We start from the raw sequence: 52,787 nt of genomic DNA, 5'->3' as shown, positions 1-52,787 counted from the left end.
GCAGGTTGTTCGAGGTGCCCTTCAGTCCCGACGACGGAGGGTGTCGGCCGGCTTTGGGCTTCGCTTGTCGCGGCGGCACGACAGTTGAGTCCCACGGCGGAGCCGCTTGCGTCTTTCTGACGTCGGTGCGGGTCGCGTGATGCCTTGTGGGAGTCAACTGTGATGCAGCGTGCGACGCGCGAGACGGTGTGCGCTTTCCGATGGCGCAATGCGTCGGGACTGAAGTCCCTCCCACAGTGCACCCGGCGGGCTCGACGCAAGCGCTTGTAGAGCGGCTTCAGCCGCGACCAGACGCAACGGGCGTGTCGCGGCTGAAGCCGCTGCTACGACAGCACCGTGGAACGCGCGGCGCGACGCCGCTAGTCCAGCGCCGCCAGGAATCCACGCAGCGCCTCGGCGACCGTATCGGCATGGCCGAGGAACGGGGCGTGGCCGCCGCCGGCGACGATCAGCGTGCGCGCGTTCGGCGCCAGGGCAGCGGCGGCCTCCATGCCTGCGGGTGGGACCAGGCGGTCGCGCTGGCCGCCGATCCACAGGCTGGGCACGCGCAGGCCGGGCAGGGCGCGGCGCAGATCGGTACGTTCCAGCAGGGTCAGGCCGTCCTGCAGTACGTGCGGGTCGGGCGCGCCGCGGGCGTCGAGCGCTTCGCGCAGGGTGCGCAGTTCGGCGCGCGCGTGCGCCGAGCCGAGCGTATCCAGTGCCAGGAAGCGCTCGAGGGTGCCGCGATAGTCTTCGGCCAGATCGCGGCCGAACTGTTCGAACACCTGCGGTTCCACCGCGTGCGGCCAGTCGCTGCCGCGGACGAAGCGCGGCGTCGCCGCGAGCATCGCCAGCCCGCGCACCTGCGGTTGCGTGGCGGCGGCGTGCAGCGCGAACAGCCCGCCCAGCGACCAGCCCAGCCACACGGCCGGCGGCGTGGCCGCGGCGATTGCGCTGACCACGTGCGGCAATGCCAGCGGCGTGTCGTCGCCCCGGCTGTGGCCGTGCCCGGGCAGGTCCACCAGATGCAGGCGGTACTGCGCCGACAGGCGCTCGACCAAGGGCGCGAAGATGCCGCCGTTCAACGCCCAGCCGTGCAGCAGGACCAGATCGGGGCCCTGCCCCAGGGTGTCGATATGCATCGTTGTCGTCGTTGCGAAAGAACAGGAAAGGCAGCGTCGGCTGCCGCGTCAGTGCGCCGCGCGCTGCGCCAGCACCTGCGGCAGCAGCAGGCGCCACTGTTGGCGCGGATAGTCGCGGGTGCGCCAGGCGGACACGCGATGCGCACCACGGCGCTGCTGGATCGCCGCGCTCAGCCAGTCGCCGTCGATGACCTGCCAGGCGCCGGCCGTGGTCAGCAGGTTCGGCGCCAGCCGCGGATGCACGTCCTCGCGCAGCATCTGCCACAGCGTATCGGTGGCGAACGGCGAGGCGGCGAGTACCGCGGCGATCTGCGCATGCCGCGCGTCGACCGCATCGTCCAGGTACAGCTCGGCCAGCGCGTCCCACACCGCGCGTCGCGCGGCGAGGTCGGTCGCGCTCACGCCGGCACGCCGGGCGGATGCGCGGCCACGCGATCGCGTGCCAGCGCCAGCGCGTCCAGCAGCGCCTGCACCTGCGCCGGGGTGTGCAGCGCCGACAGGGTCACGCGCAGCCGCGACTTGCCTTCCGGCACGGTCGGCGGACGGATCGCCGAGACCAGGTAGCCGGCCTGTTCCAGCGCTGCCGACCACGCCAGCGCGGTGCGCTCCTCGCCGCACAGCAGCGGCTGGATCGGCGTGTCCGAGGCCATCAGTTCCAGGCCGTGACGGCGCGCGCCGCCGCGGAACAGGGCGATCAGTTCGACCAGCCGCTCGCGCCGCCACTGGTCGCGCCGCGCCAGCTTGACCGCCGCCAGCGAGGCCGCGGCCTGCGCCGGCGGTAGCGCGGTGGTGTACAGATACGGCCGCGCGGTTTCGGCCAGATGCCGGATCAGCGGGGTATCGCCGACCACTGCGGCGCCGTAGCCGCCCAGTGCCTTGCCCAGGGTCACCAGTTGCAGCGGAACGTCGTCGACACCCAGCCCGGCCTCGGCGACGCTGCCGCGCCCCTGCGGGCCGACCACGCCGACGCCGTGCGCGTCGTCCACGTACAGCAGCGCCTGTTGCGTGCGCGCCACCAGCGCCAGCGAGCGCAGCGGGGCGACGTCGCCGTCCATGCTGAACACGCCATCGGTGGCCAGCATCGCCGCACCGTCGGCGGCGTGCTTGAGCTGGCGCATCGCGCCTTCGGCATCCAGGTGCGGGTAGCGACGCAGGCGGCAGCCGGCCAGGCGGCTGGCGTCGAGCAGGCTGGCGTGGTTGAGCCGGTCCTGCACGCACACGTCCTCTTCCTCGCTCAGCAGCGCCTGCTGCACCGCCAGGTTGGCGATGAAGCCGCTGCCGAACAGCAGCGCCTGCGGATAGCCGAGCCAGTCGGCGATCTCGCGTTCCAGCGCCTCGTGCAGCGCGTGGTGGCCGCACACCAGGTGCGAGGCGGTGGCGCCGGCGCCCTCGCGCGCGGCGGCGTCCTGCAGGGCGGCGACCACTTCGAACTGCTGCGCCAGGCCCAGATAGTCGTTGCTGCAGAAGCCGGTCAGCCAGCGGCCGTCCACTTCCAGGCGCACGCCGTCGCGGCGGCCGACGCTGTGGCGCACGCGCAGGCGCCCCTGCGCTTCGCGCAAGGCGCGCGCGGACTGGATGCGGTCGTGCAGGTCGGGACGGGCCATGGGCGCGGGAAGGGCATCTGGCGGGCTAGCGTAGCGCGTCCCCGGCCGGGCCGGGCGCCGCCGGCGATGGACGGCCGGATCGGCGGACGGACGCCCCAGGCTCAGACCAGCGCGGCGGCGATCGCCGGTGTGGGCTGGGCGGTGATGTCCGCGTGCACGGTGCCGGGATGGTCGTGCGCGTCGGCATCCACCATCACCTGCATCGGCCGCAGCCCCAGCCGCGCGAACAGCGCCTGGTCACGCTCGGTGTCCGGGTTGCCGGTGGTCAGCAGTTTCTCACCGTAGAAGATCGAGTTGGCGCCGGCGCAGAAGCACAGCGCCTGCAGTTCGTCGCTCATGCTCTCGCGCCCGGCCGACAGCCGCACCATCGCCCGCGGCATCGCGATGCGGGCGACGGCGATCGTGCGCACGAACTCGAACGGGTCCAGCTCGACCGTGCCGTGCAGCGGGGTGCCGGCGACCTGCACCAGGCGGTTGATCGGCACCGAGTCCGGATGCACCGGCAGGTTGGCCAGCGCCTGCAGCAGGCCGGCGCGCTGGTCGCGCGACTCGCCCATGCCGACGATGCCGCCGCAGCAGGTCTTCAGGCCGGCGTCGCGCACGTGGGTCAGGGTGTCCAGGCGGTCCTGGTACTGGCGGGTGTGGATGATCGAGTCGTAGAAATCCGGCGCGGTGTCCAGATTGTGGTTGTAGTAGTCCAGCCCGGCCGCCTTCAGCGCCTGCGCCTGGGTGCCGTCGAGCATGCCCAGGGTGGCGCAGGTCTCCAGGCCCAGCGCCTTCACCTCGCGGATCATCTCCGCCACCTTCGGGATATCGCGGTCCTTGGGCGAGCGCCAGGCCGCGCCCATGCAGAACCGCGACGCGCCGGCGGCCTTGGCCTGGCGCGCCTTGTCCAGCACCGCCTCGGTGCTCATCAGCTTCTGCGCCTCCACGCCGGTGGCATAGCGCTGCGCCTGCGGGCAGTACGCGCAGTCTTCCGGGCAGCCGCCGGTCTTCACCGACAGCAGCGTGGACACCTGCACCTGCGCCGGATCGAAGTGTTCGCGGTGCACGGCGGCGGCGCGGTGCAGCAGTTCCGGGAACGGCAGATCGAACAGCGCGAGCAATTCCTGGCGTTGCCAGTCGTGTCGGACGACAGCGGACATGGGGGTTTCCTGACGGTCAGCGGCTGGGAAAGCGGGCAGTCTGGTAAGCATGCAACGTCCTGTCAACTTCACAATGACTGGTTTGGTTGACGGCGGTTGGCGCTGGTTGCAGCGCCGCCTGCTGCCGGAACGCTGCCTGGTGTGCGGGGAGCCCGGCGCGCCGGGCCTGGACCTGTGTGCCGCCTGTCGAGACGGCGTGCCCTGGAATGCGGCGGCCTGCTGCCGCTGCGCGCTGCCGTTGCCGGCGCTGGATGCCGAGCAGGTCTGCGGCGCGTGCCAACGCCGGCCGCCTTTGCTGGAGCGGGTGGCCAGCGCCTGCGTGTACGCCGCGCCGGTCGATGGCCTGTTGCGCCGCTTCAAGTTCCATCAGGACCTGGCCGCCGGGCGCCTGCTCGCCGCGCTGCTGCAGGCACGCTGCGCGGCCTTGCCGCGGCCGCAGGCGCTGCTGCCGGTGCCGCTGCATCCGGCCCGGCTGCGCCAGCGCGGTTACGACCAGGCGCTGGAACTGGCGCGGCCACTGGCGCGCGCGCTGGCACTGCCGCTGTGCCTGGACCTGCAGCGGGTGCGGGCGACCGCGGCGCAATCCGAACTGGATGCGCGCGCACGCCGGCGCAACCTGCGTGGTGCGTTCGCGGTGCCGGCCTCGGCGGCGCTGCCGGCGCACGTGGCCCTGGTCGACGACGTGATGACCACCGGCGCGACCCTCCACGCCGCGGCAAAGGCACTGCGCCGTGCCGGCGTCGAACGGGTCGATGCCTGGGTGGTGGCGCGGGTGCCGTGAGCGCTGCACCGGCTGTGCCTGCAACGCGTGCGGACCCGTGGCTATCGCGTGGCCTGTGGCCAGGGCGTTGCTTCGCGCCGCCGAAGCGAGCTGCCGAACCGCGTCGGTGTCAGCCGGCGCGCAGTGCCAGCGCCGCGGCAATGCCGGCGAAGATCGCCAGGCCGACCCAGTTGTTGTGCAGGAAGGCGCGGAAGCACGCCGCGCGTTCGCGGTGCCGGGCCATGCGGAATTCGACGACGACCAGCAACGCCGCCACGCCCAGCCCGGCCCAGTACCACACGCCCAGGTCCGCGCGATGCCCGACGAAGGCGAGAGCGACGAACATCAGCGCGTACAACACGCCCTGGATGACCAGGTCGAGTTCGCCGAACAGGATGGCGGTGGACTTGGAGCCGGCGCGCAGGTCGTCCTCGCGGTCGACCATCGCATACCAGGTGTCGTAGGCGGTGGCCCACAGGATATTGACCGCGTACAGCAGCCAGCCCAGCGCCGGCACCTCGCCACGCACCGCGGCGAAGGCCATCGGGATGCCCCAGCCGAAGGCCATGCCCAGGTAGACCTGCGGCAGGTAGGTGTAGCGCTTGAGGTAGGGATAGCTGGCGGCCAGGAACAGCCCGACCACGCTCAGGCCGATGGTCAGCGCGTTCATGGTCAGCACCAGCGCGAACGCGACCAGCATCAGTACCGCGAACACCGCCAGCGCTTCGCGGCCGCTGACCGCGCCCGTTGCCAGCGGCCGGCTGCGGGTGCGCTCGACCTGCGGGTCCAGCCAGCGGTCGGCGTAGTCGTTGATCACGCAGCCGGCCGAGCGGGTCAGCCACACCCCGGCGGTGAACACGAACAAGGTCCACAGCGGCGGTATCCCATCGGCGGCCAGCCACAGCGCCCACCAGGTCGGCCACAGCAGCAGCAGCACGCCGATCGGCCGGTCGCCGCGCAGCAGTTTCCAGTACTGGCCAAGGCGCGCGCGCGGCGGCAGCGCGGCAGGCGTTTCGTAGCGTTCGTAACCCATCGCGTAAGGGTAGCAGCCGCGTGGTGCCGGCGGCGCGTCGCGGAGGTGGATGCGCCGTGTCCTGCGTTGGTTGGCCGAGCGCCGCAGGACGCGGACGGGCGCCAGGCGTCCACGGCGAGGTGGCCGCCGTGCCGGCCGCGCCGCATGTCGACGCAAGGTGCCGGTGAGCGGACGGCGGCGGCCGCATGCCCATGACGCGCGCGCCGTCGCCGGGCCGTGCGAATGGGGGAGACGCGGACCACGAATGCCGTTAGAATGCGCGTCCGTTGCGCCCGTAGCTCAGCCGGATAGAGTAGTGGCTTCCGAAGCCATTGGTCGGGGGTTCGAATCCCTCCGGGCGCGCCATCCCCCGCCGTGCATGCCGATCCTGTCTGGCATCGCCCGCGTCCTGTCCGCCATCTGCGCTGGCTCCTCTTTACTCTTTCGCTTCCGCCGCCCTGCGGCCGTGCGAACGCATGCGTTGCTCGCTGCCGGGCGCTGTGGCGCCGATGCGTCATGCCCGCGCGACCCCGACCTTGTCCCAGCGCTTGGTCAGCGTCCCATCCGCTCCCAGAAGCATGGTACGCGGCGTGCTCTGCTGGAGCCGTCTGCGCGGTGTCCGAGCAGGGCGCCAGGCGTGGTACTGGCTGCGGTACGTGGCATGGGTGCGTGCGTGTTCGGAGACGGGACGTGCGCCGGAACGCACGGAACGAGGTGTTGCGCAACGTCATAGGTTGATGAATTTCACATTGCATGTCTCCCTGTGTAGAATTTCGGAGCGGCCAGGGTAGTGTCCGCCACAGGGCCGGCATGGGGATGCCGCTCGCAGTGCTTTCAGTGACGCCCGCCACCTGCATACGCACACGTTCGGATACAACGCCGGGTTCTTCATGCGCCGCCGCTCGACGCTCACGCCCCTGTTGCTCCTGATCGTCCTGTTGCTTGGCGGGTGCGGCGGGATCCAGTCGGTCTCCGAGCAGGGCCGCCGCTCCATTGCCCTGGACGGGCACGTACAGATGCTGCGCGATCGTGCCGGCACGCTCGACGTGCACGCGGTGGCGGCGCGCGGCGACCTGCAGCCGACGTCGCCGGAGTTCAGTCTCGGCTACATCCCTGATGCGGTCTGGTTGCGGCTGCGCCTGGATCGCATGACCCGCCTGCCTCGGGTGCTGATGTTGCAGGTGGACGCGCCGCTGGCCGATACCGTGCGCCTATACGTGCCGCAGCCGGGCGGTGGCTTCCGCGAACTGCGCCGCGGCGAGGACGTGTCGCGGCGCGAGTACCCCTACCTGCTGCGGACGCCGGTGTTCCAGTTGGAAGCGGCGGATGGACGCTATCCGGAGGTCTACCTGCGCCTGACCGAACGCAACGCGATGACGGTGGCGCTGAAGCTGTGGGAGCCGCAGGCGCTGCTCGCCCACGAGGCCTTGTCCGCCAGCCAGGACAGCATCTTCCTGGGCTTCATCCTCGCGCTGTGCATGGCCGGCACCTTCATCTGGCGACGCAGCGGCGTGGGGCCGGTGCGCTGGTATGTCGCCTACATCGCCACCAGCGGCTACAGCGTGTACAAGACCCGGGGCCTGGTCGGCCCGTTCTTTCGTCTGGACACGCACGATGGCGGCGACACCGTACTCGGCGTGGTGCTGGCGCTCAGCGTGGCCATCGCCGTGTCCTTCAGCGTGCGGTTGATGGCTTTGCACACGCATTTCCCGCGGCTGTCGCGCACCTACGAAACCTTCGTGTGGCTGGCGATCGGCGTCGCCTGCAGCGGATTCCTGCTTGGCAGGTTCGGCACGGTGATGCCGTTCGTGCAGGGGCTGAGCCTGGTCAGCGTACCGTTGCTGCTGCTGGTGGCGGCTTACCTGAGCTGGCGCGGCCAGGCCATGGCCAAGCTGTACCTGGTGGCGTTCCTGGTGCTGTACATCGCATTCTTCCGCGGCTTCCTGATCAACCTTGGCCTGCTGCCGAACACGCCGTGGCTGCGCAATGGCGCGCCGCTGGCGGTGGGTCTGACCCTACACCTGCTGTTGCTGACCTTCAGTTTCGCGCAACGCTTCTACGCGCTGGAGAAGCAGCGCCAAGATGCATTGGCCCTGGCGCTGGAACTCTCGCAGCAGTCCGAGGCATCGCTGGAGCACAAGGTGCGCGAACGCACCCGCGAACTGGCCGAGGAAATCGTGCAGCGCCAGGCCACCGAGCAGCGCCTGCGCGAGAGCAAGACGCAATTGCGGCAGGCACTGGTCGCCGAGCAGCGGCTGCGCGAGGAGCAGCGCGAATTCGTGACGTTGCTGTCGCACGAGTTCCGCACGCCCTTGTCGATCATCCATGCCAGCGGCCAGATGCTGCAGGACACGGAGACCGCGCTGCAGCCGGCAGGACGCCGCCGCATCGAGAAGATCCAGCGATCGGTGGAGCGCATGTCCGAGTTGATCGAACGTTTCCTCGACGATGAACAGGTGCTCTCGGACGAAGGCGCGCTCAAGCGCGAGGTGTTTGCGTTGCCCGCGCTCATCGACGAGGTGCTGGACGCGCTCGATCCGTCACGCGAGCGCGTGCGGGCCGAACTGGCGCAGGCGCCGCTGCGGGTGGATTGCGACCGCGGCCTGCTGCGGATCGCCCTGGACAATCTGTTGGGCAACGCCCTGAAGTACTCCGGGCCGGGACAACCGGTACGGCTGACGGCCACGGCGCAGGCGCAGACCCTGATCCTCGGCGTCGCCGATCAGGGGCCCGGCATTCCGCCGCACGAGCACACCGGGATCTTCCGCAAGTTCGCGCGCGGCAGCGGCAGCGGCGGCACTGCCGGCGCGGGGCTGGGGCTGTACCTGGTCAAGCGCATCGCCCTGCGATTGGGCGGCGAGTTGACCCTGGACAGCGACGGCCGCGGCGCGACCTTCAGCCTGCGCCTGCCCCAGGCCGTCGCCGCGGAGGGGCGGTGAGCATGCGCACGCACCGCACATGCGGCGCACGGCATGGCGTCGCGCGCTGCCGCCGCGCCGGGGAGGTACGCTGACATGGCATTGATCGGTCTGCTCGAAGACGAAGTGGATCTGTGCGAGGAACTGCAGAGTTATCTGGTCGGCGCCGGACACCGCGTGGTATCCGCTGGCTCGGCTGCGGCCTTCTTCGCCGCAAGTGCCGGGCTGCGCTTCGACGTGGTGATCCTCGATCGCGGGCTCCCCGATGCCGATGGCCTGGAGATCGTGGAGCGCCTGCGCAGCGCCTCCCCGGGCATCGGCATCATCATGTTGACCGCACGCGGTGCCAGCGAGGACCGCATCCACGGCCTGGAGAACGGGGCCGACCACTATCTGGTCAAGCCGGTGCGCCTGGCGGAACTGGCGGCGCACGTGCGTGCACTGTTGCGACGGCTGCCGCGCGGCTGGCGTCTGGTCGCCAGCGAATGCTGCCTGTACACGCCGGAGGATGCGCGTCTGGAACTGAGCGCGCGCGAGTTCGCGCTGTTGCGGGTGCTGGCCGTGCGCGCCGGCGAGATGGCCGGCCGCCGCGAGGTGGCCGAGGCACTGGGCTGGGACTGGCTGTCCTTCGACCAGCGTCGCCTGGATACCATGATCAGCCGTTTGCGTCGGCGCTGCCGCGAGGCGTGCGGGCAGGAACTGCCAATCCGCACCGAGCACGCGCGCGGCTATCTGACCACCGATTCCATCCGCGTGGAGTAAGCGCGCCGCGCGACGGTTGGCGACCAGGCGCCAGCGAACTCGGCGCAATGCGTCGCGGATGCCGCGTGATGCGATCATCGCTGCGTCAAAATGCCGTCGTCGCTGTCGCTCGTGCGCACTGCGTGGAACCACGGACGCGCCGGAAATCCGCCGAAATGCCTGCATTCCGATGCGGCGAACGACCCGCGCCTACGGTCCTTTGACGTTACGCGGCCGTGTCAGAACTCGTAAGTTTTCACGCCCTCGTGATCTCCAGAATGGCGCCGATCAACAAGGGCGCGTTCTGCGCACCACACGGGGACATTGCATGAATACCACGCGGCTGGCCAAGCTTCTTGGCCTCGGCTCGTTGCCACTCGCTGTCAATTTGGCTCTTGCGCAGACGGCGCCGCCGGACGCGGGCTCGCTGCTCAACCAGCAGCAGCGCCAGGAACGGTTGCAGCCGCCGGCCGACGATGCGGCCGCGTTGCTGCAGGCGCCGTTGCCCGATGCGCCGGATGGCGGCTTCAGCGCACGCATCGACCGCGTCCGCTTCAGCGGAGCCGAGGGCGCGATCGACACGCAGGCGCTGCAGGCGGTGGTTGCCGATGCGCTGGGCAAGTCGCTGACCCACGCGCAGTTGCAGGCGCTGGCGCAGCGGGTCAGTGCCGCGCTGCAGGCGCAGGGTTATCTGCTGGCGCGCGCCTATCTGCCGCGGCAGGACCTGAGCAACGGCGAGCTGGAGATCGCGATCATGATCGGGCGTCTGCAGAACGCGCCTGGCCGCGTGCAGGTGCTGTCCGACGATGCCGCGCTGCGCGCCCGCGCGACCGGCATCGCCGATGCGGCCTTGCCCGAAGGGCCGGTGCGCAACGACCAGTTGGAGCGCGCGCTGCTGTTGATCAACGACGTGCCAGGCGTGAGCGCGCGTGCGACGCTGGAAAAGGGCGCCGAGCCCGGCAGCAGCCGCCTGCTGATCCGTGCCGATAGCGCGCCGGCGTGGATCGGCGGCGCGAGCGTGGACAACTTCGCCAACCGCTACACCGGCGCGTGGCGCAGCAGCGCCTGGGGCGCGGTGAATCGGCCGTTCGAGCACGAGGACCTGCTCGGCGTGAACCTCAGCCACAGCAGCGGCAGTGATCTGCTGGGTCTGAACTACGCCATCGGCCTGACCCCGTCGGGTCTGCGCGCCAACGTCGCCGCCTCGTCGATGCACTACGCGGTTGGCGCCGAGTTCAAGCCGCTGGACCTGCGCGGCAGCGCGCGTACCGTCAGCGCCGGCCTCAGCTATCCGCTGTTGCGCACGCGCAAGCGCAGCCTGTGGATCAGCATGGACGCGGAGCGTCGCGAGCTGGTCGACAAGGCGCTGGGCCAGGTCCTGCGCGAGCGCAATCTGGACCGGCTCACCACCATGCTCAGCGGCAACGCCTGGGACGGTTGGTGGGGCGGCGGTTACTTCGGCGCCAGCCTGGGCTGGGTCGCCGGCCGTGTGGAGCTGGACAACGCGGCCGACCGCATCGCCGACGGGCTGAGCGCGCGCACCCGCGGCAGCTACAACAAGCTGGTCTGGCGCGTGGAGCGCAATCAGAGCCTGGGCGGCTTGAGCAACTGGGGCCTGTACGTGGGTGCCAATGGCCAGTTCGCCAGCAAGAACCTGGATTCGTCGGAGAAGTTCCTGCTCGGCGGCCCGTCCGGGGTGCGCGGGCATGCGGTCGGCGAAGGCAGCGGCGACAACGGCTGGCTGGTCAATGCCGAGCTTCGCCGCGATTTCTTCGTCGCCAGGCACGTGCGTGCGCAGGCGCTGTTGTTCGCCGATCACGGCCACGTGCGCCAGCACATCGATCCGTGGGCGGGATCGGTGATGCCGTGGTCGGGCAATGCGTACGACCTGTCCAGCGCTGGTATCGGCCTGAACCTGCAAGGCGAGCGCTGGTCGCTGCGCGGTGCCTGGGCGCACCGGCTGGGCGACAACCCCGGCCGCAGCGCCGCCGGCCTGAACGCCGACGGCCTGCGCGACGACCACTACCTGTGGCTGCAGGCCAGCCTGCGCTTCTGACGCCGCCACTCCACGCCTTCTGAGGACGATTCGCATGAATCACATCTACCGTTTGATCTGGGACGAACTGCGTGGCGCCTACGTGGTCGCCGCCGAAATTTCCCGCCGCCGCGGCAAGCGCAGCGGCACCGTGGTGCGTGCTGCCGCCGCCGCGATCGCCATCGGCAGCGTGCCGCTGTCGGCCTATGCCGTGGATCCTGGCGCATTGCCCGACGGCGCGCAGATCGCCGCCGGCAATGCGCACCTGGACCAGCACGGCGCCAACCTGACCGTGCATCAGGACAGCCAGCGGCTGATCCTGAACTGGAACAGCTTCGACATCGGCAACCAGGCCAGCGTGCGCTTCGAGCAGCCCGACAGCACCGCCATCGCGCTGAACCGCGTGCTCGGTGGTACGCCCAGCCAGGTGCTGGGCGAACTGAGCGGCAACGGCCAGGTCTGGCTGGTCAATCCCAACGGCGTGTACTTCGGCAAGGGCGCGCAGGTGGACGTGGGCGGGCTGCTGGTTAGCTCGCTTGGCATCAGCGACAGCGACTTCCTGGGCGGACACGCGCGCTTCGTCGCCAGCGGCGCGGCCGGCGCGGTGCGCAACGAGGGCGCGATCCGCGCCAACGGCGGCGTGGTGGCATTGCTGGCGCCGGCGGTGAGCAACACCGGCAGCATCGCGGCGGGCCAGGTCGGACTGGCCGCAGGCGATCGCGTTGCGGTGGACTTCGGCAGCGACGGCCTGCTGTCGCTGGCGGTCGCCCAGGACGCGCTGAAGGCGGAACTGGCGCAGAGCGGCACCATCCGCGGCAACAACGTGGTGCTCAGCGCCGCCGGCGCCAGCGCGCTGCGCTCCAGCGTCATCAACATGGATGGCGTGGTCGAAGCGACCTCGCTGGGCGCGCATGGCGGGCGCATCCTGCTCGACGGCGGCGACGCCGGCCAGGTCCACGTCAGCGGCCGCCTCGACGCCAGTTCGGCGACCGGCCAGGGCGGCCGCATCGACGTGCTCGGCCAGCAGCTACGCCTGGACGGCGACGCGCGCCTGGACGCCAGCGGCGCGACCGGCGGTGGCGCCATCCACGTCGGCGGCGGTTGGCAGGGGCACGATCCGGCGTTGCGTAACGCCACCCACGTGGAGGCCGATGCCAGCGTCGCGCTCGACGCCAGCGCCGGCAGCAGCGGCAACGGCGGCGAAGCGGTGGTCTGGTCCGACGGCGACACCCGGTTCGCCGGCAGCATCGCCGTGCGCGGTGGCGCGCAAGGCGGCAACGGCGGCCGCGCCGAAGTCTCCGGCAAGCAGCAACTCGCCTACAGCGGCCGCACCGATGCCAGCGCGGCCAACGGCGCGATGGGCGACCTGCTGCTGGACCCGGACACCATCAGCATTCAAGGCGGCGGCACCGGCATCGGTTCCCTGGGCGGAAGCACGGTATACGTGCGGGACCTGCAGGCGCAGAACGCCAACGTGATGCTGGTGGCCGACAATGGCATCACCTTCGGCGACCTGTCGCTGAACGGCGGCAATGGCCGCCTGAGCATGGCCAACAATGTCAGCCTGCGTCTGGAGAACACCAACGGCACCATCAGCTTCGCCAATCCGACCAATACGGTGGAAGTGTTCGGGACCGGCAGCATCTACATGCAGAGCGGACGCACCAACACCGGCTTCCTGAGCAGCATCGGCAACCTGATCGCACATGGCCCCGGCACCAATCCCGGCACGCTGCCGACCCACGACGTCACCCAGAACGGCAACGGTACCCCGGGCGCCGGCTCGATCACCCTGTACGGCGCCGACGGCATCTCGGTCAGCGGCGCGCTGACCACCAATGGCGGCTACGTGCGCATCTGGGGCGACTCGGACAACATGGGCGGCGGCGACCTGACCCTGAACTCGCCGATCTTCAGCAATGGCGGCAACGTGTACCTGTCCACCGGGCAGGGCGCGGTGACGCTGAACTCCAACATGACCCTCGGCGCCGGGCGCGTGCTGTTCAAGGCCGATGGCAGCTACACCAGCGGCGAGAAGATCCTTAACGGCCTGATCGACGCCAGTGGGGACTTCAACATCGATACCGCCTTCACCATGAAGGGCGGCGCCAGCATCTACACCAGCGGCAACATCGTGTTCGGCAACGTACCGGTCAATCTCGATACCGGCAGCGGCGTGCTGGTGCTGCGCGCCAACAAGATCGACTGGGGCTCGTCGACCCTCAACAACCTCAGCACGGCGTCGATGCGCTTGGAGCCGTACGATCCTTCGGTCAACATGGTGCTGGGCGACGCCAACGGCTTCGCCTCGGCGGCGACGCTGAACAAGTTGCCGGGCATCCGCAACCTGACCATCGGCCGCGCCGACGGCACCGGCACCATCAGCGTCTCCGGCAACTACAACTTCAACGCCAGCGGCAGCTTCGAACTGCTCGACAAGACCCTGGACATCACCGCCGGCAGCCTCAGCAACAGCACCGGCGACGTGATCCTGACCGGCGACACCATCAACCTCAGCCAGCATGTCACCGCCAACGGCGGCAACGGCAAGGTCACGATCCGGCAAATGACCGCGGCCAACGCCCTGCATCTGGGCACCGGGCTCAGCAACGCGACGATCGGCCAGGTCAACGCGGCCACGCTGGAAGTGGGCCGCAGCGACGGCGGCGACCTGGTGTTCGACAGCGACATCGTCACCGGCGCCAGCACCGTGAGCCTGAAGAGCGGCCAACGCGTCTTGGGAGTCAACGGCGGCGTATCTGCGGCCAAACTGGCGGTCACCGCCGGCGCTGGCGCCACCCTCAGCGACAGTACCTTCAACTTCACCACGCTGGCGCTGGACGTGGGCGGCGCCACCCAGATCGCCAGTTCCAGCGCCACTTGGGGCCTGGGTCTCGCCGACACACTGACCGGCTTGAATGTGCGCGCCGGCACCACCGGGACGGTGGGGTTGAACGCGACAGGAACCTTGGGCCTGAACAGCGTGATCAACTTCAACAACAGCGCCGCCACCCTCGTCGCCACTGCCGGAACCGGTTTCGATGCGGCCAGCACCACGCTGAGCAATCAGACGGCAGCTACCGTGGCCTTCGCCGTGTCCGGCGGCAACCCGTTCGCGTTCGGCGGCAGCAGCACGGTCCTGAGCGGCAGCATGCTGTCGCGCTTCAACGGCGTGAGCACGTTGCGTCTGGATGCGTCGGGCAATGACGTGACGATGGGGGCGTTCAACGTCGCCGTTGGCAACCGCATGCAGGTGCAGGCGCGTCGTTTGCAGCAGACCGGCGATGTCGGCGTGAGCGGCGGCAGCCTCTATCTCAGCGCCGCGCAGGGCGGCCTGAGCCTGAACCACGGCATCAGCGCCGCGCAGACGCTGTCGCTCAACGACGTGGCCGGTACCGGCATCCAGGGCAGCGGCGCGTTGACCGCTGCGGCACTGGCGCTGCGCTCCAGCGGCGCGGTGTCGCTGACCTCCGCCAGTACCCTGGTGAACGCGATCGCGGCGCAGAGCGGCGACCTGACTTTCCGCAACAACGGCAACCTGCTGGTCGGCAGTGTCGATGGCCTCGCCGGCATCGCCTCCACCGGCGCGGTGGACGTGCGCCTGACCGGCGCCAGCGCGGACCTGACGCTGCAACAGGCGGTGAGCGCGGGCAATGCCGCGCAGCGACAGACCGGCGTGCTGCTGGCGGCCGGCCGCAACTTCATCAATCAGGCAGGCAACAGCGCCGTAAGCGCCGGCAACGGCCGCTGGCTGGTGTATTCCACCTCGCCGCTCAATGACACCCGCGGCGGTCTGGCGCCGCAGTTCAAGCAGTACAACGCCGGCACCGGCAGCACCGTGCTGGATGCGGGCAGCGGTTTCCTTTACCGCGTCGCCCCGACCGTTGCCGTCGCCCTCACCGGCGCAGCCAGCAAGACCTATGACGGCAATGCCGCTGCCGCACTGGGCGGGATCGGCTACACGGCCAGCAGCGGTGCGATCGACGGCGATACGGTCGTCGTCACCGGCACCGCCGCGCACTACGACAGCAAGAACGTCGGCCACGGCAAGGCGGTCACCGTCGACGGCCTGAGCGTGGACCACGCCGGCAACGGCGCGGTGCGCGTGTACGGCTACGGTCTGGCCAGCACCAGCGCCAGTGCCAACATCGGTACGATCAGCCAGAAGACGCTGCAGCTGGGGGCCGGCTCGATCCAGGGCAAGGTCTACGACGGCACCACCACCGCCAGCCTGGGGGCGGCGGCCCTGAGCGGCGTGGTGAGCGGCGACGACGTGCGCTTTGCCGGTGCATCCGGCGCGGTGTTCGCCGACAAACGCGCCGGCGTCAACAAGCAGGTCACCGTGTCCGGCATCGCGCTCGGCGGCAGCGATGCAGGCAACTACCTGGTCGACAGCACGGCCTATGCCGACATCGCCAAGCGCACGCTGACGGTGGCGGTCGACATCGCCGGCAAGGTGTACGACGGCGGGATCGGCGCGCAGGTGCGCAACGCCACGCTCGGCAATGCCGTCGTCGGCGACGATGTGTCCGTCGCCACCCAGGCCGCGTTCGTCGACAAGAACGTCGGCGACAACAAGAGCGTCGTGGTCGCCGCACAACTCGGCGGCACCGATGCCGACAACTACGTCATGGACGTGGCCACCTCGACGCCGCGCGGCAGTACCGCCTCGATCACGCCCAAGACGATCGACGCCGGCACCCTGAGCGTGACGGCCAAGGTGTACGACGGCAACCGCACCGCCAACGTCGGCAGCAACGGCCCGGTCGGCACGCTGAGCGGGGACGACGTGGCGCTGGTCCTGCAAGGCCAGTACGACGACAAGAACGCCGGCATCGGCAAGCGGGTGGACGTGACCGCGGGCTTGCGCGGTGGCGACGCCGGCAACTACCAGTTGCTCGCGACGCGCCTGCAGTCCAGCGGCGACATCACGCCCAAGACGATCGACGCCGGCACGCTGAGCGTGACGGCCAAGGTGTACGACGGCAACCGCACCGCCAATGTCAGCAGCAGCGGCCTGGTCGGCACGGTCGGTGGGGATGACGTCGCGTTGATCTTGCAGGGCCTTTACGACACCAAGAACGCCGGCACCGGCAAGCGCGTGGACGTGACCGCGGGCCTGCGCGGTGGCGATGCCGGCAACTATCGCCTGCTCAACACCAGCCTGCAGTCGCGCGGCGACGTGGCGGCGAAGCAACTGACCGTCGGCAATGTGGCCGTGCTGGACAAGCGCTTCGACGGCGGCAGCGACGCGGTGCTGGTACTGCCGCCGCTGCGTGGCGTGGTCGCTGGCGACGAGGTCGCGCTGCAGGGTCGGGGTCAGTACGACAATGCCTCGGCCGCGGCGGGCAAGACGGTGCAGATCGCACTGGCCCTGAGCGGTGCCGACGCGGGCAACTACCGTCTGACCGACGCGCGTCAGCAGACCGTCGCCGGCATCGAGGACCTGCCGGGCCGCAACGCGGTGGACGCGGTCTCGCAGCCGAGCATGGGGGGCAACGGCACGCAGCCGGGCGGCACCGCCGACGGAAATTCGTCGACGGCGGCGGGCGCGATTTCGGCAGCGGCCGGCGCGATGGGGGAACTGGGCGCATCGGCGCAACCGCGGCTGGGTGGAACCTCGCTCGATCCGACCGGCGCCGGCAGTACGGCATCGGGTGGCGGCGCCGGTGGCAGCGGCAGCGGCCTTGGCGGTAGCGCCGGTGGTTCGGGCGGTGCCGGCGGCACTGTCGGCGCTGCGATCGGCACGGGCACCGGGACCACCGCGGCCGACGGTGCCACCGGCTCGGCGGGCGCCAATGCCGGTGGCAACGGCGCAGGCAACGTCGCCGATGCCCAGGGCGGTGCTGGCGCCGCAAGCCAGGGTGCCGGCCAGCGCGGCGGTGCCCCGGGCGATGTGGCGATGGAGCAGGTGCTGCGCAACGGTGCCGGCGTGAGCCTCGCTACCGGTGGCGAGACCCTGGCGCAGCTTGAAGTGGCGGTGCTGACGGTGTTCGACGGCGAAGGCCGCGCGCTTGGCCGCCTGCGGGTGGAAGACCTGGGCAGCAGCCTGGCGCTGCACCCGCTGGACGGCAGCGCGCCGACCGCGCCGAACCTGCAGCAGAACGTTCGCGCCAGCGCCCAGACCAGTGTGGCCGTCGATGCGGACGAGAACGCTACGCTGCGCCTGTCCCTGCTGGAAGACGGCACGCTCCACGTGGTGGCGCCGCGTTCGGCCGCACGCATGGACCGCGAAACGCTCAGCGCCTACGCGCTCGGCGCGCTGAAACAGCAGGCGGGCGTGTCGGTGCAGCAGGTGCGCGCGCTGGTGCTGAGCTTCGTCGACTGACGGAGTGGCGAGGGACACAGGGGCGGCTGCCGCCTCTGCGTCCCGGCGGCCTGGCTGATCGGGGGAAAGGCCAGGCCGGGTTCGACCGTCTCGGCGCGGGTGATGCGCCTGAGGCGGAGGCAGCGGCGTCCGCGGTGCGATGGTGGCAAGCGCGGAGCACCCTTGCGGTGAGATCAAGGTCATCGCCTCGCCATCGTCGCGCCGCGGACGCGCCACATTCTGGAGGTGTGATTGCCTGATGCATGCAGGGTGCGACACAGCGCGACCCTGCGTCGCACAGGCCCTCATGCGGGAGTGTGCTCTGGCAACCTTGTGGGTGGGAGGCTGCCGCCGCCGTTCCGGCGCGTGTGCCGCGCGGCCAGCGCGATGCTGTGCCGCCGATCGCCACCGCATCGCTGCAGTGTCGCCGCGCCGGGGCGATACGGCTATCGTATCGGGATGCCGAGCGCTTCCCCACTTCCCTTTCGACGCAAACGGCGTGTTGCTTGCGCGGCGATGGCGTTGTTGGCCGCTGGCTGTCGGCGTCGCTGGCGGTAGTCGCGGTGTCGCACGCATGATCGCGACGAGCAGTTCACGCACGCCCTTGCCCAAGCCGGCCGTCCGCCGGCTCGGCGCGGACGACGCGCTGGCCTATCTGCGGGTGGGCGAGGGTGCGCCGGTGCTGCTGGTGCACGGGGCCCTGTGCGACTACCGCTACTGGGCGCCACAGCTGCGCGGCCTGGCCGACCGCTTCCAGCTCAGCGCGCTGAGCCTGGGCCAGTACTACCCGCGACTGCCGTCGGCGTCGCGGCATGCGTTCGGTTGGCGCTGGCATGCGCAGCAGCTCGCCGCCTTCATCGCCGAGGAAGCGCGGCCGGTGCATCTGGTCGGTCATTCCCGTGGTGCCGCCGTGGCCTGGCAGGCGGCGCTGTTGCAGCCGGATGCCATTGCCAGCCTGACCCTGTTCGATCCGGGTGGCCCGCAGCGGCAGGGCCTGCCGGCCGACGTTCAGGCGGTCCGCGCGCAAGCGATCGCGTTGCTGCAAGGTGGCCAGGTGGAGGCCGGCCTGGAATGCTTCGTCGATTCGGTCAGCCAGCCCGGCGCCTGGGCGCGCAGCAGCGCAAGCTTTCGGCAGATGGTGGGCGACAACGCGCAGACCCTGGTGCCGCAGATTGCCGACGTGCTGCCGGCGTACCGGCCCGAGCAGGCCGCTGCCCTGGCGATGCCGGTGTTGCTGGTCGCCGGCGAACGCAGCCCGGCCCAGTACCGCGACAACGCCGCCGCGTTGGCGGCCTGGCTGCCGCAGGCGCGCCATGAGGTGCTGGGCGGGGCGTCGCACGGCATGACCTTTACCCATGCGAGGCGGTGCAATGCCTTGATCGCCGAGTGGGTGGGCGCTGCGGCGAGGAGCTGAGCGCGTACGGCAGAGTGCTGCGCTCAGCGGGCACGACTGGGTGCAGACTGGATGCGGCGCACGCCGGCTGCGGCTTGGCGTCACCCTGCCAGGCGGCGTGCCCCGGGTGGCGTCGGACCCACGGCGCTCGCCGTTGGCTCGCCACGATCCAGTTGCCGGTACGCGATGGCCTCGGTCAGGTGCGCGGTGGCGATGCGCTCGCTGGCGTCCAGGTCGGCGATGGTGCGGGCCACGCGCAGGATCCGATGCAGCGAGCGCGCCGACAGCCGCAGGCGCTCGATGGCCTGTTCCAGCAGCGCCTCGTCGCGCGGTTGCAGGCGGCAGTCGCGCAGGGTTTCGCTGTGGCCGAGCTGGCCGTTGGGCCGGCCGGCGCGGGCCTGCTGGCGTTGCCGTGCCAGCTCCACGCGCTCGCGCACGACGGCGCTTGCTTCGCCGGGCGGCGCATCGGCGCGCAGCGCCTGCGGCGGCAGCCGCGGCACTTCCACGTGCAGGTCGATGCGGTCCAGCAGTGGGCCGGAGATGCGCGCGCGGTAGCGCCGTACCGCGTCCTCGCTGCAGCGGCAGCGGCCGCTGGGGTCGCCTGCCCAGCCGCAGGGGCAGGGATTCATCGCCGCGACCAACTGGAAGCGCGCAGGGAACTCGGCGCTGCGCGCCGCGCGCGACACGGTCACCTGGCCCGATTCCAGCGGCTCGCGCAGCACTTCCAGCGCATGCCGGTTCCACTCCGGAAGTTCGTCCAGGAACAGCACGCCGTGGTGCGCCAGCGAGATCTCGCCCGGGCGCGGATGAGTGCCGCCGCCGACCAGCGACACCGCGCTGGCGGTGTGGTGCGGTGCGCGGTAGGGGCGTTGCCGCCAGCGTGCCGGATCCACGCCGCGGCCGCTGACCGAAGCGATGGCCGCGCTCTCCAGGGCCTCGGCTTCGCTGGCCTCGGGCAGGATCCCGGGCAGGCGCGAGGCCAGCAGGGTCTTGCCGCAGCCGGGGCTGCCGATCAGCAACAGGTGGTGATGCCCGGCCGCGGCGATCTCCAGGGCGCGCCGCGCCTGCGCCTGGCCGCGCACGTCGCTCAGGTCGGGAAAGGGCGCGGCGACCGTGGGCGGCGCGGTGGCCGCGGGCAAGGTCTTGCTGCCGTTGAGCAGGCCGCAGACTTCCAGCAGGGTGCGCGCGGTGTAGGCCTGCACGTGTTGCGCCAGTGCGGCCTCGGCGCCGTTGTCGGCCGGGACGATCAGGGTGCGCCCGGCCTGGGCGGCGGCCAGTGCGGCCGGCAGGACGCCGTCGACCGGACGCAGTTCGCCGGTCAAGGCCAGTTCGCCGAGGAATTCGTACTGGCCGAGCACCTGCGGGTCGAGCTGGCCGGCGGCGGCGAGGATGCCCAGCGCGATCGGCAGGTCGAAGCGACCGCCCTCCTTGGGCAGGTCGGCCGGCGCCAGGTTGACGGTGATCCGCCGTGCCGGAAATTCGTACTGCGCGCAGAGCAGGGCGGCGCGGACGCGATCGCGCGACTCGCGCACCGCGGCTTCGGGCAGGCCGACGATCTGCGTGGTCGGCAGGCCGCCGGACAGATGGACTTCGACCCGAACCGGAGGCGCAAGCACCCCCGCGCGGGCACGGCTGTGCACCAGCGCCAGGCTCATGGTGGCGGGTGGATCAGGCGGTGGGGCTGGGCGAGGGCCCGCTGCGCGCCGCTTCCAGCGCGGCGACGCTGCGCTCCAGCGCTTCGAGCTTCTCGCGGGTGCGCAGCAGCACTGCGCGCTGCACTTCGAATTCCTCGCGGGTGACCAGGTCGAGCTTGCCCAGCCCGGCCTGCAGCGCGCTCTTGAAGGTGCTCTGCAGTTCGTCGCGGGACTGGCGCAGGCCCGGCGGCACCAGATCGCTGAGGCGGCGGGCGAGGTCGTCGAGATGGTTGAGGTCGATCATGGCTGTGCTCCGGCAGGTGGCGTCAGACTGCGGTATCCGGCGGGTCGGGACCATCGGGATCGGACGCGGCGCGCTGTCGGAAAATTCCGGCGTTGGGGGCGCGCGGCCATTGAACCCGACGGCCGTCGATCGCGCAACCGCGCTATCCTGAGGCCATTGTGATTGGAGAACGCCGCATGAAGATGATCATGGCCGTGATCAAGCCGTTCAAGCTCGACGACGTGCGCGAGGCGCTCGCCGCGCAGGGCGTGGCCGGCATCACCGTCACCGAGGTCAAGGGCTTCGGCCGGCAGAAGGGCCACACCGAGCTGTATCGCGGCGCCGAGTACGTGGTCGATTTCCTGCCCAAGGTGAAACTGGAAGTGGCGGTCAGCGAGGACCAGGTCGAGCGCGTGGTCGAGGCCATCGTCAAGGCCGCCGCCACCGGCAAGATCGGCGACGGCAAGGTGTTCGTCTACGACCTGGGCACGGTGGTGCGGATCCGCACCGGCGAACTGGACGCGGACGCGCTGTAACGCAGTCACCGCGCCTGCATCGCCGTGGCATGGACGGTGTCGTGTAGGAGCGGTTTCAGCCGCGATGGGCGTTCCCGATAGAACCTGTCGCGGCTGAAACCGCCCCTACAGGCGTGGCGGGCCAGTTGGATAGGTCAGGCACGCTGCGCGTCAGCCGCCGACTCAGACGCCGCCGTAGCCACGGCCGAGGGTGAGCCAGAACGTCGCCACCACCAGTACCGCCACGACGACCGTGGCGCGGCTGGACGGTAGCGGCAGTGGCGCGCGCGACCGGCGCGACAGCGCGATGACCACCAGGCCGATCGGTGCCAACAGGTCTTCCTGCGCCGCCTCGCGCAATGCCGGCAGCACCGGCCCTGCATGGAACAGCACGCTTACGCAGGCCACCGTGCCGGCAGTGGCGTAGGCCGCCAGCATTGGCCTGCCTTTCGGGAGCCACGGGGCGATGGCGCGCAGCACCTGCAGATACAGCCAGGCACCGGCCAGTCCCATCCCCAGCCGCCAGACCCAGGCCGGCTGCAGGGCGAGATCGCGCAGGACGAAGGCGAGGTCCCCGTCATCGGTGACCGCGGAGAACAGCAGGTAGCCGGCGCCCCACAGTCCGTTGAAGGCGGCGATCAGCGCGAGCGCCAGGCGCGGCGTGTCCGCGCGACGGCGGCGTGCCGCCAGGATGCAGGCTGCGGCCACGCATAGATTGGCCAGCGGGCCGGCGGCATCGACGATCGGTTGGCCGGACTGGCAGCGGAAGTACACCGACGTGAGCCAGCGGACGGTGCCGCCGCTGCCCAGGCAGGCCAGGCCATGGCCCACCGCTTCGTGGGCGACGCAGGCGACGACGAAGCCGATCGCGGCCAGCGCGCACAGGGTCCACGGCGACGTCGTCTGGGAGCGCATGGCAGGCTCGCGGTGTGTGCGATGGAGGCCGGCGCATCGTCGCACGCGCCGGCCATGGCGTGCGGCATCGTTTGGCGCCTACACCGCGCGATCGCGGCAACCGGCGAGGCGATGCCATGCGCGATGCAGCGCGCCTGTCGATTCGGATGCGCACGCGTTGGGGGCCGGCCTTGCCGAGGGCCCCGACAGCGCCGGCGATCCGCGGCATCGGCGCACGTCAGGCGCGCGCCGATGCCGAAGAGGACCGGGGGCTTAGCCGCCCAGCGCCTCGGCCACGAACGGCGGCAGCACCTGGGTGCCGGTGTGCAGGTGCGCGCTGTAGTAGCGGGTGGCGAACGGCTTGGCCGCGGCGTCGTCCTGGCGGAAGTCGAAGAGGCCCTGCTTGCGCGCCATGGTCACGCTCCACCAGCCGGTCGGGTAGCACGGCTGCGGGAACGGCACGGTGTGGAAGCTGGCGAAGCCGGCCTTGCCCATCTCCGCACGCATTTCCTTGATCAGGTCCAGCAGCGCCAGCGGCGATTCGGATTGCTGCACCAGGATGCCGTCGTCCTTCAGCGCCTTGAAGCAGCTCTCGTAGAAGGCCTTGTTGAACAGGCCTTCGGCCGGGCCGACCGGGTCGGTGGAGTCGACGATGACGATGTCTACGCTGCCGGCCGGGCAGTTGGCCATGTAGGCCACGCCGTCGTCGAACAGCAACTCGGCACGCGGATCGTTGTTGGAGTCGCACAGCTCCGGGAAGTACTTCTCGGCCATGCGCGTGACCTGCTCGTCGATGTCGCACTGGGTGGCGCTTTCCACGCCCGGGTGCTTGAGCACTTCGCGCAGGGTGCCGCAGTCGCCGCCGCCGATGATCACCACGCGCTTGGGCGCGGCGTGGGTGAACAGCGCCGGGTGGCTGATCATCTCGTGGTAGAAGAAGTTGTCGCGCGTGGTCAGCATCACCGCGCCGTCGATCACCATCAGCTTGCCCCAGTCGGTGGTGTCGTAGATCTCGATCTTCTGGAACGGCGACTGCACCTCGTCCAGCTTGCCGGTGATGCGGTAGCCGATGGCCGAGCCGGTGGGCTGGAAGTGTTCGATGTACCAGTTGTCGTTGGCGCTCATGCAGATGTCCTAGGAAAGCAAGAAAAGAAGCGACGATTCCTTCTCCCCCCGGGAGAAGGTGGCGCGAAGCGCCGGATGAGGGTCGGGCGCAGCCTCGTGCAGCCAAGCCACGCGACGCTGTTACCGTACCTCGCCGGATGAGGGCCGGACACAGCACGTGCAGCCAAGCTACCCGATGCTGTCGCCGCACCCTCCGGACGCGGCCCCGCGCACTCAAGCCACACCAGGCGCCCGCGAACCCGGCCCGGCTCCACCAGGAGCCGAGGGCGTCGGAACGGCGCGGATTGTAACGGACCCCACGCGTAGCAGGGGTTACAATCCACGCCCTTTTTCCCTCAGCCGAGCCGCCACGATGAGCGATTGGTCCCTCGACCAAGCCCGCAAGACCTACTCGATCCCGCACTGGGCCGACGGGTACTTCGACGTGGACGCGGCCGGCCGGGTGGTGGTGCGGCCGCAGGGCGCCGACGGCGTGGCGATCGCGCTGCCGGAGGTGGTGGACGCCGCGCGCGCGGCCGGGGCCAAGCTGCCGATGCTGGTGCGCTTCCCGGACATCCTCGGCGAGCGCCTGGGCAAGCTGCAGGCCGCCTTCGCCCAGGCCCAGGCCGACTGGGACTACAGCGGCGGCTACACCGCCGTGTACCCGATCAAGGTCAACCAGCACCGCGGCGTGGCCGGCACCCTGGCCAGCCACCAGGGCGAGGGCTTCGGCCTGGAGGCGGGCAGCAAGCCGGAACTGATGGCGGTGCTGGCGCTGTCGCGGCCGGGCGGGCTGATCGTGTGCAACGGCTACAAGGACCGCGAGTACATCCGTCTGGCGCTGATCGGGCGCAAGCTCGGGCTGCAGACCTTCATCGTCATCGAGAAGCCGTCGGAGCTGAAGCTGGTGCTGGAGGAGGCGCGCGCGCTGGACGTGAAGCCGGGCCTGGGCGTGCGCATGCGCCTGGCCTCGCTGGGCGCGGGCAAGTGGCAGAACAGCGGTGGCGACAAGGCCAAGTTCGGGCTGTCGCCGCGGCAGGTGCTGGACCTGTGGAAGACCCTGCGCGACACCGAATACGTCGACGCGCTGAACCTGCTGCACTTCCACATGGGGTCGCAGATCTCCAACGTGCGCGACATCGCCAACGGCATGCGCGAGGCCACCCGCTATTTCGTCGAGCTGTCCAAGCTGGGCGCGAAGATCAGCCACGTCGACGTCGGCGGCGGCCTGGGCATCGACTACGAAGGCACCCGCTCGCGCAGCTACTGCTCGATCAACTACGGCCTGCACTCCTACGCCAGCAACATCGTGCAGCCGCTGGCCAGCGCCTGCGAGGAGCACGGCCTGGCGCCGCCGCGCATCGTCACCGAGTGCGGGCGTGCGATGACCGCGCACCACGCGGTGCTGATCGCCAACGTGTCCGAGGTGGAGCAGGCGCCGGAAGGCCGCGTGCCCGACGCGCACGACGACGAACCGGCGGCGATCCGCCACTTGCGCGAGATCCATGCCGAACTGGACCAGCGCCCGGCGGTGGAACTGTTCCAGGAGGCGCAGCATTTCCACGCCGAAGGCCTCAGCGGCTACGCCCTTGGCCAGATCGACCTGACCCATCGCGCGCGCATCGACGACCTGTTCTATGCCATCGCCCACGGCGTGCGCGCGCGGCTGAGCCATGAGGAAAAGAGCCACCGCCCGGTGCTGGACGAGCTCAACGAGCGTCTGGTCGACAAGTACTTCGTCAACTTCAGCGTGTTCGAATCGATTCCCGACGTGTGGGCGATCGATCAGGTGTTCCCGATCGTGCCGATCGAGCGCCTGAACGAGGCGCCGGCGCGGCGCGGCGTGGTCTGCGACATGACCTGCGATTCCGACGGCATGGTCAAGACCTACGTCGAGAACGAAAGCCTGGACAGCTCGCTGCCGTTGCACGCGCTGCGCCCGGGCGAGAGCTACCGCATCGGCTTCTTCCTGGTCGGCGCCTACCAGGAGATCCTCGGCGACATCCACAACCTGTTCGGCGACACCGACGCGGTGGAAGTGGCCGTGGATGGCGACGGCTACCGCATCGCCCAGCAGCGCCGCGGCGACACCACCGACGTGATGCTGGATTACGTCGGCTACCGCCTGGACGACCTGCGCGCCGCCTACGCCGAACGCGTCGCCGCCGCGCAGTTGCCGGCCGCGCAGGCCACGGAACTGGCCGACGCGCTCGAGGCCGGCCTGACCGGCTACACCTACCTGTCGGACGAACCGCTGGGCTGACAGTGGCGACCCACGCAAGCCCCTCTCCCCCCGGGAGAGGGGTTGGGGTGAGGGTACGCCCGTGCACGCAATCTTGGGGTTGGCCGCCTGGCGCCGCGGCTTGCATCTTCCAGGCGCGATCGCTTGGGCGTCGATAGACGGCTGCTGCCGCAACCGGCGATGCAACCAGTAAGCTGCGCGCTCCCCACCGCCACCGTCCCACGATGCGCTATCCCGGCCTCGACCTGCTGCGCGCCATCGCCATCGTCTGGGTGATGTTGTTCCACTCCTTCGTGGTCGATGGGCTGGGCCCGGATTGGGAGTGGCTGTCGCGCTATGGCTGGATGGGCGTGGATCTGTTCTTCGTGCTCAGCGGCTTTTTGATCGGCGGTCAGGTGCTGGCGCCGCTGGCCCGCGGCGAGCCGCTGCGCTACGGCGAGTTCTACCGGCGCCGCGCCTACCGCATCCTGCCGGCGTACGCGGTGGTGCTGGCGTTGTACCTGGCATGGCCCGGGTTCCGCGAAGCGCCCGGGATCGCGCCGTGGTGGCTGTTCGCCAGTTTCACCCTCAACCTGGGCATCGACTACGCCAACCAGCAGGCGTTCTCGCATGCGTGGTAGCTGTGCGTGGAAGAGCACTTCTACCTGGTGTTTCCGCTGCTGGCGGCGTGGCTGCTGCGGCGGCCATCGGCGCCGCGTTTCGTGGCGCTGTGCGTGGCCGTGGTGCTGGCCGGCATCGCCCTGCGCAGTGCGATCTGGCTGCACGACAGCGCGCTGGATCGCATCGGTGCCGGGCTGCAGCGCAACTGGTTCATCGAGGATCTCTACTACCCCACCTGGAACCGCCTGGACGGCCTGCTGGCGGGGGTGGCGCTGGCGGTGCTGAAGACCTTCCGGCCGCAGCACTGGCAGCGGCTGCAGCGTCACGCCAGCGTCGTGGCGCTTGCCGGCATCGTGGTCTGTGCGCTGGCGATGTGGCTGTTCCGCGACCGCACCGGCCTGCTCGGCAATGCCATCGGCTGGCCGGTGCTGTCGTTGGGACTGGCGCTGCTGGTCGGCGCCGGCGCCTCCACCCAGGGATGGCTGGGGCGCTGCCGGGTGCCGGGCGCGGCCTGGCTGGCCGCGGTGTCCTACAGCCTGTACCTGAGCCACAAGGCGGCGTTCCATCTGACCCAGGCGTGGTTCGGCGCGCTGCTGGACGGGCGTGGACCGCTCGCCTTCGCCGCCTATGCCGGCATGGCGCTGCTGTTCGCGGCTGTCCTGCACTACGCGGTGGAGCAGCCGTTCCTGCGCCTGCGCGAGCGGCGCAGCGCAGCGGCTGTCGCGACCGCGCATGGTTGAACGCACGGTTTCCAATCCGCGCGGCACGTCCCGGTGAAGAGCGATGGCAATCCCTCAAGACCGTGGCCAGCGGCGGCGCCACATGCTCGCCGGCGTCCTGATCGCCAGGAGGATGCCCTGCAAGGGTGGCAAGTAAGCGCGCGGGACGTCTCAGCCATCCCCGACCAGCGCTGCATGCGCCGCCTGCAGGCGCTGTTGCAGGATCTCCGCCAGCCGCGCCACCGCCGGCGGCGGCACGGCGGCCGCGCGATGCAGGCTCAGCCCTAGCGCCGGCAACGCGGGCAGGCCGCCGGCGCCAGGCGGGAGCAGGGCCAGTCCGGCCGGCACCCCGGCGGGGGTGCGCAGGGTGATGCCCAATCCGGCGCGGACCGCCGCCCATACGCCGCCCAGGCTGGCGCTGGTGAAGGCGATGCGCCATGGGATGCCGGCGCGGTCCAGGGCGGTGGTCGCGGCCGTGCGCAGCAGGCAAGGGGCTTCCAGCATCACCAATGGCAATGGCGCCGCGCCGCTCCAGTCGGCCACGTCCGGCGCGCTGCGGTCGCCTGCGGCGATCCAGCGCAGCGGCCACGCCGCTTGTGCCTGCCGATGCGCCGAGGCTGCGCCGGAGTCCCAGGCCAGGGCCAGATCCAGTTGCCCGGCCTCCACCCGCGCCAGCAGTTCCTGATGGCGGGCGATGCGCGCTTCGATCCGCACCTGCGGGTGGGCGCGGGCGAAACGCCCGAGCACGTCCGGCAGCATGTGCTCGCCGAAGTCCTCCTGCAGGCCCAGCCGCACCCAGCCTTGCAACGCCGTGTCCTGCAGGGCCACGACCGCCTCGTCGTTGAGCTCGAGCAGCCGCCGCGCGTAGCCCAACAAGGCTTCGCCGGCCTCGGTCAGGGCCAGGCCGCGGCCCTGGCGGCGCAGCACCGGCTGCCCGGCCTGCTCCTCCAGCTTCTTCAGCTGTGCGCTGATCGCCGAGGTGGAGCGCCCGCGGCGCTCGGCCGCCTTGGCGAAGCTGCCCAACTCCACGCCGGCGACGAAGCTGCGCAGCGCGTCGAGGTCGAAGGTGATGGGGCGCATCGGTCGATCCTGATTTTCCGGACGGTCGTTTCGATATTTTCCGATTTTTCGAAAGGTTGTGCGCGACTAGGCTGTGCCCGTTCCCCCCTGCGAGACCTTCCGATGTCCGACCCATCCACGCCGTTTCCTTCCCCGCAGGCCGCGTTCGGCGACATCGCGCCGGCCTTCGCCCGCCTCACCGACGAGGTGCTGTTCGCCGAGGTGTGGCAGCGCCCCGGGCTGTCGCCGCGCGAGCGCAGCCTGATCACGGTGGCGGCACTGGTGGCCCTGTCGCGACTGGAGCAGTTGCCGCTGCACCTGGCGCGCGCACTGGACAACGGTCTGGACCGCGACACCCTGGCCGAGGCCATCACCCACCTGGCGTTCTACGCCGGCTGGCCGTGTGCGGCGTCCGCGCTGCCGTTGCTGCGCACCGCTGCCGCGGCGCGGCCGGCCATGACGGGGCCGCGCTGATGCCGTACGCCCGCATTTCGCTGCTGCGCGGCCACGCGCCCGCCTACCTGCGCGCGCTGTCGGCCAGCCTTTACCAGGCCATGCACGACGCCTTCGAGGTGCCGGCCGGCGACTGCTTCCAGGTCATCCATCAGCACGACCCGGACGAACTGGTGTTCGACCGTCACTACTTGGGCGGGCCGCGCTCGGATGGCTTCGTGCTCATCGCCATCACCGCCGGCCGCGAACGCAGCGACGCCTGCAAGCAGGCGTTCTACCGGCGCCTGGTCGAATTGCTGGCGATCGCGCCGGGGATCGCCCCGGAGGACGTGATGGTCACCATCGTCACCACCGCGGCGCAGGACTGGTCGTTCGGCGGCGGCCGCGCCGGCATCACGGCCCGCGGAGTGCCGGCATGATCGCCATGCAATACAGCATCGCGTTGCCGGCGGACTACGACATGGCCGTCATCCGCCGCCGCATCGCCGACAAGGGGCCGTTGCTCGACACGCTGCCGGGGTTGCAGTTCAAGGCCTACCTGGTCGCCGATCGCAGCGATCCGCTGCTGCCCGGCCGGCAGAACCTGTATGCGCCGTTCTATCTGTGGCGCGATGCGGCGGCGATGCACGCGTTCCTCGCCGGCCCCGCGTTCGCCGCGCTGTGCGAGGCCTTCGGACGCCCGACCGTGCAGGCGTGGATGGTCGCCACGGCGTGGACGTCCGCGGCGCTGCGCTCGGCGCGCTACGCCACCCGCGCGCTTCCGGCGCCATCGCCTCCCTGCGGAAGCGACACCGACGACATGGAGGTGCCTGACGAACGCGTGCTGGCCACGGTGTGCGGCTACGAACCGCAGGGATGGACGCGGCTGCGTTTTCACCTGTGGCGCGATCTGCCGCCGGACGCCGCCGCCGCACACTGCTATGCCGTGCATCACCTCAGCGTGCCCGGCGTGACCGACGCCGCCCGGTGATCGGCGGCGTTGGATGCTCAGTACATGTTCTTCTTGTAGTCGGCCTGCAGTCCTTTGCGCACCACGCCGGGCACCGAGACCGCCGCGCGCATCAGCGTGGCCTGGGCGTCGCGCGCGCCGCTGAGCCGGACGTGGTCGCGGAAGATCGCCGGCGGGTCCAGGTCGTGTGCGATGGTGACGGGCGGCCAACGGTCGAAGCGACCGAGCGCGCAGCTGTGCGTCTCTTCGAGGAGCGACGGCAGCACCCGCACCGCCAGATGCGGAACGCGTCCATCGACGGCGAGCGCGTTGCGGATCGCCTCGTCGGTGCTGGGGCGGGCGAGCCCTTCGATGCACACGCAGCGTGCGCTGCCGGGGCGCAGTGCCAGCAGCGCGAGTTGCGGCCGCGCCAGCAGATTGCCCAGGCTGTCGACGCGGCGATTGCCCGGCCGGTCGGCGAACCACCACGCATCGCGGTGGGCTTGCAGCAAGGCCCCGGCGCGATCGCCGCGCGGACTGACATCGACGTGGCCCTCGGCATCGGCGGTGGCCAGGATCAGCAGTCGGCAACTGGCGAGCAATCCTTCCGGCGTCTCCGGCGGCGTGGCGTCGGCCCGTGCCTCCGCGTGCCACCAGTCGGCGCGCAGCAGGGCCTTGGCGCAGTGCAGATAGCATTCCTCGACGGCGACGAACACGCGCGTGCCGTCGTCGCCGGCGATGCGGCCATTGATCCGCAGGGTTTCGCCTAATCCGGGCACCAGGAACAGCGAACCGAATCCGGCGCCGACGTGCGCGTGGGCCGTGTCCAGTGCCTGCAGCGGGATCGACAGCAAATGCGGCGTATCGCCGCGCGCGAAGCCGGGTGCACCGCTGCCCGCACTCAATGCCAGGCGCTGGCCGGCGACGCCGGCGAACAGCAAGGGGCTGGCGGCCAGCCAGCGCAGCGCATGCGCGTCCAGGTGGTCGATCACCTTCATGTCGCGCGGACCGGGTAGGCGGCCCACGCAATCCTGCAGCTGCGCCGCATCGGTGACGAAGTCGGTCATGGCGATGTCTCCCGGAAGCGGAAGACGCCGTGGTCGAGCGAAGCGGGAGAGGTCATCGCAAAGCACTCCTGTGAACGAGCGGGAGGCTTGCGCGAAGGCTGGCGACGCCTGGAACCGTACCACAGCGCGGCGGACGCCGCGTCCGGCCACTTGCGGTCGTCCTTGGCCAGGCAGCACCGTGACAGGGCACCTTTCATCTCCCCGGGGAGGTGTCCCTTAGGAGCGGCTTCAGCCGCGACAGGGGCGTTCCCGGTGAAGCCCGTCGCGGCTGAAGCCGCGCCTGCGCAGCACGCTGTGGCGGATGCAGGTGATGCGAGGTGCCCTACAGCCGCAGTTCGAACCCGAGATAGGCCGAACGCCCGGGCGCTGGCGAGAACATCGCCTGATTGTTGCCACCCCAGAAGAAGCTGTCGTACCAGACGTAGGCGTAGCGAGCGTCGGTGAGGTTCTTGACCTGCAGGTCGAGGCTGGTGCGCGGACCGAGCTGATAGCGCACGCTGGCATCGACCACGCGGAAGCCGCCGTACTTGCCATGCGCATTGCGCTCGTCGATGTAGTAGTCGCCTTGCGCGCGCGCCTGCACGCCCAAGGTCCAGCGCGCATCGGGCCGGTAGTCGACGCCGGCGTTGCTGATGTAGCGCGGCACCGAGAACACCTCGCGGCCGCGCAGCGATTCGCCCGAGGCGTTGTAGGCGCTGACCACCTTGGCCTCCTGCAGCGCCTGCGACAGCCACAGCGTCCAGTGCTCGCCCAGTTGCGTGCTCAGTTGCAGGTCCACGCCCTGGCGCCGGGTCTGGCCCAGGCCCACGGTGGTGCCGGAGCTGACGTTGTTGGCCACCTCGTCGGTGGCGTCCTGGCGCCAGACCGCCACCCGCGCCTCGGTACCGGCGGCCGGCTGCAGTTTCAGGCCCAGTTCCTTGCCGGTGTTGATCGACGGCCGCACGCCGGGCTGGCCCGGCGTCAGGTAGGCCGGGGCGGTGGAACCGGTGAGGATCTGGAAGGTGCGGCCCCAGTTGGCATAGACGCTCAGCTGCGGGCTCAGCGCGTAGATCACGCTGAGCTTGGGCTGGTCGATCCAGCCGTAGCGCTGCAGCGGCGCGTGCACGCCGCCGGGCAGCGTGGTGTCGCCGGAAAAGTGGTCGACGCGGAACGCCGGCACGATCTTCAGCGCGTCGGTCGGCTGCAACACCGCCTGCAGGTACAGGCCGAGGTTGTCCAGCGTGTAACGGTCGTCGTTCTGCACGCGCGCCGGCGCGCTCCAGAAATCGGTCGGCACCGCGTAGGCATAGCGGTAGCGGCGATAGCGGTTGTTCTGGTGCTCGGCGTTGAGGCCGCCTTCCACGCTCAGCAGGTCGCTGGCCTGCCAGGTGACGGTGCTGAGCAGGCCGGTCTGGGTCTCGTCCCATTGCCGGCGTTGCCGCGGTGCGTTGCCGATCGGGTAGGGGGTGAAGGTGACGCGGCGTTCCTCGTCGTAGCGGTTGACGTACAGCGTGTTGCGCAGCTGCACACCGTCGCCGAGCTTGAAGTCGGCATGCACGCTGGCCTGACGCAGGGTGCGCTCGCCGCCGTCGTTGGCATTCTGTGGCGGCGACTGGTCGCGGTCGTCGTCCCATTGCGCGGCGGTGAGGAAGCCGGGCGCATCGGCCTTCAGATGGTAGGCGCGGGCGATCAGGCCGATGCGCGCGGTGTCGTCGTCCTCGCCGTAGAACCACTTGCCGCCGAGCGTGTACTTGCGCGCGCTGTCGTGCGCGCGCTCGCCCTGCGTGGCCTGGGCGCCGACGAAATAGTTCTGCGCCAGGCCGCCGGCCTCATGGCCGACGGCGTACTGCAGTGCGCGCGTGGCGAAGCTGCCGTAGCTCAGCCGCAGGTCCTGGTAGTCGCCGCCCTGGCGGGTGGCGATGTTGAGGTTGCCGCCGATGTTGTGCAGGCCGTAGCGCGGGTCGTTGGTGCCGCGCACGACTTCGATGTAGGCGATCTCCAGCGGGAAGATCATGTCGGTGAAGCGCTGGTTGCCGCTGTTGGCGTCGCTGGGCACGCCATCGATCAGGATCTTGATGCCGTTGAGGTAGCCCTCGCCGTTGAAGGCGCGGAAGGTGGCCTTGCCGGATTCGGCGCCCTGGCGGATCTCGGTGAGCTGCACGCCGGGCATCATGCCCAACAGCTCCCAGCCGTTCATGACCTGCTTGTCGCCGATCTGCTCGCTGCCGAGCACGTCGACCGAACTGAGGATGTTGCGGGTGGACAGCGAGGCGGCGGTCTCGCGCCGCGCCTCCACGGTACCCAGGGTGGTGGTGGTCTCGGAGGTGAGGGTCTGCGCGGCGGCATGGCCGGCGGCAAGCCCGGCCAGCACGGCCAGGGCAAGGGAGTCGATCTTCATGGGGTCTGCAAGCAAGTGGGGACAGCGGAGGGCTGGCGGCAACGGCGAGGTTGCGGGGCTTGCTTGTTCGGTACGCTGGGCGTACCTCGCTCCGTGAAGGCGATGTTATGCGATTTCGCGGGGAAAATCGCGCGGTTTTCTGCGCCACGCAGGCAACCGCGCCGTGGCGCCTGCGTGCCCCGGACGGCACCGGGCAGGCAGAGGCGCGGCCGCAGCGGACCGCGCCGACGTCGGCGATGGCTACAGGCGCAGTTCGAAGCCGAGATAGGCCGCGCGTCCGGGCGCCGGCGAGAACATCGGCTGGTCGTTGCCGCCCCAGAAGAAGTTGTCGTACCAGACGTAGGCGTAGCGGGCGTCGGTGAGATTCTTGACCTGCAGGTCGAGGCTGGTGCGCGGGCTGAGCTGGTAGCGCACGCTGGCATCGACCACGCGGAAGCCGCCGTACTTGCCCTGGGTATTGCGTTCGTCGATGTAGTAGTCGCCTTGCGCGCGCGCCTGCAGCCCCAGCTTCCAGCGTGCATCGGGCCGGTAGTCGACACCGGCGTTGCTGATGTAGCGCGGGGTGGAGAACACCTCGCGCCCGCGCAGCGACTCGCCGCTCGCGGTAAAGGCGCTGACCACCTTGGCTTCCTGGATCGCGTGCGACAGCCACAGCGTCCAGCGCTCGCCCAGTTGCGTGCTCAGTTGCAGGTCCACGCCCTGCCGGCGGGTCTGGCCGAGCCCGACCGTGGTGCCGGTGCTGGGCATGTTGGCCACTTCGTCGGTGGCATCCTGGCGCCAGACCGCCACGCGCGCCTCGGTGCCGGCGACCGGCTGCAGTTTCAGGCCCAGCTCCTTGCCGGTATTGATCGAGGGCCGGAACGTGCTCTGCCCGGGCGTCAGGTAGGCCGGGGCGGTCGAGCCGGTGAGGATCTGGAAGGTGCGGCCCCAGTTGGCGTACACGCTCAAGTGCGGGGTCAGCGCGTAGATCACGCTGAGCTTGGGCTGGTCGATCCAGCCGTAGCGCTGCAGCGGCGCATGCACGCCGCCGGGCAGCGCGGTCTCGCCGGAGAAGCGGTCGACGCGGAATGCGGGGACGATCTTCAGCGCATCGCTCGGTTGGATCACCGCCTGCAGGTACAGGCCGAGGTTATCCAGGCTGTAGCGGTCGTCGTTCTGCACGCGTGCCGGCGCACGGTCGAAATCGGTCGGCACGCTGTAGGCGTAGCGCGAGCGCCGGTAACGGTTGTCCTGGTGCTCGGCGTTGAAGCCGCCTTCCAAGCTCAGCAGATCGCTGGCCTGCCAGGTGACGGTGCTGAGCAACCCGGTCTGGGTTTCGTCCCATTGCCGACGCTGCCGTGGCGCGTTGCCCAGCGGGTAGCGGGTGAAGGTGATCCGGCGGTCGTCCTGGTAACGGTTGAGGTACAGCGTGTTGCGCAATTGCAAGCCGTCGCCGAGCTTGAAGTCGGCGTGCACGCTGGCCTGGCGCATGTCGCGGTCGTCGCCGTCGTTGGCGTTCTTCGGCGGCGACTGGTCACGGTCCTCGGCCAACTCGGTGGCGGTGAGGAAGCCCGATTCGTCGGCCTCGTGGTGGTAGGCGCGTGCGATCAGGCCGATGCGTGCGGCATCGTCGTCTTCGCCGTAGAACCATTTGCCGCCGAGCGTGTACTTGCGCGAGCTGTCGTGCTGGCGATAGCCATGCGCGGCCTGCGCGCCGACGAAATAGTTCTGCGCCAGGCCATCGGCCTCATGGCCGACGGCGTACTGCAGTTCGCGGGTGGCGAAACTGCCGTAGCTCAGCCGCAGGTCCTGGTAGTCGCCGCCCTGGCGGGTGGCGATGTTGAAGTTGCCGCCGATGTTGTGCAGGCCGTAGCGCGGATCGTTGGTGCCGCGCACCACCTCGATGTAGGCGATCTCCAGCGGGAAGATCATGTCGATGAAGCGTTGGTTGCCGCTGTTGACGTTGCTCGGCACGCCGTCGATCAGCACCTTGATGCCGTTGATGTAGCCCTCGCCGTTGAAAGCGCGGAAGGTGACCTTGCCGGACTCCGCACCCTGCCGGGTTTCGGTGAGCTGCATGCCGGGCATCTGCCCCAGCAACTCCCAGCTGTTCATGACCTGCTTGTCGGCGATCTGCTCGCTGCCGAGCACGTCGACCGAGCTGAGGATGTTGCGCGTGGACAGCGAGGCGGCGCTGTGGCGCCGCGCTTCCACGGTGCCGAGCGTGGTGGTGGTGTCGGGTGTCGTCTGCGCGGCGCCGTCGCCGGCCGCGAGCCCGGCCAGCACGGCGAGGGCATGGGTGTAGGTCTTCATGGTGGCTGCGGACAAGGGGAGTGGAGACTGGCGGCAGCGGCTGGGCTGCGGGCGAGCGGGTGGTGCGCGGTCCGACGTACGAACGCGGCTCCGATTTGGTGATGTTATATCATTTCGTTAAGAAGTTGTCGGAATCGCCAGCAGGCCGGCGCGACAAGCGTCCGTCCGAACGTGCGGCAGAGGGCCTTCGCCGCATGGGCGCGCGAGAGACGGGACGTGGCGGGGCCGCGCGGAGCGGCCCCGCGGCCGTTCAGGCCGGTTGCCGCGCGACCTGGAAGCCGGCGAAGGACTGCGTCACCGGCATGATTTCCAATCGATTGATGTTCAGATGCGGCGGCAGCGTCGCCACCCAGAAGATCTGTTCGGCGATGTCCTCGGCGGTCATCGGCTGCGCACCCTGGTAGAGCGTGTCCGAGGCCTTCTGGTCGCCATGGGTGCGGACCAGGGTGAACTCGGTCTCGGCCATGCCGGGTTCGATCGCGGTGACGCGCACGCCGGTGCCATGCAGATCCGAGCGCAGGCCCAGCGAGAACTGGCTGACGAAGGCCTTGGTGCCGCCGTAGGTGTTGCCGCCGGGATAGGGATACAGCGCGGCGACCGAACTGATGTTGATGATCGCGCCGCGGCGCTGGATCAGCGTCGGCAGCAGGCGATGGGTCAGCGTCACCAGCGCGGTGATGTTGGTGTCGATCATCGTGCGCCAGTCGTCCAGTTGCGCGGCCTGCGCCGGCGCGGTGCCCTGGGCCAGGCCAGCGTTGTTGACCAGCAGGTCGATGCCGCGGAACGCCTCGGGCAGCGCCGCCAGCATCGCGTCCAGCGCGTCGGTGTCGCGGATGTCGAAGGCGGCGATGTGCACGCGCTCGGCGCCGAAGGCGTCCAGCAGCGGCTGCAGGCGCTCGGCGCGGCGGCCGGTGGCGATCACGCGCCAGCCTGCATCGACGAAGCGGCGCACGGCGGCAGCGCCGAAACCGGAGGTGGCGCCGGTGATCAGGGCGGTCTGAGTCATTGGAGGGCCGGGAATGGGGAGTGGGGAATCGGGAATGGTAAAAGCAAAACCCGGTCGCGCGCGTCGACAGCGCGTGTGCCCGCGGGGGAAGTCGGCTTCGATGATTGAGACGGGCCAGCGCGGCGCGACAGCGCGTGGATCCGAAGCGTCTCCAAGCCTCGTCGCGCGGAACGGGACGTGCTCGCCTCCCCATTCCAGATTCCCCGGCTGCTAATTCTTTTGCGTAGTCGCCGGCAGCACGCTGCCGTGGAACTGCAACGTCATATCAAGCCAACGCGGCCCAATGTCAGCAGCGACAACCCATGCGCGCACGTACAGGTGAAAACGGCAAGAAAGCCGCTTCACCCATTCCCGAGTCCCGATTCCCCAATCCCGGCTCTACTGCGCCTTGATCGCGATCGCCGACAGCCCGCTGCCGTTCAACTTCTGCTTGGCCTCGGCCAGTTCGCTGGCGGTGCCGTACGGCCCCATGCGCACGCGATAGACGGTCTTGCCGCTGATCTGCGCCGATTCCACGCGCGCCGACAGGCCCAGCATCGCCAGCTTGGCCTTGGTCGACTCGGCATCGCCGGAGGCGCCGAACGAGCCGGCCTGCAGGATGTAGCGCGCGTTGTCGGGCGCGGCCGCCGCCGCGGCAGTCGCCGGTGCGGTGGTCGCGGCCGGCGTTGCCGTGGTGGCTGCCGGTTTGGCGGCGGCGGGGGCGCTGGCGGCCGCGCTCGGCGTCTCCGGCAGCGGGGTCGGGTTGGCCGCCGTCGCGGTCGGTGCGGTGGCGACCGCGGCCGGAGTGGTGCCGGTGGCGGCCGTGCCTGCAGCGGCCTGCGCCTTGGCCTGGCGAATGGCCTCGGCGCGCGCGCTGGCGGCCAGTTCGGCGTCGGACATCTGCACTTCCTTGCCGGGCAGCAGGGTGTAGAAGTCGTACTGGGTCTGCGCGTCCTTCTTCGCTTCCGGCTTGGTGCTGCCGGCCGCGTTGGCGGCGGGCTTGGGTAGATCCGGGGCCGCATCGACGTCGGCATCGGCCACCGGCGCCGGTTGCGCATCCGGATTGGCGCGCGGGCCGCCCACGCGCAGGAAGTCGCCGTCCTTCTTGAACAGCCCTGGCGCGCCGAGGAACACCACCGCGGCGATCGCCGCGCCGGCGATCAGCCACACCCACCCGGGCGTGCCGTTGCCGCTGTTGCGCCGGGCCTGGGTCTTACCGCGTCGTGCTGCCATTTACCGCTTCTCCACTCACATTTTTTCCGGGGCCGAGACGCCCAGGAGATTCAGACCGTTCGCCAGCACCTGCTGCGCCGCCACCGCCAGGGTCAGCTTGGCGTTGCGTTCGCCGGCGTCGTCCACAAGCACCGGGGTGCCGTGGTACCAGGTGTGGAAGGCCGTCGCCAGTTCGCGCAGGTATTGCGCGATCAGGTGCGGCTCCAGCGCATGCCCCGCATTCTCCACCACTTCCGGGTAGCGCGAGAGTTCCTGCATCAGTTCCAGCGAGGTCGCGTCGCTGAGCCGGTTCAGTTGCGCCTGGCCATCGGCCTGGTCGTAGTCCAGCTTCTTCTCCTGCGCCTGGCGCAGCAGGCTGCACACCCGGGCATGCGCGTACTGCACGTAGAACACCGGGTTGTCGTTGCTCTGTTGGCGCGCCAGGTCGATGTCGAAGGTGAGCTGGGAATCGGGCTTGCGCGCGATCAGGAACCAGCGCGTGGCGTCGCGGCCGGCTTCCTCGATCAGGTCGCGCAGGGTCAGGTAGCTGCCGGCGCGCTTGGACAGCTTCACTTCCTCGCCGCCGCGCATCACCGTGACCATCTGGTGCAGCACGTACTCCGGCCAACCCTTGGGGATGCCCAGGTCCATCGCCTGCAGGCCGGCACGCACGCGCGCCAGCGAGCCGTGGTGGTCGGCGCCCAGTTCGGTGATGGCGCGCACGTAGCCGCGCTGCCACTTGCTCAGGTGGTAGGCCACGTCCGGCACGAAGTAGGTGTAGCTGCCGTCGGACTTGCGCATCACGCGGTCCTTGTCGTCGCCGAAATCGGTGGATTTCAGCCACAGCGCGCCGCCCTCTTCGTAGGTATGCCCGGAGGTGATCAGCTTCTGCACCGCCTCCTCGACCTTGCCGTCGCGGTACAGCGAGCTTTCCAGGAAGTAGATGTCGAAATCCACGCCGAACGCGGCCAGGTCGTGGTTCTGCTCGTTGCGCAGATAGGCCACGGCGAAGCGGCGGATCGCATCGAGGTCCTGCGGATCCTTGGCGCCGGTGACCACATGGCCTTCCAGGTCGACCGCGGCGCCGGCCATGTAGGCGTCGGCCACGTCCTGGATGTAGTCGCCGCGGTAGCCTTCTTCCGGCCAGTCGGGGCTGTCGGGCGTCTTGCCCAAAGCGCGCGCCTGCACCGAGCGCGCCAGGTTCTCGATCTGGTTGCCGCCGTCGTTGTAGTAGAACTCGCGCTTGGCGTTCCAGCCGTTGGCCTCGAGCAGGCGCGCCAGGCAGTCGCCGATGGCCGCGGCGCGGCCGTGGCCGACGTGCAGCGGCCCGGTCGGGTTGGCCGAGACGTACTCCACGCCCACGGTGCGGCCGTTGCCGACCAGGCTGCGGCCGTAGTCCTCGCCCTGCTTGAGCACCGCCAGCACCTCGCGCTGGTAGGCGCCGGGACCGAGATGGAAATTGATGAAGCCGGGGCCGGCGATCTCGACCTTGCTGACGTCGTCGTTGGCCGGCAGCGCGTCCACCAGCTGCTGGGCGAGGGCGCGCGGATTGGTGCGCGCGGCCTTGGCCAGCAGCATCGCCGCGTTGGTGGCGAAGTCGCCGTGCTCGCGGGTCTTGGGCCGCTCGACCACGAAGTCCGGCGGCAGGGTGTCGGCCGGCAGGGTGCCATTGGCGCGCAAGGCTTCGATGCCTTGACCGATCAGGGCGCGGAGTTGGGATTTCACGAGATCTCTGCTTGAAGCGCGGAACCGGCGATTTTACCCGACCCGCCGCCTCCCGGCCCGTCCCGGGTTCAGCCCGACCTCAGCCGCGACGCCGCGACCAGCACGCGCCCGCGCCTGCGCCCTGGCCTGGGCCGGCTGACCGCCCGCGTGGCCTGGAGCCGGCCTTGCCGGGATCTGCGTCCCGCGACATGGCACGCCCAGCCGCCGCCTCGGTTCAGGCCCAGCCGCGCGAGGCCATCGAGACAGGTACGCCGTCGCCGACGATGAAGTGGTCGAGCAGGCGCACGTCGATCAGGTCCAGCGCCTGTTTCAGCCGCTCGGTGACGGCGCGGTCGGCGGGCGATGGTTCCGGGTTTCCGGACGGGTGGTTGTGGCCGATGATCACCGCAGCGGCGTTGAGCGTGAGCGCACGCCGCACCACCTCGCGCGGATGCACCTCTGCGCCGTCCAGCGTGCCCTGGAACAGCTCCTCGAACGCCAGCCAGCGGTGCCGGGTGTCCAGGAACAGCGCGGCGAACACCTCGTACGGCCGCGCCCGCAGGCGTTGCGCGAAGTAGCGGCCGGCGGTGATCGGATTGCTGAGGGTGTCGCCGCGCTGCAGTTCCGCGGCCAGGTGGCGCTGGCCCAGCTCCAGCGCCGCCGACAGCTGGCAGGCGCGCGCCGGGCCCAGCCCGGGCAGGCGAACCAGGTCGCCGGGCGACCGGTCCAGCAGCGTGCGCAACGGCCCGTGCCGCTGCAGCAGGTCGCGCGAGGTGCGCACCGCGTCGCTGCCGGGCAGGCCGGAGCCGAGAAAGATCGCCAGCAGTTCGGCGTCGGAAAGGGCCCGGGGACCGCGTGCCAGCAGCTTTTCCCGGGGACGTTCTTCGCAGGGCCAGTCGGAGATGTGCATATCGCCAGGGTGCCGGCCGACATGGCGCAACGGTATCAGGCCGCCAAAAACCATCGGGTAAGCTAATCGTCCTTGTATGGGTAGGACATTCCCGACGTGACCGCGATTTTCGAGAGGCCCCTGCCGGGGCGACGTGTGCTGTTGTGCGTCGGCGGGGGAATCGCCGCCTACAAGGCGCTGGAACTGGTGCGGCGCCTGCGCGACGCCGGCGCCGAGGTGCAGGTGGCGATGACCGCCGGCGCGCAGCAGTTCGTCACCCCGCTGAGCTTCCAGGCGCTGTCCGGCCATCTCACCCGCACCACGCTGTGGGACAGTGGCGCCGAGCAGGCGATGGGTCACCTGGAACTGGCCCGCTGGGCCGAGCAGGTGGTGGTGGCCCCGGCCACTGCCGACCTGCTGGCGCGCCTGGCGCACGGGCTGGCCGACGACCTGGTGGGCACGCTGTGCCTGGCCAGCACCGCACCGCTCACCGTGTGCCCGGCGATGAACCACCGCATGTGGCTGCACCCGGCCACCCAGGCCAACATCGCCACCCTGCGCGCGCGCGGCGCACAGGTGGTCGGCCCGAACGATGGCCCGCTGGCCGAAGGCGAGTCCGGCCCCGGTCGCCTGGCCGAACCGGAGCAGATCGTCGCCGCGCTCGTTGGGCGCACCGACCAGAGCGCCGCATCGGCCAAGCCGGCCGCGGCTGCCGTCCCGGCGCGTTCCGGCGCTGGCACCGGCACTGCCGCCCTGCGCGGCCTGCGCGTGGTGATCAGTGCCGGCCCCACCTACGAAGACCTGGATCCGGTGCGCTACCTGGGCAACCGCAGCAGCGGCAAGATGGGCTATGCGCTGGCCGCGGCCGCGGTCCGGCAAGGCGCCGAGGTGGTGCTGGTCAGCGGCCCGGTGCATTTGTCTACGCCCGACGGCGTGCAGCGCATCGATGTGCGCTCGGCCGCGCAGATGCGCGAGGCGGTGCTCGGCGCGCTGCCGGCGGACATCTACATTGGCACCGCCGCGGTCGCCGATTACACGCCAAAACAGGTGGCGGCGCAGAAGATCAAGAAGAGCGGCGAGACGCTCACCCTCGAACTGACCCGCACTCCGGACATCCTGGCCGAGGTCGCCGCGCAGACCCAGGCGCTGAAGCTGGTGGTCGGCTTCGCCGCCGAGACCCACGACATCGAGCGCTATGCCCGTGGCAAACTCGCCGACAAGCACCTGGACCTGATCGTGGCCAACCGGGTGGGGGTGGCCGGCAACGGCTTCGAGAGCGACCAGAACGCGGCCACCGCCTATTGGCAGGATGGCGAACGCGACTTCCCGGCGGTCTCCAAGACGCAGCTGGCCGAACAACTGCTGGACCTGATCGCGCAGAGGCTGCACGCATGAGCACTCCCACGCCCTATCCGCTGCAGGTGAAGCTTCTGGATCCGCGCTTCGGCGACAGCTGGCCGCTGCCCGACTACGCCACCGAAGCCAGCGCCGGGCTCGACCTGCGCGCGGCCACCGAGGCGCCGCTGACCCTGGCGCCGGGCGACACCGCGCTGATCCCCAGCGGCCTGTCCATCTACATCGCCGATCCGCAGCTGTGCGCGGTGGTGCTGCCGCGCTCGGGCCTGGGCCACCGCCACGGCATCGTGCTCGGCAACGGCACCGGCCTGATCGACGCCGATTACCAGGGGCCGCTGCTGATCAGCGTCTGGAATCGCGGCCGCGAGGACTTCACCATCGCCCCCGGCGACCGCATCGCGCAGCTGGTGGTGATGCCGGTCGTGCGTGTCGCCCTGCAGGTGGTGGATACTTTCGCCGACAGCGCCAGGGGAACGGGTGGATTCGGCCATACCGGAGTGCGCTGACAGGGGATCGTCTGCATGAGCGAGGCAACACAAGCGCGGCCGGTGCCGCAGGGTTTGCGCAAGGTGGCGCCTCTGCTGACGGTGCTGCTGGTGCTGTTGGTGGTATGGTTCGGCTGGAGTGGGGTCGAGCAATGGCGCGCCGAGCAGGCCGCCACCACCCTGGAGCAGGCGCGCGATGCCGCGGTGACGCAGACCCAGCAGGCGCTGGCGGGCGTGGGCAAACGCCTGTCCGAACGCCTGCAGCAGCCGGCCGTGCAGGCGGCCCTGCGCCGCGGCGACGCCGCGGCCGCCGCCCAGGCGCTGCGTGCGGACTGGGCGCAGGCCGAGGACGCGCAGGTGCTGCCGGCCGACCTGGAGCCGGGCTACACCGATGCGGCGCACTTCGGCTACGGCCGCCTGGCGCTGCTGGAGAAGGCCCTGATGACCGGCAAGCTCGCCAGCGCGGTGATCCGCGACGGCGGCGGCCCGCGGCTGGGCCTGGCCGCGCCGGTCTCGCTGGGCGGCAACGCCGGGGTGGTGTATCTGCGCCTGCCACTGGCGCTGCTGACCGACCCGGTCGCGCAGGCATCGGTGCCGGGCACCGGCTATCTGGCCCTGCGCCAGGGCGGCTACGACGTGATCGCCGCCGGCGACAATGCGCTGCACGATCGCGCCGACGCGATGTCGCGCCCGGTCGGCGACAGCGGCCTGCGCATGGTCGCCTCGCTGCCGGATACCGAAGCCGGTCCGCTGGGGCTGGGCGCACTGCCCTGCCTGCTGGTCGCCGGCCTGTGCCTGGTGCTGGGCGCGCTGTTGTTGCTGGCCGCGCGCGGGCGCCTGCCGCAGCCGCGGGTGCGCCGCGCCGGCCCGGCGGTGGCCGAAGAACACACCCTGCAGCAGAGCCTGCAACGCCAGGAGCCGCCCCCGCCGCCTTCGTCCACCGCCGAGGAGACCGCGCCGGCCAAGCCGGTGCCGGCGTTCACGGTGGCGCCGGAGATCTTCCGCGCCTACGACATCCGCGGCGTGGTCGGCCGCGACCTCAGCCCGCAGGTCGCCGCGCTGATCGGCCAGGCGATCGGCGCGGTGATGCAGGAGCAGGGGCTCAACGAGGTGGTGGTCGGCCGCGATGGCCGCCTGTCCGGGCCGGAGCTGTCGGCCGCACTGATCGAGGGCCTGCGCCGCGCCGGCTGCCACGTCACCGACATCGGCCTGGCGCCGACCCCGGTGGTCTACTTCGCCGCCTACCACCTGCGCGCCGGCAGCTGCGTGGCGGTGACCGGCAGCCACAACCCCGCCGACTACAACGGCTTCAAGATCGTGGTCGGCGGCGAGACCCTGTCCGGCGCCGCCATCGCCGACCTGTACGCGCGGATCAGCGCCGGCCGCCTGCCCACGGCCGAGGAGCCGGGCCGGCTGCAGCAGCGCGATGTCGGCGACGACTACATCCAGCGCATCGCCGACGACGTGCAGCTGGACCGCCCGCTCAAGGTGGTGGCCGATGCCGGCAACGGCGTCGGTGGCGAACTGGCACCGCGCCTGCTGGAAGCGATCGGTGCCGAGGTCGTGCCGCTGTATTGCGACGTCGACGGCACCTTCCCCAACCACCATCCCGATCCCAGCGAGCCGCACAACCTCGAGGATCTGGTGCAGACGGTGCGGCGCTTCGACGCCGACCTCGGCGTGGCCTTCGACGGCGACGCCGACCGCCTCGGCGTGGTCACCAAGGAAGGCACGGTGATCTACCCGGACCGCCTGCTGATGCTGTTCGCCGCCGACGTGCTGCAACGCAATCCCGGCGCGCTGGTGATCTACGACGTCAAGTGCACCGGCAAGCTGTCCGACTACGTGCTGCGCAACGGCGGCAGCCCGCTGGTCTGGAAGACCGGGCATTCGCTGATCAAGGCGAAGATGCGCGAGACCGATGCCGAACTGGCCGGCGAGATGAGCGGCCACTTCTTCTTCAAGGAGCGCTGGTACGGCTTCGACGACGGCCTGTACGCGGCGGCGCGGTTGCTGGAGATCCTGGCCCAGCGCGAGGAATCGCCGTCGGAAGTGCTGGCCGAACTGCCCGACAGCGTGGCCACGCCGGAGATCAAGCTGCCGGTGGACGGGCAGGACGCGCATGCGCTGGTCGCCGAGCTGGTCGCCCAGGCGCAGCAGGAGGGCTCGCCGTTCGCCGGCGCGCGGCTGCTGACCATCGACGGGCTGCGCGCCGACTTCCCGGATGGCTGGGGCCTGGTGCGCGCCTCCAACACCACGCCGGTGCTGGTGCTGCGCTTCGAAGCCGACAACGCGGCGGCGCTGGAGCGGATCAAGGCGCTGTTCCGCGCGCAGCTGCAGGCCATGCTGCCGGGCCTGGCGCCGACCTTCTGAGGCGGCGTCGCGCGCCCGGCCTGGTCCGGGCGCCGGCGTGTGCGACGGCTCAGCCGCCGGCGGTGGTCGCGGACTGTGCCGGGCCGTTGCCCCGGGCCGCGCGATAGCGCTGCAGCACGTCCTCGATTTCCTGATCCAGGCCGAGCCGCTGCTGTTCGAAGTTCTTCTGCATGCGCAGTTGCCACAGCAGGGCGCGGTGCCGCTGCTGCACGTCGTCGGCGGTCTTGGCCGGCACGCTCTGCCCGGCCAGCTCGCGCGCGCCGGCACCGGACAGCAGGCCGATCAGGCCCTGGCGCAGGCTCTCCACGTTGTAGCGCGCGGTCTGGATGTTGTTGTCGACGATGCCGATGCGCTCGGCGAACACCCGGCGCAGTTCGTCCTCGGTCTGGTACGACAGCAGCATCGCCTGGTCGGTGCGCTTGCGCGTCTCCAGCGCGGCCTGGTCGGCGCGCTGCTGCGCGGCGTCGGCGGCGGCCGCGGCGCGTTCCTCGGCGTTCAGCGCACGCCCCACCTCGGCGCTGCGCATGCCGCTGGTGGCGTTGAACTCGTCGCGCGCCTGGTTCACCGCTTCCGGCGGCAACGCATCGCTGCAGGTACGTTGGCCGCCCTGGTTCCAGCAGTACAGCTTCTTGGACGGCGCCGACGCCTGTTGCGCGGCGGCCGGCAAGGCGAGCAGCGCCAACAGCGCCGGCAGGACGCGAGTGCGTGGTCGGATCGGCATCGTGGCAGCCCCCTGCTGTCAGCCAGACGAAGCGCAGCCGTAGCGGGCCCGGTAGGCCAGCAGCGGTTCGCGGAAGCCGACAAGGTCTGCGTTTCCGTCGATGAATGCAAGCAGGTCGCCCAGATGCGCGACCGAGACCACAGGAACGCCGGCCTCGGCGGCCACCGCCTGCGCCGCCGAGCGGCGGTCGTCCTCGGCGGCGATCTCCTGGCGGTCCAGCGCGACCAGGATCGCGGCCGGTTCGCCGCCGGCGGCGCGGATGATGCCCAGCGCCTCGCGGATCGCGGTGCCGGCGGTGATCACGTCGTCCACGATCAGCACCCGGCGGCCGGCCAGCGGCGCGCCGATCAGGCTGCCGCCTTCGCCGTGCGCCTTGGCTTCCTTGCGGTTGAACGCCAGCGGCAAATCGCGCCCGCGCCGCGCGTACTCGCAGGCCACCGCCGTCGCCAGCGGAATGCCCTTGTAGGCCGGGCCGAACAACAGGTCGAAGTCGAGCCCGGCGGCGTCGGCCGCATCGGCGTAGCACGCCGCCAGCCGCGCCATGCTGGCGCCGGAGTCGAAGCGGCCGGCGTTGAAGAAATACGGACTGAGGCGCCCGGACTTCAGCGTGAACTCGCCGAAGCGCAGCGCCTCCGCGTCCAGGGCCAGTTGCAGGAAACGGTGCCGGTAGTCGGTCATTGGGGGGGCCGGGAATGGGGAAACGGGAATAGGGAATCGATAAAGCGTACCCCAGCAGGACCGCGAAGACGGAACAACCGCTATGCTTTTCACCATTCCCTATTCCCCTTTCCCCATTCCCGGCTCTTCCATGCGCATCATCAGCTTCAACGCCAACGGCCTGCGGTCGGCCGCCACCAAGGGCTTTTTCGAGTGGTTCGCCATCCAGCAGGCGGATGTGCTGTGCGTGCAGGAGACCAAGGCGCAGGAGCATCAGCTGGCCGGGCCGGCGTTCCTGCCGGATGGCTACCGGGTCTGGTTCCGCGACGCCAGTACCAAGAAGGGCTACAGCGGCGTGGCCATCTACAGCAAGCGCGAGCCGGACGAGGTGCGGACCGCGCTGGGCTGGCCCGAGTTCGACGAGGAGGGCCGCTACATCGAGGCGCGCTTCGGCAACCTGAGCGTGGTGTCCTTCTACATTCCCTCCGGATCCTCAGGCGAGCTGCGCCAGGGCTACAAGTTCCAGGTCATGGACTGGCTGCGGCCGATCCTGGTGGAGTGGCTGCACAGCGGCCGCGACTACGTGCTGTGCGGCGACTGGAACATCGTGCGCTCGGCGCTGGACATCAAGAACTGGAAGTCGAACCAGAAGAACTCCGGCTGCCTGCCGGCCGAGCGCGACTGGCTCAACGGCCTGTGCGCCGACCGCGCCGACGAGGCCGACCCGGCCAGCGGCCGCGGCTGGGTCGACGCCTACCGCGCGCTGCATCCGGACGGCCAGGACTACACCTGGTGGAGCAACCGCGGCGCGGCGCGCGCCAACGACGTCGGTTGGCGCATCGACTACCAGTTCGTCACCCCGACCCTGCGCGAGCGCCTGCAGGGCTGTTCGATCTATACCGCGCAGCGCTTCTCCGACCACGCGCCGTTCACGGTGGACTACCGCACGTGATCGGAGCACTGGGCGCTTGGTGGCGGTCGCTGGACGTATACGCCAACCCGCGGGTGCGGGCGATGCTGTTTCTGGGATTTTCCTCGGGGCTGCCGTTCGCATTGGTGCTGACCACGCTGTCGGCGCGTCTGCGCCAGGCCGGCATCGACCGGACCACCATCGGCTACTTCAGTCTGGTCGGGCTGGCGTACTCGTTGAAGTACTTCTGGTCGCCGATCGTGGACCGTCTGCCGATCCCGGTTCTCTCGCGACTTGGTCGGCGGCGTAGCTGGATGCTGGTTGCACAGATCGGCGTCGTTGCCGGCCTGGTCGCACTCGCGCTGGCCAATCCCGCGCTGGACGCGCGCGCGGTGGCATTGCTTGCCGTCTGCACTGCTTTCGCCGCGGCAACCCAGGACATTGTCGTGGACGCCTATCGAATCGAGGCGGCTCAGGCCGATACGCAAGGCGCGATGGTCGCCGCCTATCAGGCTGGCTACCAGTTGGCGCTGATCTGTACCGGCGCCGGTGCACTGACCTTGGCGGCAGAACTGGGCTGGAAGGCGTCCTACCTGATCATGGCGGTCTGCGGATTGGTCGGTCTTGTCACGACGCTCTGCATTGCCGAACCCATGACGGGCACCAGCGGTCCAATACGTCCGATCGAACCCATGGTGGAGGCGTTCCGCACGCGCGCGCAGCGTTGGCCGGCGTGGATCAGAGCGACGGTTGCTTGGTGCATCGGTGCCGTGATCTGCCCGTTCGTCGACTTCTTCGCGCGGATGGGCTGGAAGGTGGGCATCTTGTCCCTTTCCCTGGTGATCACCTACCGACTCAACTACACCACGATGGGCGTTGCGGCCAATACGTTCTATCTGGACATGGGGTTTACGCTGGAACAGATCGCATTGGTCTCCAAAGTCTATGGGATCCTCATGACGATCGTCGGCGCTTTTCTGGCAGGCATCCTGGTCCGTCGTTACGGCATAGCGCGGACGTTGCTGATCGGATTGGTCCTGCTCAGTGGCGCCAACCTGATCTACGCGCATATCGCCAGCATCCACCCTGGGATCGCCTGGCTGGCGACTGCGATCAGCGCCGACAACGTGGCCAACGGTATCGCCGGGACGGCCTTCATCGCTTACATGTCATCGCTGACCAGTCCGAACTACACGGCGACGCAATACGCTCTGTTCGGAACCCTGTGGAGCCTTCCCGCCAAGTCGATCGCCAGTCAATGGGGCAAGATCGTGGACGCCTGGGGCTATCCTCCGTTCTTTGTCTATACCGCTGCGATTGGCATCCTTGCGTTACCGATGATCATCTGGCTCATCTGGCGTGAGCCACGAATGAGGGAAGAGGAGGGCGTGCAGAAAACACCCTGACCGCTGGGTTTCTCGGCCATAGCAGCCGCGTGTGTACGAGGCGCGCATCCGCAACTCCCTCACAGCCATTGCCGTCCAGCGATTGAAAGGCCGTCCCCGGACGGGGATGATGGGCAACGGCGCACGCGTGCGCCGCCGCCCGGGAGTCCGCATGAGCGACCTTGTGTTGCGCGATATCGACCCGTTCCTGCTCGAACGCATCCGCCGCATCGCTGTCGCCCGCGGCTGGACCCAGCGCCAGGCAGTGCTGGCGCTGATCGAGCAGGGCCTGTTCTCCAGCGAGCACGACGTGCGCAGCGGGTTCGAGCACCGCGAGGTGGATGCGCTCTCGGAGGCGATCGCGGCCTTGCGCGCGCTGCCGGCCGGCAGCGGCTTCTGAATCCCGACGCCTCGCTTACGCGGGGTGGATCGCGCCGAGGATGCGCGGTCCGCGCGCGCCGCTGACCGACGGCAGGTTGCCCGGCAGCCCGGCCAGGGTCTGCCGGGCCAGCCATGCGAAGCCCATCGCTTCGATGTAGTCCGGGTCCAGGCCGTGCGCCTGGGTCGACTGCACCTGCACCCCCGGCAGCCGCGCCTGCAGCCGCGCCAGCAACAGCGGGTTGTGCACGCCGCCGCCGCACACCAGCAACTGCCGGGTCGCCGGCTGCTGCGCCAGCAGCGCGTCGGCGACGGTGGACGCGGTCAGTTCCAGCAGCGTCGCCTGCACCGCGGCCGGCGCAGGCGCCGGGGTGTCCAGGCAGGCCTCCAGCCAGCGCAGGTGGAACTGCTCGCGCCCGGTGCTCTTGGGCGGCGGCAGCGCGAACCACGGATCGGCCAGCAGGCGCTGCAACAGGTCGGCGTCGACCGCGCCGCTGGCGGCGAACGCGCCGCCCGCATCGTAGGGCTGGCCGCGATGGCGCTGGCACCAGGCATCGAGCAGCGCGTTGGCCGGGCCGGTGTCGAACCCGCGCACCGCGCCGTGCGCCGGCAGCAAGGTCAGGTTGCCGATGCCGCCGAGGTTGAGCACGGCCCGGTCCTCGTGCGCCGCCCCCAGCATCGCCGCATGGAAGGCCGGCATCAGCGGTGCGCCATGGCCGCCGGCGGCGACGTCGCGGCGGCGGAAGTCGCAGACCGTGGCGATGCCGGTCAGTTCGGCGATGCGGTTGCCGTCGCCGAGCTGCCAGGTGAAGGCGGGGTCGGCCAGCGGGCGATGGCGCACGGTCTGCCCGTGCGACCCGATCGCGCGCACTGCGGCCGGCGCCACCCCGGCGTCGTCGAGCAGGCGCAGCGCCGCCTCGGCGAAGGCGGTCGCGACCTCGGCATCGAGCTGGCCCAGTGCGTCCAGCGAGGTCATGTCGCCGCCTTCGCCCAGCGCGATCAGCGCCGCGCGCTGCTGCGGTGCCCAGGCATAGGTGCGGCCCAACTGCAGCTGCGGGTTGCCGTCGTGGCCGAAGCGCACCAGCGCGGCATCGATGCCGTCGGCGCTGGTGCCGGACATCAGGCCCAGGAACAGGGCGTCGTCGGGAACGGCGGAAGGCGAGGGCATGCAAGACACCAGGCGGCGGTCGGCGCCGCAGCGTGGGCCAGGCGCCGCCGCCCGTCAATGCGCGGCGCGGCGGAACCGGCTGCCGGTGCTCAGCCGGCGTCGTGCGACGTGGCGGCCTTGGACGAGGCGACGACCTTCTTCTTCTTCGCCCCCGGCTCGCCGGCATCGGCGTAGATCAGCTTTTCCACGCGCTGGATGCGCGCCAGCGCCGGCGAGGTCTGCGCACGGAACGCGGCCAGTTCGGCGCCGGCCAGCGGGGTCGGCGGCGGCATCGTCACCGAGGCCGGATTGCGCTGCACCCCGTCCACGCGGAATTCGTAGTGCAGGTGCGGACCGGTGGCCATGCCGGTCATGCCGACGTAGCCGATCACCGTGCCCTGGTTGATGCGCTGGCCGGCCTTGATGCCGCCGAAGCGCGACATGTGTCCGTATAGCGTGCTGTAGCCCTTGCCGTGATCCAGGATTACCACGTTGCCGTAGCCGCGCTGGGTGCCCACGAACTGCACCCGCGCATCGCCGGCGGCCATGATCGGCGTGCCGGTCGGCGCTGCGTAGTCGATGCCCTTGTGCATGCGCATGGTGCCCAGCACCGGGTGCTTGCGCGCGCCGAAGGTGGAGCTGATGCGGCTGTAGGACACCGGCATGCGGATGAAGCTCTTCTTCAGCGGCCGCCCGGTCACGTCGAAATATTCGGCCGGCTTGCCGCCGCGCTCGAAGCGGAAGCCGCTGTAGGTCTTGCCGCGGGTGGTGAAGGTCGCCGCCAGGATCTTGCTGGTGTCGATGCGTTCGCCTTCGCGCCAGGTCTCGTCCATGACCACGCTGAAGCGGTCGCCCGGCTGCAGGTCCTTGTCGAAGTCGATGTCGTACTTGAAGATCTCGTCGGTCATCGTCGCGATCGCCGACGGCGACAGCCCGGCCTTGCGCGCGGCCACGTACAGCGAGCTGGTGATCTCGCCGCTGGTGACCACGGTGCGTGTGCTGGTCTCGCGTTCGATCACCTTTTCCTTGATGTCGTCGTCCAGCAGCGACAGTTCCACCCGGTGGGTGGCATCGCGGTCGAAGCGCAGGGCGCGCAGGTCGCCCGTCGTCGCCAGGTCGAAGCCGATTTCCGCGCCCGGGCGCAGCTTGGTCAGCGCGTCGTGGGTGCCCGGATGGTCCAGCACCCGCTGCATCACCGTGGCGGGGAGGCCGAGCTTCTCGAACACCGAGCCCAGGGTCTGCCCGGATTCGATCCGCACCACCTGCCAGTTGTCGGTGATCGCCGCCTGCTGTTGCTGCGCCAGCGAGATCGGCGGCAACGGCAGCGCCAGCGTCGCCTGCGTGGTCTGCAGCGGCACGTCGATGGCGTTGGAAAAGCCCGGGACGATCGTGGCGACCATCGCACCGATGGTGGCGAACAGGCTGGCGTGGATCCAGTGGCGGCGCGTCCAGCGGCCGGCGGGAAGATGTTCCTTCAACTTGCGATGCAGCGCAGTGTCGTGGAGAACGTGAAGGCGTTGCTGGAACCGCTGCCGGCGCGCGCGTTCCTGATCACTGTTGGGCATCAAGGCTTCCTCACGAGCCCGAAGCGCGAGCTCAAAACTCGGCTACCATAAACATCGTTCCACAGCGCGTCAAACCATTGAGCCGGCTCGAATTTTCACCTGGCTGCACGGTTAACTCGCTCTTAACGCCATTCACGTTTGTTGAAGCCACTCGCCGGAGTTCCTGTTTTGTCCACGATCGAAGAGTCCCTTGTCCTGATCGGCCGCGGTGCCGACGAAATCCTCAAGCGTGAAGAACTGGAGGCCCGCCTGCGCAGCGGCCGCCCGCTGCGGATCAAGGCCGGCTTCGATCCCACCGCGCCGGACCTGCACATCGGCCACACCGTGCTGTTGAACAAGATGCGCCAGTTCCAGGACCTGGGGCACCAGGTGATCTTCCTGATCGGCGACTTCACCGGGATGATCGGCGACCCCACCGGCAAGAACGTCACCCGCAAGCCGCTGACCCGCGAGGACGTGCTGGCCAACGCCCGCACCTACGAGGAGCAGGTGTTCAAGGTGCTGGACCGGGAGCGCACCGAGGTCCGCTTCAACTCCGAATGGTTCGGGCAGATGAGCGCGGCCGACATGATCCGCCTGGCCGGCCAGCACACCGTGGCGCGCATGCTCGAGCGCGACGACTTCGCCAAGCGCTACGCGGCGCAGCAGTCCATCGCCATCCACGAGTTCCTGTACCCGCTGGTGCAGGGCTACGACTCGGTGGCGCTGAAGGCCGACGTCGAACTGGGCGGCACCGACCAGAAGTTCAACCTGCTGATGGGCCGCGGTCTGCAGGAGCACTACGGGCAGCCGGCGCAGATCGTGCTGACCATGCCGCTGCTGGAGGGCCTGGACGGGGTCAACAAGATGTCCAAGTCGCTGGGCAACTACATCGGCATCAGCGAACCGGCGATCGACATCGTCACCAAGACCATGAAGATCGGCGACGAGCTGATGTGGCGCTGGATCGAACTGCTGTCCTTCGATATCGGCGTGAACGAAGCGCAGGCGCTGCGCCAGCAGGTGCAGGCCGGCAGCCTGCATCCGCGCGAGGTGAAGCTGCGCCTGGCACGCGAATTGACCACCCGCTTCCACGATGCCGCCGCCGCCGAGCAGGCCATCGTCGGCTGGCACGCCGTGGTGACCGGGCAGGGCGACACCAGTGCCTTGCCGCTGCAGCAGGTCGCCGTGCCGGCGGAAGGCCTGCGGATCGCTGCGCTGCTGACCGCTGCGGGGCTGACCGCCAGCAACTCCGAGGCAAGCCGCAAGCTCAAGGAGCGGGCGGTGCGCGTGGCTGGCGAGGTGGTCGAGGATCCGCAGCAGAGCTTCGCGCCGGGCTTCGAAGGCGTGCTGCAGGTCGGCAAGCGGACGTTTGCCCGGGTGCAGCTCATCGCGGCATGAGATCGTCCGCCCGGTTGCCGCGCAGGCAATCGGGCGACGGTGGTGCGGCTCTGCCTGCGCTCTGTATATAGGGAGTGGCGCGCACGCGAAGCAGCGTCCACCGAATAGCGTGTGCGGTAAGGCAGGTGGGGCTGACAGGGCCCCCGCGACGGGAGAGTGAAAAAAGTTTTCACACCCTCTTCCCAAGAGCCCGTTTTGGGGCCATACTTTCCCTCCCTCGACGCAACGCCTTCACGGCAACGCGCCAAGGGCGTCAAAAACCTCTTCAAAAAGGTGTTGACGAAGTGAAAAAGCCGGCTAATATGGCCGGCTCGCTTCGAGGAAAAGCCTTCGGGTTTGGACGAAGAAGTGGCGTCAACCACCTGATCAAAAAGGTGTTGACGGCAAGAAAAAAGCCGCTATGATGGGCGGCTCGGTTCGACGAAAAGCCCTCGGGT

The 52,787-nt window shown here is 70.0% G+C and carries 39 protein-coding genes, 1 tRNA gene and 1 pseudogene; 20 read left to right on the top strand and 21 right to left on the bottom strand.

Going from position 1 to position 52,787, the window contains the following annotated elements:
* Nucleotides 1–359: 359 nt before the first annotated feature.
* The 4 genes from bioH to bioB all read right to left on the bottom strand — a co-directional run bounded on the left by bioH (nt 360) and on the right by bioB (nt 3,870).
* Nucleotides 360–1,121 (bottom strand): pimeloyl-ACP methyl ester esterase BioH, encoded by a 762-nt coding sequence (bioH, locus tag CEK65_RS06835; RefSeq protein WP_152181202.1) that lies wholly within the window; start codon nt 1,119–1,121, stop codon nt 360–362.
* A gap of 48 nt (nt 1,122–1,169) precedes the next feature.
* On the bottom strand, nt 1,170–1,523 hold the full coding sequence (locus tag CEK65_RS06830; protein WP_152181201.1) for a hypothetical protein: 354 nt from the start codon (nt 1,521–1,523) through the stop codon (nt 1,170–1,172).
* Complete coding sequence (gene bioF, locus CEK65_RS06825) at nt 1,520–2,725, bottom strand: 8-amino-7-oxononanoate synthase (RefSeq protein ID WP_152181200.1); 1,206 nt, start codon at nt 2,723–2,725, stop codon at nt 1,520–1,522. Before bioF ends, CEK65_RS06830 begins: the two co-directional genes overlap by 4 nt.
* 101 nt (nt 2,726–2,826) lie before the next feature.
* Complete coding sequence (bioB, locus tag CEK65_RS06820) at nt 2,827–3,870, bottom strand: biotin synthase BioB (RefSeq protein ID WP_017914166.1); 1,044 nt, start codon at nt 3,868–3,870, stop codon at nt 2,827–2,829.
* Nucleotides 3,871–3,943: 73 nt separating this feature from the next.
* On the opposite strand from bioB, the gene CEK65_RS06815 reads away from it, so the two are divergent.
* Nucleotides 3,944–4,651: a ComF family protein gene (locus tag CEK65_RS06815; RefSeq protein WP_152181199.1), complete on the top strand. Its 708-nt coding sequence runs from the start codon at nt 3,944–3,946 to the stop codon at nt 4,649–4,651.
* 109 nt (nt 4,652–4,760) lie between these two features.
* Here CEK65_RS06815 and ubiA read toward each other — a convergent pair whose 3' ends face one another.
* Nucleotides 4,761–5,663: a 4-hydroxybenzoate octaprenyltransferase gene (gene ubiA / locus CEK65_RS06810; protein ID WP_017909533.1), complete on the bottom strand. Its 903-nt coding sequence runs from the start codon at nt 5,661–5,663 to the stop codon at nt 4,761–4,763.
* Nucleotides 5,664–5,931: 268 nt separating this feature from the next.
* On the opposite strand from ubiA, the gene CEK65_RS06805 reads away from it, so the two are divergent.
* From CEK65_RS06805 to CEK65_RS06780, 6 genes are all read left to right on the top strand, one after another.
* Nucleotides 5,932–6,008 (top strand) — tRNA-Arg (locus tag CEK65_RS06805).
* A 554-nt stretch (nt 6,009–6,562) separates the two neighbouring features.
* The gene (locus CEK65_RS06800; protein ID WP_226980495.1) at nt 6,563–8,581 is read left to right on the top strand and encodes a sensor histidine kinase; all 2,019 of its coding nucleotides are present in this window, start codon (nt 6,563–6,565) and stop codon (nt 8,579–8,581) included.
* A gap of 75 nt (nt 8,582–8,656) precedes the next feature.
* Nucleotides 8,657–9,322 carry a response regulator transcription factor gene (locus CEK65_RS06795; RefSeq protein ID WP_226980494.1) on the top strand — a complete coding sequence of 222 codons (666 nt, stop codon included), beginning with the start codon at nt 8,657–8,659 and terminating at the stop codon, nt 9,320–9,322.
* Between the two features lie 307 nt (nt 9,323–9,629).
* The gene (locus CEK65_RS06790) at nt 9,630–11,357 is read left to right on the top strand and encodes a ShlB/FhaC/HecB family hemolysin secretion/activation protein (RefSeq protein WP_226980493.1); all 1,728 of its coding nucleotides are present in this window, start codon (nt 9,630–9,632) and stop codon (nt 11,355–11,357) included.
* A gap of 34 nt (nt 11,358–11,391) precedes the next feature.
* On the top strand, nt 11,392–17,664 hold the full coding sequence (locus CEK65_RS06785; protein ID WP_152181197.1) for a YDG domain-containing protein: 6,273 nt from the start codon (nt 11,392–11,394) through the stop codon (nt 17,662–17,664).
* 553 nt (nt 17,665–18,217) lie between these two features.
* On the top strand, nt 18,218–19,057 hold the full coding sequence (locus CEK65_RS06780; protein ID WP_152181196.1) for an alpha/beta fold hydrolase: 840 nt from the start codon (nt 18,218–18,220) through the stop codon (nt 19,055–19,057).
* Nucleotides 19,058–19,137: 80 nt separating this feature from the next.
* Here CEK65_RS06780 and CEK65_RS06775 read toward each other — a convergent pair whose 3' ends face one another.
* Nucleotides 19,138–20,691, bottom strand: coding sequence for a YifB family Mg chelatase-like AAA ATPase (locus tag CEK65_RS06775; RefSeq protein WP_152181195.1), 1,554 nt, complete (start codon nt 20,689–20,691; stop codon nt 19,138–19,140).
* A 13-nt stretch (nt 20,692–20,704) separates the two neighbouring features.
* Nucleotides 20,705–20,974: an accessory factor UbiK family protein gene (locus tag CEK65_RS06770; RefSeq protein ID WP_010341857.1), complete on the bottom strand. Its 270-nt coding sequence runs from the start codon at nt 20,972–20,974 to the stop codon at nt 20,705–20,707.
* 176 nt (nt 20,975–21,150) lie between these two features.
* Here CEK65_RS06770 and CEK65_RS06765 point away from each other — a divergent pair, with 176 nt between their 5' ends.
* Entirely contained in the window at nt 21,151–21,489 is a 339-nt protein-coding gene (locus tag CEK65_RS06765; RefSeq protein ID WP_010341856.1) for a P-II family nitrogen regulator, read from the top strand.
* Between the two features lie 162 nt (nt 21,490–21,651).
* Here the strand turns inward: CEK65_RS06765 and CEK65_RS06760 are convergent, their stop codons facing one another.
* Both CEK65_RS06760 and speE read right to left on the bottom strand, forming a co-directional pair.
* On the bottom strand, nt 21,652–22,383 hold the full coding sequence (locus CEK65_RS06760) for a hypothetical protein (RefSeq protein WP_152181194.1): 732 nt from the start codon (nt 22,381–22,383) through the stop codon (nt 21,652–21,654).
* Between the two features lie 252 nt (nt 22,384–22,635).
* Nucleotides 22,636–23,487 (bottom strand): polyamine aminopropyltransferase, encoded by an 852-nt coding sequence (speE, locus tag CEK65_RS06755; protein ID WP_152181193.1) that lies wholly within the window; start codon nt 23,485–23,487, stop codon nt 22,636–22,638.
* Nucleotides 23,488–23,839: 352 nt separating this feature from the next.
* On the opposite strand from speE, the gene speA reads away from it, so the two are divergent.
* The gene (gene speA, locus CEK65_RS06750) at nt 23,840–25,729 is read left to right on the top strand and encodes an arginine decarboxylase (protein WP_152181192.1); all 1,890 of its coding nucleotides are present in this window, start codon (nt 23,840–23,842) and stop codon (nt 25,727–25,729) included.
* A gap of 203 nt (nt 25,730–25,932) precedes the next feature.
* Nucleotides 25,933–27,048, top strand: a pseudogene (locus CEK65_RS06745) (acyltransferase).
* A gap of 150 nt (nt 27,049–27,198) precedes the next feature.
* Here CEK65_RS06745 and CEK65_RS06740 read toward each other — a convergent pair.
* Nucleotides 27,199–28,107 carry a LysR substrate-binding domain-containing protein gene (locus tag CEK65_RS06740; RefSeq protein WP_152181191.1) on the bottom strand — a complete coding sequence of 303 codons (909 nt, stop codon included), beginning with the start codon at nt 28,105–28,107 and terminating at the stop codon, nt 27,199–27,201.
* Between the two features lie 102 nt (nt 28,108–28,209).
* Between CEK65_RS06740 and CEK65_RS06735 the strand changes: the two genes are divergently transcribed.
* The 3 genes from CEK65_RS06735 to CEK65_RS06725 are packed head-to-tail and all read left to right on the top strand — an operon-like array spanning nt 28,210 to nt 29,509.
* Entirely contained in the window at nt 28,210–28,560 is a 351-nt protein-coding gene (locus CEK65_RS06735; RefSeq protein WP_152181190.1) for a carboxymuconolactone decarboxylase family protein, read from the top strand.
* Nucleotides 28,560–28,958, top strand: a complete 399-nt coding sequence (locus tag CEK65_RS06730; protein ID WP_017912219.1) for a tautomerase family protein — start codon at nt 28,560–28,562, stop codon at nt 28,956–28,958. Before CEK65_RS06735 ends, CEK65_RS06730 begins: the two co-directional genes overlap by 1 nt.
* Complete coding sequence (locus tag CEK65_RS06725) at nt 28,955–29,509, top strand: DUF4865 family protein (RefSeq protein WP_152181189.1); 555 nt, start codon at nt 28,955–28,957, stop codon at nt 29,507–29,509. Before CEK65_RS06730 ends, CEK65_RS06725 begins: the two co-directional genes overlap by 4 nt.
* Before the next feature lie 17 nt (nt 29,510–29,526).
* Here CEK65_RS06725 and CEK65_RS06720 read toward each other — a convergent pair whose 3' ends face one another.
* The 7 genes from CEK65_RS06720 to radC form a co-directional block, all read right to left on the bottom strand.
* Nucleotides 29,527–30,684, bottom strand: a complete 1,158-nt coding sequence (locus CEK65_RS06720; RefSeq protein WP_226980492.1) for a pyridoxamine 5'-phosphate oxidase family protein — start codon at nt 30,682–30,684, stop codon at nt 29,527–29,529.
* Nucleotides 30,685–30,856: 172 nt separating this feature from the next.
* The gene (locus tag CEK65_RS06715) at nt 30,857–32,911 is read right to left on the bottom strand and encodes a TonB-dependent receptor (protein ID WP_152181187.1); all 2,055 of its coding nucleotides are present in this window, start codon (nt 32,909–32,911) and stop codon (nt 30,857–30,859) included.
* Nucleotides 32,912–33,151: 240 nt separating this feature from the next.
* Nucleotides 33,152–35,203: a TonB-dependent receptor gene (locus tag CEK65_RS06710; RefSeq protein WP_152181186.1), complete on the bottom strand. Its 2,052-nt coding sequence runs from the start codon at nt 35,201–35,203 to the stop codon at nt 33,152–33,154.
* 250 nt (nt 35,204–35,453) lie between these two features.
* Nucleotides 35,454–36,209 (bottom strand): SDR family NAD(P)-dependent oxidoreductase, encoded by a 756-nt coding sequence (locus CEK65_RS06705; protein WP_017917008.1) that lies wholly within the window; start codon nt 36,207–36,209, stop codon nt 35,454–35,456.
* A 378-nt stretch (nt 36,210–36,587) separates the two neighbouring features.
* The gene (locus CEK65_RS06700) at nt 36,588–37,421 is read right to left on the bottom strand and encodes an SPOR domain-containing protein (RefSeq protein WP_152181185.1); all 834 of its coding nucleotides are present in this window, start codon (nt 37,419–37,421) and stop codon (nt 36,588–36,590) included.
* A gap of 15 nt (nt 37,422–37,436) precedes the next feature.
* The gene (argS, locus tag CEK65_RS06695; RefSeq protein WP_017907880.1) at nt 37,437–39,125 is read right to left on the bottom strand and encodes an arginine--tRNA ligase; all 1,689 of its coding nucleotides are present in this window, start codon (nt 39,123–39,125) and stop codon (nt 37,437–37,439) included.
* A 214-nt stretch (nt 39,126–39,339) separates the two neighbouring features.
* Nucleotides 39,340–40,014, bottom strand: a complete 675-nt coding sequence (gene radC / locus CEK65_RS06690) for a DNA repair protein RadC (RefSeq protein ID WP_017907879.1) — start codon at nt 40,012–40,014, stop codon at nt 39,340–39,342.
* A 96-nt stretch (nt 40,015–40,110) separates the two neighbouring features.
* Between radC and coaBC the strand changes: the two genes are divergently transcribed.
* Genes coaBC through CEK65_RS06675 form a run of 3 tightly spaced genes read left to right on the top strand, consistent with a single transcriptional unit; the run spans nt 40,111 to nt 44,207 of the window.
* Entirely contained in the window at nt 40,111–41,388 is a 1,278-nt protein-coding gene (gene coaBC / locus CEK65_RS06685) for a bifunctional phosphopantothenoylcysteine decarboxylase/phosphopantothenate--cysteine ligase CoaBC (RefSeq protein ID WP_193313915.1), read from the top strand.
* Nucleotides 41,385–41,855 (top strand): dUTP diphosphatase, encoded by a 471-nt coding sequence (dut, locus tag CEK65_RS06680; RefSeq protein ID WP_017907877.1) that lies wholly within the window; start codon nt 41,385–41,387, stop codon nt 41,853–41,855. Before coaBC ends, dut begins: the two co-directional genes overlap by 4 nt.
* A gap of 15 nt (nt 41,856–41,870) precedes the next feature.
* Entirely contained in the window at nt 41,871–44,207 is a 2,337-nt protein-coding gene (locus CEK65_RS06675; RefSeq protein ID WP_152181184.1) for a phosphomannomutase/phosphoglucomutase, read from the top strand.
* Between the two features lie 49 nt (nt 44,208–44,256).
* Here CEK65_RS06675 and CEK65_RS06670 read toward each other — a convergent pair whose 3' ends face one another.
* Nucleotides 44,257–44,928: a hypothetical protein gene (locus tag CEK65_RS06670; RefSeq protein WP_051067856.1), complete on the bottom strand. Its 672-nt coding sequence runs from the start codon at nt 44,926–44,928 to the stop codon at nt 44,257–44,259.
* Between the two features lie 18 nt (nt 44,929–44,946).
* Nucleotides 44,947–45,606: an orotate phosphoribosyltransferase gene (gene pyrE / locus CEK65_RS06665; protein ID WP_019802407.1), complete on the bottom strand. Its 660-nt coding sequence runs from the start codon at nt 45,604–45,606 to the stop codon at nt 44,947–44,949.
* 130 nt (nt 45,607–45,736) lie between these two features.
* On the opposite strand from pyrE, the gene CEK65_RS06660 reads away from it, so the two are divergent.
* The 3 genes from CEK65_RS06660 to CEK65_RS06650 all read left to right on the top strand — a co-directional run bounded on the left by CEK65_RS06660 (nt 45,737) and on the right by CEK65_RS06650 (nt 48,280).
* Nucleotides 45,737–46,537 carry an exodeoxyribonuclease III gene (locus tag CEK65_RS06660; RefSeq protein WP_152181183.1) on the top strand — a complete coding sequence of 267 codons (801 nt, stop codon included), beginning with the start codon at nt 45,737–45,739 and terminating at the stop codon, nt 46,535–46,537.
* Nucleotides 46,534–47,901: an MFS transporter gene (locus tag CEK65_RS06655; protein ID WP_152181182.1), complete on the top strand. Its 1,368-nt coding sequence runs from the start codon at nt 46,534–46,536 to the stop codon at nt 47,899–47,901. The genes CEK65_RS06660 and CEK65_RS06655 overlap by 4 nt, the downstream gene beginning before the upstream one ends.
* A gap of 151 nt (nt 47,902–48,052) precedes the next feature.
* On the top strand, nt 48,053–48,280 hold the full coding sequence (locus tag CEK65_RS06650) for a hypothetical protein (RefSeq protein WP_026143529.1): 228 nt from the start codon (nt 48,053–48,055) through the stop codon (nt 48,278–48,280).
* Nucleotides 48,281–48,295: 15 nt separating this feature from the next.
* Here the strand turns inward: CEK65_RS06650 and CEK65_RS06645 are convergent, their stop codons facing one another.
* Nucleotides 48,296–49,426 carry an anhydro-N-acetylmuramic acid kinase gene (locus tag CEK65_RS06645; protein WP_152181181.1) on the bottom strand — a complete coding sequence of 377 codons (1,131 nt, stop codon included), beginning with the start codon at nt 49,424–49,426 and terminating at the stop codon, nt 48,296–48,298.
* 89 nt (nt 49,427–49,515) lie between these two features.
* A complete protein-coding gene (locus CEK65_RS06640; protein WP_026144123.1) occupies nt 49,516–50,970 on the bottom strand; it encodes a peptidoglycan DD-metalloendopeptidase family protein in 1,455 nt (484 codons plus the stop codon).
* 168 nt (nt 50,971–51,138) lie between these two features.
* Between CEK65_RS06640 and tyrS the strand changes: the two genes are divergently transcribed.
* Complete coding sequence (gene tyrS / locus CEK65_RS06635) at nt 51,139–52,350, top strand: tyrosine--tRNA ligase (RefSeq protein WP_152181180.1); 1,212 nt, start codon at nt 51,139–51,141, stop codon at nt 52,348–52,350.
* Nucleotides 52,351–52,787 lie beyond the last annotated feature (437 nt).

The sequence above is a fragment of the Xanthomonas sp. LMG 12459 genome (assembly GCF_009192905.1).
GTDB classification, from domain to species: Bacteria; Pseudomonadota; Gammaproteobacteria; order Xanthomonadales; family Xanthomonadaceae; genus Xanthomonas_A; species Xanthomonas_A sontii.
Note: the sequence above shows the minus strand (reverse complement) of the source record. Positions and strands in the feature narration are given on the sequence as shown.

Excerpts from the sequence above, each read along its gene's own strand:
- dut (WP_017907877.1), top strand. The coding sequence starts at position 41,385 with ATGAGCACTCCCACGCCCTATCCGCTGCAGGTGAAGCTTCTGGATCCG.
- CEK65_RS06785 (WP_152181197.1), top strand. The coding sequence starts at position 11,392 with ATGAATCACATCTACCGTTTGATCTGGGACGAACTGCGTGGCGCCTAC.
- speA (WP_152181192.1), top strand. The coding sequence starts at position 23,840 with ATGAGCGATTGGTCCCTCGACCAAGCCCGCAAGACCTACTCGATCCCG.
- CEK65_RS06775 (WP_152181195.1), bottom strand. The coding sequence starts at position 20,691 with ATGAGCCTGGCGCTGGTGCACAGCCGTGCCCGCGCGGGGGTGCTTGCG.
- CEK65_RS06710 (WP_152181186.1), bottom strand. The coding sequence starts at position 35,203 with ATGAAGACCTACACCCATGCCCTCGCCGTGCTGGCCGGGCTCGCGGCC.
- CEK65_RS06725 (WP_152181189.1), top strand. The coding sequence starts at position 28,955 with ATGATCGCCATGCAATACAGCATCGCGTTGCCGGCGGACTACGACATG.
- speE (WP_152181193.1), bottom strand. The coding sequence starts at position 23,487 with ATGAGCGCCAACGACAACTGGTACATCGAACACTTCCAGCCCACCGGC.
- CEK65_RS06660 (WP_152181183.1), top strand. The coding sequence starts at position 45,737 with ATGCGCATCATCAGCTTCAACGCCAACGGCCTGCGGTCGGCCGCCACC.
- bioB (WP_017914166.1), bottom strand. The coding sequence starts at position 3,870 with ATGTCCGCTGTCGTCCGACACGACTGGCAACGCCAGGAATTGCTCGCG.
- CEK65_RS06670 (WP_051067856.1), bottom strand. The coding sequence starts at position 44,928 with ATGCCGATCCGACCACGCACTCGCGTCCTGCCGGCGCTGTTGGCGCTG.
- CEK65_RS06715 (WP_152181187.1), bottom strand. The coding sequence starts at position 32,911 with ATGAAGATCGACTCCCTTGCCCTGGCCGTGCTGGCCGGGCTTGCCGCC.
- CEK65_RS06740 (WP_152181191.1), bottom strand. The coding sequence starts at position 28,107 with ATGCGCCCCATCACCTTCGACCTCGACGCGCTGCGCAGCTTCGTCGCC.
- CEK65_RS06640 (WP_026144123.1), bottom strand. The coding sequence starts at position 50,970 with ATGCCCAACAGTGATCAGGAACGCGCGCGCCGGCAGCGGTTCCAGCAA.
- CEK65_RS06815 (WP_152181199.1), top strand. The coding sequence starts at position 3,944 with ATGACTGGTTTGGTTGACGGCGGTTGGCGCTGGTTGCAGCGCCGCCTG.
- CEK65_RS06765 (WP_010341856.1), top strand. The coding sequence starts at position 21,151 with ATGAAGATGATCATGGCCGTGATCAAGCCGTTCAAGCTCGACGACGTG.
- pyrE (WP_019802407.1), bottom strand. The coding sequence starts at position 45,606 with ATGACCGACTACCGGCACCGTTTCCTGCAACTGGCCCTGGACGCGGAG.
- CEK65_RS06730 (WP_017912219.1), top strand. The coding sequence starts at position 28,560 with ATGCCGTACGCCCGCATTTCGCTGCTGCGCGGCCACGCGCCCGCCTAC.
- radC (WP_017907879.1), bottom strand. The coding sequence starts at position 40,014 with ATGCACATCTCCGACTGGCCCTGCGAAGAACGTCCCCGGGAAAAGCTG.
- CEK65_RS06675 (WP_152181184.1), top strand. The coding sequence starts at position 41,871 with ATGAGCGAGGCAACACAAGCGCGGCCGGTGCCGCAGGGTTTGCGCAAG.
- CEK65_RS06770 (WP_010341857.1), bottom strand. The coding sequence starts at position 20,974 with ATGATCGACCTCAACCATCTCGACGACCTCGCCCGCCGCCTCAGCGAT.
- bioH (WP_152181202.1), bottom strand. The coding sequence starts at position 1,121 with ATGCATATCGACACCCTGGGGCAGGGCCCCGATCTGGTCCTGCTGCAC.
- CEK65_RS06795 (WP_226980494.1), top strand. The coding sequence starts at position 8,657 with ATGGCATTGATCGGTCTGCTCGAAGACGAAGTGGATCTGTGCGAGGAA.
- bioF (WP_152181200.1), bottom strand. The coding sequence starts at position 2,725 with ATGGCCCGTCCCGACCTGCACGACCGCATCCAGTCCGCGCGCGCCTTG.
- CEK65_RS06705 (WP_017917008.1), bottom strand. The coding sequence starts at position 36,209 with ATGACTCAGACCGCCCTGATCACCGGCGCCACCTCCGGTTTCGGCGCT.
- CEK65_RS06650 (WP_026143529.1), top strand. The coding sequence starts at position 48,053 with ATGAGCGACCTTGTGTTGCGCGATATCGACCCGTTCCTGCTCGAACGC.
- CEK65_RS06735 (WP_152181190.1), top strand. The coding sequence starts at position 28,210 with ATGTCCGACCCATCCACGCCGTTTCCTTCCCCGCAGGCCGCGTTCGGC.
- CEK65_RS06760 (WP_152181194.1), bottom strand. The coding sequence starts at position 22,383 with ATGCGCTCCCAGACGACGTCGCCGTGGACCCTGTGCGCGCTGGCCGCG.
- CEK65_RS06780 (WP_152181196.1), top strand. The coding sequence starts at position 18,218 with ATGATCGCGACGAGCAGTTCACGCACGCCCTTGCCCAAGCCGGCCGTC.
- CEK65_RS06645 (WP_152181181.1), bottom strand. The coding sequence starts at position 49,426 with ATGCCCTCGCCTTCCGCCGTTCCCGACGACGCCCTGTTCCTGGGCCTG.
- CEK65_RS06790 (WP_226980493.1), top strand. The coding sequence starts at position 9,630 with ATGAATACCACGCGGCTGGCCAAGCTTCTTGGCCTCGGCTCGTTGCCA.
- CEK65_RS06700 (WP_152181185.1), bottom strand. The coding sequence starts at position 37,421 with ATGGCAGCACGACGCGGTAAGACCCAGGCCCGGCGCAACAGCGGCAAC.
- ubiA (WP_017909533.1), bottom strand. The coding sequence starts at position 5,663 with ATGGGTTACGAACGCTACGAAACGCCTGCCGCGCTGCCGCCGCGCGCG.